48 protein-coding genes, 1 tRNA gene and 1 pseudogene (2 of these 50 cut by a window edge) are annotated in these 57671 nt (G+C 72.1%); 28 read left to right on the top strand and 22 right to left on the bottom strand.

The features are described 5' to 3' along the window. The 3 genes from ACFC51_RS11835 to ACFC51_RS11825 form a co-directional block, all read left to right on the top strand. A protein-coding gene (locus ACFC51_RS11835; RefSeq protein ID WP_376528305.1) for a LuxR C-terminal-related transcriptional regulator crosses the window boundary here: on the top strand, nucleotides 1-518 show its end. 2284 nt of this gene lie to the left of the window's left edge; 518 of the gene's 2802 nt are visible here — the last part of the coding sequence; its start codon lies beyond the left edge, outside the window; it ends in the stop codon at nucleotides 516-518. A gap of 127 nt (nucleotides 519-645) precedes the next feature. Next, complete coding sequence (locus ACFC51_RS11830; RefSeq protein WP_376377510.1) at nucleotides 646-1989, top strand: PucR family transcriptional regulator; 1344 nt, start codon at nucleotides 646-648, stop codon at nucleotides 1987-1989. Between the two features lie 376 nt (nucleotides 1990-2365). After that, nucleotides 2366-3967 carry a cation acetate symporter gene (locus ACFC51_RS11825; protein ID WP_376377508.1) on the top strand — a complete coding sequence of 534 codons (1602 nt, stop codon included), beginning with the start codon at nucleotides 2366-2368 and terminating at the stop codon, nucleotides 3965-3967. Between the two features lie 61 nt (nucleotides 3968-4028). Here ACFC51_RS11825 and ACFC51_RS11820 read toward each other — a convergent pair whose 3' ends face one another. Next, nucleotides 4029-4661, bottom strand: coding sequence for a TIGR03085 family metal-binding protein (locus ACFC51_RS11820; RefSeq protein ID WP_376377506.1), 633 nt, complete (start codon nucleotides 4659-4661; stop codon nucleotides 4029-4031). 85 nt (nucleotides 4662-4746) lie between these two features. Between ACFC51_RS11820 and hisI the strand changes: the two genes are divergently transcribed. The 11 genes from hisI to lgt all read left to right on the top strand — a co-directional run bounded on the left by hisI (nucleotide 4747) and on the right by lgt (nucleotide 13722). Then, nucleotides 4747-5127 carry a phosphoribosyl-AMP cyclohydrolase gene (hisI, locus tag ACFC51_RS11815; protein ID WP_376377504.1) on the top strand — a complete coding sequence of 127 codons (381 nt, stop codon included), beginning with the start codon at nucleotides 4747-4749 and terminating at the stop codon, nucleotides 5125-5127. An 11-nt stretch (nucleotides 5128-5138) separates the two neighbouring features. Next, nucleotides 5139-6632, top strand: coding sequence for an anthranilate synthase component I (locus ACFC51_RS11810; RefSeq protein WP_376377502.1), 1494 nt, complete (start codon nucleotides 5139-5141; stop codon nucleotides 6630-6632). 139 nt (nucleotides 6633-6771) lie between these two features. Then, nucleotides 6772-7431, top strand: coding sequence for a TIGR02234 family membrane protein (locus ACFC51_RS11805; protein ID WP_376377500.1), 660 nt, complete (start codon nucleotides 6772-6774; stop codon nucleotides 7429-7431). Between the two features lie 95 nt (nucleotides 7432-7526). Continuing rightward, nucleotides 7527-7778 (top strand): HGxxPAAW family protein, encoded by a 252-nt coding sequence (locus tag ACFC51_RS11800; RefSeq protein WP_376377498.1) that lies wholly within the window; start codon nucleotides 7527-7529, stop codon nucleotides 7776-7778. 114 nt (nucleotides 7779-7892) lie between these two features. Beyond that, nucleotides 7893-8363, top strand: coding sequence for a DUF2752 domain-containing protein (locus ACFC51_RS11795; protein ID WP_376377496.1), 471 nt, complete (start codon nucleotides 7893-7895; stop codon nucleotides 8361-8363). Nucleotides 8364-8475: 112 nt separating this feature from the next. After that, entirely contained in the window at nucleotides 8476-9285 is an 810-nt protein-coding gene (gene trpC / locus ACFC51_RS11790) for an indole-3-glycerol phosphate synthase TrpC (protein WP_277334476.1), read from the top strand. 47 nt (nucleotides 9286-9332) lie between these two features. After that, nucleotides 9333-9509 (top strand): tryptophan biosynthesis modulator TrpM, encoded by a 177-nt coding sequence (gene trpM / locus ACFC51_RS11785; RefSeq protein ID WP_104791917.1) that lies wholly within the window; start codon nucleotides 9333-9335, stop codon nucleotides 9507-9509. A gap of 133 nt (nucleotides 9510-9642) precedes the next feature. Then, nucleotides 9643-10923, top strand: a complete 1281-nt coding sequence (gene trpB / locus ACFC51_RS11780) for a tryptophan synthase subunit beta (RefSeq protein ID WP_376377493.1) — start codon at nucleotides 9643-9645, stop codon at nucleotides 10921-10923. Beyond that, entirely contained in the window at nucleotides 10920-11732 is an 813-nt protein-coding gene (trpA, locus tag ACFC51_RS11775; protein ID WP_376377492.1) for a tryptophan synthase subunit alpha, read from the top strand. Before trpB ends, trpA begins: the two co-directional genes overlap by 4 nt. 75 nt (nucleotides 11733-11807) lie before the next feature. Next, a complete protein-coding gene (locus ACFC51_RS11770) occupies nucleotides 11808-12632 on the top strand; it encodes a thioredoxin domain-containing protein (protein WP_376528302.1) in 825 nt (274 codons plus the stop codon). Nucleotides 12633-12738: 106 nt separating this feature from the next. Next, nucleotides 12739-13722 carry a prolipoprotein diacylglyceryl transferase gene (gene lgt / locus ACFC51_RS11765; RefSeq protein ID WP_376528299.1) on the top strand — a complete coding sequence of 328 codons (984 nt, stop codon included), beginning with the start codon at nucleotides 12739-12741 and terminating at the stop codon, nucleotides 13720-13722. Nucleotides 13723-13792: 70 nt separating this feature from the next. Here the strand turns inward: lgt and ACFC51_RS11760 are convergent, their stop codons facing one another. From ACFC51_RS11760 to ACFC51_RS11730, 7 genes are read right to left on the bottom strand one after another with little or no spacing between them, the layout of a single operon-like run. After that, nucleotides 13793-14611, bottom strand: coding sequence for an HpcH/HpaI aldolase/citrate lyase family protein (locus tag ACFC51_RS11760; RefSeq protein WP_376377486.1), 819 nt, complete (start codon nucleotides 14609-14611; stop codon nucleotides 13793-13795). Then, a complete protein-coding gene (locus ACFC51_RS11755) occupies nucleotides 14608-15825 on the bottom strand; it encodes a CaiB/BaiF CoA transferase family protein (protein WP_376377484.1) in 1218 nt (405 codons plus the stop codon). Before ACFC51_RS11755 ends, ACFC51_RS11760 begins: the two co-directional genes overlap by 4 nt. Next, a complete protein-coding gene (gene rbsK, locus ACFC51_RS11750; protein WP_376377482.1) occupies nucleotides 15822-16709 on the bottom strand; it encodes a ribokinase in 888 nt (295 codons plus the stop codon). Before rbsK ends, ACFC51_RS11755 begins: the two co-directional genes overlap by 4 nt. Next, the gene (locus tag ACFC51_RS11745; protein WP_376377480.1) at nucleotides 16706-18073 is read right to left on the bottom strand and encodes an ADP-ribosylglycohydrolase family protein; all 1368 of its coding nucleotides are present in this window, start codon (nucleotides 18071-18073) and stop codon (nucleotides 16706-16708) included. Before ACFC51_RS11745 ends, rbsK begins: the two co-directional genes overlap by 4 nt. Further along, the gene (locus tag ACFC51_RS11740; RefSeq protein WP_376528296.1) at nucleotides 18070-19266 is read right to left on the bottom strand and encodes an ADP-ribosylglycohydrolase family protein; all 1197 of its coding nucleotides are present in this window, start codon (nucleotides 19264-19266) and stop codon (nucleotides 18070-18072) included. The genes ACFC51_RS11745 and ACFC51_RS11740 overlap by 4 nt, the downstream gene beginning before the upstream one ends. Continuing rightward, a complete protein-coding gene (locus tag ACFC51_RS11735) occupies nucleotides 19202-20452 on the bottom strand; it encodes an ADP-ribosylglycohydrolase family protein (protein WP_376377517.1) in 1251 nt (416 codons plus the stop codon). Before ACFC51_RS11735 ends, ACFC51_RS11740 begins: the two co-directional genes overlap by 65 nt. Nucleotides 20453-20508: 56 nt before the next feature. Beyond that, complete coding sequence (locus tag ACFC51_RS11730; protein WP_376377476.1) at nucleotides 20509-21690, bottom strand: ADP-ribosylglycohydrolase family protein; 1182 nt, start codon at nucleotides 21688-21690, stop codon at nucleotides 20509-20511. A 223-nt stretch (nucleotides 21691-21913) separates the two neighbouring features. On the opposite strand from ACFC51_RS11730, the gene ACFC51_RS11725 reads away from it, so the two are divergent. The 3 genes from ACFC51_RS11725 (at nucleotide 21914) to ACFC51_RS11715 (ending at nucleotide 29094) form a co-directional block, all read left to right on the top strand. Beyond that, on the top strand, nucleotides 21914-22645 hold the full coding sequence (locus ACFC51_RS11725) for a VIT1/CCC1 transporter family protein (RefSeq protein ID WP_376528293.1): 732 nt from the start codon (nucleotides 21914-21916) through the stop codon (nucleotides 22643-22645). A 436-nt stretch (nucleotides 22646-23081) separates the two neighbouring features. Then, entirely contained in the window at nucleotides 23082-27641 is a 4560-nt protein-coding gene (gene gltB / locus ACFC51_RS11720) for a glutamate synthase large subunit (protein ID WP_376528290.1), read from the top strand. Continuing rightward, the gene (locus tag ACFC51_RS11715) at nucleotides 27634-29094 is read left to right on the top strand and encodes a glutamate synthase subunit beta (protein ID WP_376377470.1); all 1461 of its coding nucleotides are present in this window, start codon (nucleotides 27634-27636) and stop codon (nucleotides 29092-29094) included. Before gltB ends, ACFC51_RS11715 begins: the two co-directional genes overlap by 8 nt. 153 nt (nucleotides 29095-29247) lie before the next feature. On the opposite strand, the gene ACFC51_RS11710 is transcribed toward ACFC51_RS11715, so the two are convergent. The 3 genes from ACFC51_RS11710 to ACFC51_RS11700 all read right to left on the bottom strand — a co-directional run bounded on the left by ACFC51_RS11710 (nucleotide 29248) and on the right by ACFC51_RS11700 (nucleotide 32486). Further along, complete coding sequence (locus ACFC51_RS11710; RefSeq protein WP_376528288.1) at nucleotides 29248-30495, bottom strand: SLC13 family permease; 1248 nt, start codon at nucleotides 30493-30495, stop codon at nucleotides 29248-29250. A 90-nt stretch (nucleotides 30496-30585) separates the two neighbouring features. Then, the gene (locus ACFC51_RS11705; protein ID WP_376377466.1) at nucleotides 30586-31326 is read right to left on the bottom strand and encodes a dienelactone hydrolase family protein; all 741 of its coding nucleotides are present in this window, start codon (nucleotides 31324-31326) and stop codon (nucleotides 30586-30588) included. Nucleotides 31327-31571: 245 nt separating this feature from the next. After that, entirely contained in the window at nucleotides 31572-32486 is a 915-nt protein-coding gene (locus ACFC51_RS11700) for a rhomboid family intramembrane serine protease (RefSeq protein ID WP_376528285.1), read from the bottom strand. Between the two features lie 336 nt (nucleotides 32487-32822). Here ACFC51_RS11700 and ACFC51_RS11695 point away from each other — a divergent pair, with 336 nt between their 5' ends. The 4 genes and pseudogenes from ACFC51_RS11695 (at nucleotide 32823) to ACFC51_RS11680 (ending at nucleotide 36675) form a co-directional block, all read left to right on the top strand. Beyond that, nucleotides 32823-33335 (top strand): pyridoxamine 5'-phosphate oxidase family protein, encoded by a 513-nt coding sequence (locus tag ACFC51_RS11695; protein ID WP_376377462.1) that lies wholly within the window; start codon nucleotides 32823-32825, stop codon nucleotides 33333-33335. 59 nt (nucleotides 33336-33394) lie between these two features. Beyond that, nucleotides 33395-33992: pseudogene (locus ACFC51_RS11690) on the top strand (TetR/AcrR family transcriptional regulator); the annotation flags it as partial. Nucleotides 33993-34563: 571 nt separating this feature from the next. Continuing rightward, on the top strand, nucleotides 34564-34767 hold the full coding sequence (locus tag ACFC51_RS11685; RefSeq protein ID WP_015607926.1) for a cold-shock protein: 204 nt from the start codon (nucleotides 34564-34566) through the stop codon (nucleotides 34765-34767). A 198-nt stretch (nucleotides 34768-34965) separates the two neighbouring features. Then, nucleotides 34966-36675, top strand: a complete 1710-nt coding sequence (locus ACFC51_RS11680) for a DEAD/DEAH box helicase (RefSeq protein ID WP_376528283.1) — start codon at nucleotides 34966-34968, stop codon at nucleotides 36673-36675. A gap of 45 nt (nucleotides 36676-36720) precedes the next feature. On the opposite strand, the gene ACFC51_RS11675 is transcribed toward ACFC51_RS11680, so the two are convergent. After that, nucleotides 36721-37725 (bottom strand): ankyrin repeat domain-containing protein, encoded by a 1005-nt coding sequence (locus ACFC51_RS11675; RefSeq protein WP_376372610.1) that lies wholly within the window; start codon nucleotides 37723-37725, stop codon nucleotides 36721-36723. A 104-nt stretch (nucleotides 37726-37829) separates the two neighbouring features. Beyond that, nucleotides 37830-38735, bottom strand: a complete 906-nt coding sequence (locus ACFC51_RS11670) for a hypothetical protein (protein ID WP_376372747.1) — start codon at nucleotides 38733-38735, stop codon at nucleotides 37830-37832. Nucleotides 38736-39009: 274 nt separating this feature from the next. Here ACFC51_RS11670 and ACFC51_RS11665 point away from each other — a divergent pair, with 274 nt between their 5' ends. The 5 genes from ACFC51_RS11665 to ACFC51_RS11645 all read left to right on the top strand — a co-directional run bounded on the left by ACFC51_RS11665 (nucleotide 39010) and on the right by ACFC51_RS11645 (nucleotide 46200). Beyond that, nucleotides 39010-39786, top strand: coding sequence for a trypsin-like serine protease (locus tag ACFC51_RS11665; RefSeq protein ID WP_376372613.1), 777 nt, complete (start codon nucleotides 39010-39012; stop codon nucleotides 39784-39786). Between the two features lie 222 nt (nucleotides 39787-40008). Further along, complete coding sequence (locus tag ACFC51_RS11660) at nucleotides 40009-40332, top strand: chorismate mutase (protein ID WP_376372615.1); 324 nt, start codon at nucleotides 40009-40011, stop codon at nucleotides 40330-40332. 217 nt (nucleotides 40333-40549) lie between these two features. After that, nucleotides 40550-43141 (top strand): aminopeptidase N, encoded by a 2592-nt coding sequence (gene pepN / locus ACFC51_RS11655; protein ID WP_376528280.1) that lies wholly within the window; start codon nucleotides 40550-40552, stop codon nucleotides 43139-43141. Nucleotides 43142-43372: 231 nt separating this feature from the next. Continuing rightward, the gene (locus ACFC51_RS11650) at nucleotides 43373-44773 is read left to right on the top strand and encodes a pyridoxal phosphate-dependent decarboxylase family protein (protein ID WP_376528278.1); all 1401 of its coding nucleotides are present in this window, start codon (nucleotides 43373-43375) and stop codon (nucleotides 44771-44773) included. Continuing rightward, entirely contained in the window at nucleotides 44770-46200 is a 1431-nt protein-coding gene (locus ACFC51_RS11645; protein ID WP_376372623.1) for a lysine N(6)-hydroxylase/L-ornithine N(5)-oxygenase family protein, read from the top strand. The genes ACFC51_RS11650 and ACFC51_RS11645 overlap by 4 nt, the downstream gene beginning before the upstream one ends. A gap of 93 nt (nucleotides 46201-46293) precedes the next feature. Here ACFC51_RS11645 and ACFC51_RS11640 read toward each other — a convergent pair whose 3' ends face one another. The 3 genes from ACFC51_RS11640 to ACFC51_RS11630 form a co-directional block, all read right to left on the bottom strand. After that, entirely contained in the window at nucleotides 46294-46932 is a 639-nt protein-coding gene (locus tag ACFC51_RS11640) for a hypothetical protein (protein ID WP_376528275.1), read from the bottom strand. A gap of 103 nt (nucleotides 46933-47035) precedes the next feature. Further along, nucleotides 47036-47998, bottom strand: coding sequence for an SDR family NAD(P)-dependent oxidoreductase (locus ACFC51_RS11635; protein WP_376528273.1), 963 nt, complete (start codon nucleotides 47996-47998; stop codon nucleotides 47036-47038). Nucleotides 47999-48258: 260 nt separating this feature from the next. Then, nucleotides 48259-50070: a bifunctional metallophosphatase/5'-nucleotidase gene (locus ACFC51_RS11630; protein WP_376372631.1), complete on the bottom strand. Its 1812-nt coding sequence runs from the start codon at nucleotides 50068-50070 to the stop codon at nucleotides 48259-48261. Nucleotides 50071-50363: 293 nt separating this feature from the next. Between ACFC51_RS11630 and pyk the strand changes: the two genes are divergently transcribed. After that, nucleotides 50364-51797: a pyruvate kinase gene (gene pyk / locus ACFC51_RS11625; RefSeq protein ID WP_376372633.1), complete on the top strand. Its 1434-nt coding sequence runs from the start codon at nucleotides 50364-50366 to the stop codon at nucleotides 51795-51797. A 6-nt stretch (nucleotides 51798-51803) separates the two neighbouring features. Here the strand turns inward: pyk and ACFC51_RS11620 are convergent, their stop codons facing one another. Both ACFC51_RS11620 and ACFC51_RS11615 read right to left on the bottom strand, forming a co-directional pair. Further along, nucleotides 51804-52592 carry a helix-turn-helix domain-containing protein gene (locus ACFC51_RS11620; protein WP_376372636.1) on the bottom strand — a complete coding sequence of 263 codons (789 nt, stop codon included), beginning with the start codon at nucleotides 52590-52592 and terminating at the stop codon, nucleotides 51804-51806. 83 nt (nucleotides 52593-52675) lie between these two features. Next, nucleotides 52676-52759, bottom strand: a tRNA-Leu gene (locus tag ACFC51_RS11615). A gap of 94 nt (nucleotides 52760-52853) precedes the next feature. Here ACFC51_RS11615 and ACFC51_RS11610 point away from each other — a divergent pair. Next, nucleotides 52854-53510: an ANTAR domain-containing response regulator gene (locus ACFC51_RS11610; protein ID WP_103516878.1), complete on the top strand. Its 657-nt coding sequence runs from the start codon at nucleotides 52854-52856 to the stop codon at nucleotides 53508-53510. Between the two features lie 75 nt (nucleotides 53511-53585). Here the strand turns inward: ACFC51_RS11610 and ACFC51_RS11605 are convergent, their stop codons facing one another. The 4 genes in view from ACFC51_RS11605 to ACFC51_RS11590 are tightly spaced (at most 5 nt apart) and all read right to left on the bottom strand, a layout consistent with a single transcriptional unit that may run on beyond the window. Continuing rightward, nucleotides 53586-54302, bottom strand: coding sequence for an ABC transporter ATP-binding protein (locus ACFC51_RS11605; protein WP_376372639.1), 717 nt, complete (start codon nucleotides 54300-54302; stop codon nucleotides 53586-53588). After that, the gene (locus ACFC51_RS11600) at nucleotides 54299-55276 is read right to left on the bottom strand and encodes an ABC transporter ATP-binding protein (protein WP_376372641.1); all 978 of its coding nucleotides are present in this window, start codon (nucleotides 55274-55276) and stop codon (nucleotides 54299-54301) included. Before ACFC51_RS11600 ends, ACFC51_RS11605 begins: the two co-directional genes overlap by 4 nt. Beyond that, nucleotides 55273-57000 (bottom strand): branched-chain amino acid ABC transporter permease, encoded by a 1728-nt coding sequence (locus tag ACFC51_RS11595; RefSeq protein WP_376528647.1) that lies wholly within the window; start codon nucleotides 56998-57000, stop codon nucleotides 55273-55275. Before ACFC51_RS11595 ends, ACFC51_RS11600 begins: the two co-directional genes overlap by 4 nt. 5 nt (nucleotides 57001-57005) lie before the next feature. Next, nucleotides 57006-57671, bottom strand: the 3' portion of a protein-coding gene (locus tag ACFC51_RS11590; RefSeq protein WP_376372644.1) for a branched-chain amino acid ABC transporter permease. 267 nt of this gene lie beyond the right edge of the window; 666 of the gene's 933 nt are visible here — the last part of the coding sequence; the start codon falls outside the window, past its right edge — the gene reads right to left on this strand; its stop codon occupies nucleotides 57006-57008.

The raw sequence follows: 57671 nt of genomic DNA, 5'->3' as shown, positions 1-57671 counted from the left end.
GCCGCGCCCTGCTGGCACCGCCCGAGGAGGCGGCCGCACGGTACGAGGAGGCGCTGGCCCACCACGACCGCGCGGGCGGTGACTTCGAGCGCGCCCGCACCCAGCTGCTCCACGGCCAGCTGCTGCGCCGTCTGCGCCGCACCCGCGAGGCCCGGGGCCCGCTGCGCGACGCGCTGGTCGCCTTCGAACGCTGCTCGGCCCGCGTCTGGGCCGACCGGGCGGGAGGGGAGCTGCGGGCCGCCGGAGAGGCGGTGGACGCGCCCGAGCAGAGCGGCCCCGGCCCGCTGGCCGGACTGACCCCGCAGCAGCAGCGCATCGCCCGCTGCGTCGCCGAGGGGGGCACCAACCGCGAGGTCGCGGTGCGCCTCTCGGTGAGCCCGCGGACCGTCGACCACCATCTCCGCAACGTCTTCGCGGCGCTCGGCGTGCGGTCGCGGACCGAGCTCGCGCGGCTGCTGGACCGCGGGGGCGGGGCGAGGTTGCAGGACCGTGATGAGAAGAACCGCGCAGACCTCTAGGTACCGACCGGGCGGTATGCCATTCTGCGTCCGTCAGGATCAATCGGTGTGCGCCCGGCCCGTGCCGGGCCGGGCGCACACCGGGGCCGGCCGCACCGCAGCCGGCCGATTCCCGGTGGAGGCCGCCATGCCGCAGGTCGTACGTTCACGGATCAGGGCACTGCACGGACCGCCCCCCGTCGCACCCATGCCGCACCGCGCCCGCTCCCTGGCCGACCGGGAGGCCGTGGCGGTGCTCCACCGGGCGGCCCGCGTGCTGCTGGAGGCGCTGCCGGAGCTCACGGACCGGCTGGTCGAGGCGCTGCGGGAGCAGGAGCCCGCCTACCGCGCCGCGATCGAGAACGAGCCTGCGGAGATCTGGCAGGAGGTCCACCACTCGCTGCGGCACAACGTCGCCTCCCTCATCCAGCCCCGGGAGTTCAGGGAGGCCGCCCACCGCACCTCCCGGTGGATCGGCGAGAACCGGGCCGAACAGGGCGTCCCCCTCGACGCGGTCATGCACGCCTTCCGGATGGGCGGCGCGATGGTCTGGCAGGACCTGGTCGACGACACGGCCCGCCGCCACCCCGAGGACACCCGTCTGCTCGTCCATGTCGCCGCGGACGTCTGGAACTTCGTCGACGAGCACTGCGCGGTGGTGGCCGAGGCGTACCGGCAGGCGGAGCGGCGGCTCTCCTGGCGCCGGGAGAACCAGCAGCGCCTGATGACGGCGGCCCTGCTGGACGGCACCGCGCGGATCGCGGACCTGCCGGACGCCGCCGCGATGCTGGGGCTGCCGGTGCAGGGGCGGTACGCCGTCCTCGCGGTCGCCGGCGCCCGCCGCTCCCCGCACGCCACGGGGCGTCCGCCCCTCGAACTCGCCGGGGAGACTCCCGCGCTCTGGCACTCCGCGGGCGACGTGGAGCTGGCGATCCTTCCCCTGGGGGCGGCCCCGGCCGTGTCCGAGGAGGAGCCGCGGTGCGAGGAGGACGGGCCCGCGGTTCCCGACGGCCTCACCTCCGACGACGAACTCGGTGCGCTCGCCGAAGGGCTGACGGCGCCTTTGGGTACGCGGGTCGGCGTCAGTTCCGTCGTCGACGGGCTGGCGTCGGTCGGGGACGCCCGGCGGCTCGCCGAGACGGCGCTCAGGGCATGCCCGGCGTCCGGCGGCACCGTCCTGCTCGACGAGCACCTCCCCGCCGCGCTCGTCGTGTCCTCGCCCGCCCTCGGCACGGCGCTCGCCGGCCGGGTCCTCGGGCCGCTGGACCGGCTCGACCCGGCGGACCGGGACGTGCTCATCGAGACGCTGACGGCATGGCTCGACTCGGACGGCTCCGCCCAGCGGGCCGGAGCGAAGCTGTACTGCCACCGCAACACGGTGCTGAACAGGCTGCGCAGGTTCGAGCAGCTGACGGGGCGTTGCCTGACGCGGCCCTCCGACGCGGTCGAGGTGTCCCTGGCGCTCGCCGCGCGACGGCTGCTGACGGGCTGAACCCGTCCCCCCGTGCCCTGCCGGCCGGGTGCTTCCCGCCGGGCCGTGCCGGAGGCGGGAGAGCGCCCGGCCGTCCGCCGTCCCGGACCGGCGCGGACGGATGGCCCGTGCGACGCCCCCCGGCCACCTTCGCGGACCGGCGGTCCCTACGACGCTTCCCCCCCGCGAGGGAGCACGGGCCGCCGGGCGGAGACCCTCCCGCCGGACGGATTCCCCCGGCCGGAGGAGCTTGTGCGGACGCACAGTCCTGAGCCGGGAGAGCTGTACCCGCGCCGCGCCGCGCCCCGGTGCCCTGTGCCCCGCGCGCACCGGCTGGTGCCATGGCGCGCATGCCTTCAGCTGCCCCTTGCAGAGCCGTACCGGCGGAGCGAACCCGGTGAGCGGCGCGATCGACGCCCGGTCCCTGGCCGTGGTCATCTTCCTCGCCTTCGTCGCCGTGTCCCTGCTGCTGTGCGGACTCGCCGCGGCCGACCAGGACGACCCGGAGCACTTCTACGCCGGCGGATCCACGCTCGGCCCCGTCGGCGGAGGACTGGCCATCGCCGGGGACTACGTCTCCGCCGCGACGCTGCTCTCCACCACCGGCTCCGTCGCGCTCGCCGGGTTCGACGGCCTGCTCTTCGCCCTGGCCACGGTCGCCTCGCTCGCCCTGGTCATGCGCCTCTTCGCGGAACGCCTGCGCCGCAAGGGCGTGTTCACCCTGGGCGACTTCCTCGCCGACCGCCTGGGTGACGGGTCCGTACGCCGGGCGCTCGGCGTCGCCACTCTCGTCGTGCTGGCCCCGCTGCTGCTCGTGCAGCTCACCACCGCCGGCCGCGTCATGACCGCCATGTTCGGACTGCCCGACGGCGCGCTCACCGGCTGCACCGTCGCCAGCGGCGCGCTGATGGTCTGCTACTCGGCATTCGGAGGGATGCGCGGCACCGGCTACATCCAGATCCTCAAGGTGGCCGTCGTCCTCGGCGCCGTCACCCTGCTCGCGGGGCTCGTCCTCGCGCGCTTCGACTGGTCGCCGTTCGCCCTCTTCGACGCCGCGCAGGCGGGCAGCAAGGCGGGCGGCGACTACGCGCGCCCGGGGCTGCAGTTCGGCCACGGGCTCGCCGGGGGGCTCGACCTGATCGGCTTCCAGATCACCCTGGTGCTCGGCGCCGCGTGCATGCCCCACATCATGATGCGGCTCCACCCGATCCGCGACGCCTGGACCGCCCGCCGGGCCGGCGTCTGGGCCGTGGCCCCCGTCGCCCTGCTGTGCGCCGGCATCGCCGTCGTCGGGCTCGGTGCCTCGGCCCTGATCGGCCGGGACCTGCTGCACGCCGCTGACCCGGCCGGCGGCACCGCCCTCCTGATGGTGACCGGCGCCCTGGACCCCGGTGCGACCGGTCCTCGGGACAGCCCGCTCTTCGCCCTCGTGGCCTGCGCCGCGTTCGCGACCACCCTGGCCGCGGTCGCCGGGATCACCCTGGCCGCCGCGTCGTCCGTGGCCCGCGACTTCACCCTCACGTCGGGGGCCCAGGGCGAGGGCAAGGCCTCATCGAGGGAGATCCGGCGCGCCCGCTGGGCCGTCGCAGGGATCGGGGCGCTCGCCGTGCTCCTCTCGGCGTACACCCACGACCGCAACCCCCAGGTGCTGCTCTCCCTGTCGTTCGCGGCGGCGGCCTCGATCCTGCCGCCCGTCCTGCTGTACGCCCTCTTCCGGCCGGGCTTCGACGCCCGCGGGGTGCGGTGGACCGTCTACGGGACGCTGCCGCTGACCGGTGTCCTGATGGTCCTGTCACCGGCGTTCTCCGGCACGCCCGTCGCCCTCTTCCCGGAGTGGGACTTCGCCGTGTTCCCGCTCCAGACCCCGGGCATCGTCACGATCCCGGCGGGGTTCCTCCTCGGCGTGCTCGGTTCGCGACGGGGCCCAGGCGCCGCCCCCGACGAGCGGAACCGCCACAGGGCCCCCTGGACGCCCGTACGCGCCCGCGACGGCGCCTGAGCGGCCGCACAGCGGCGGGCCCCGGTTCCCCGGGGCCCGCCACGGACCGCGCCGGCCCGGGCTACAGCCCGAGCTCGGCCGTGTGCAGCCTGGCCAGCGCGTCCTTGTCGCCGTCCAGCTCCACCCGCGCCGCGTCCTGCCGCCCCGCCGCGAACAGCAGCAGCTCCCCCGGCTCCCCGGTGACCGTCACCACCGGGGTGCCCTTGTGGGCCACCGCCGTCTGGCCGTCGGGGCGGCGCAGCACCAGACCCACCGGCGAGCGGCGGCCCATCATCCGGGCGGTCTTCTCCGTGCGCGACCACAGCACGTCCGCGAACACCGGATCGAGGTCCCGCTGCGACCAGTCGGCCTGCGCCCGGCGCACGTCCTCCGCGTGGATGTAGAACTCGACGGTGTTCGCCGCCTCGTCCAGCTGCTTCAGCCCGAAGGGTGACATCCGGGGCGGCCCCGTACGGATGAGCTGGATCAGCTCCTCGTACGGCTTGGCGGCGAACTCGGCCTGGACCCGCTCCAGCCGGTTCTTCAGGGCGCCCAGCAGGAGCCCGCCCGCGGCGTCCGCACGGCGCTCACGCACCACGACATGGGCGGCCAGGTCCCGGGTCTTCCAGCCGTTGCACAGGGTCTGGGCCTCGGGGCCCGCCGCTTCCAACAGGTCGGCGAGCAGAAGACGTTCACGCTTCGCATGGGTCGACATGCCCGCCAGCGTACGGCCGCCGCCCCCGGTCCGCCCAGTGGACGGACGACCGGAAGGCCCCGCCCGGCGCGGCACAATGGGGCCCATGACCAGCACGCCCGGCTCCACGCCCGCCAGCAATCTCGACCCGGCCGTCGCCGCCCGCCTCAAGCGCGGCCCCGACGGCCTCGTCCCGGCCATCGCCCAGCAGTACGACACGGGCGAGGTGCTCATGCTCGGCTGGATGGACGACGAGGCGCTGCACCGCACCCTCACCACCGGCCGCTGCACCTACTGGTCCCGCAGCCGCCAGGAGTACTGGGTCAAGGGCGACACCTCCGGACACGTCCAGCAGGTCAAGTCCGTCGCCCTGGACTGCGACGCCGACACCGTCCTGGTGAAGGTCGACCAGACGGGTGCCGCCTGCCACACCGGCGACCGCACCTGCTTCGACAAGGACGTCCTCCCGCTCACCGCGCCCCGATAAGGTCAGCCGCCATGGATCTCGAGATCTTCCGCAAGCTCGCCGTCGACCGGCGTGTCATCCCCGTCAGCCGCCGGCTCCTCGCGGACGGCGACACCCCGGTCGGGCTCTACCGCAAGCTCGCGGCCGAGCGCACCGGCACGTTCCTCCTCGAGTCCGCGGAGAACGGCCGCACCTGGTCCCGCTACTCCTTCATCGGGGTACGCAGCGCCGCCACCCTGACCGCACGCGACGGACAGGCCCACTGGCTCGGCACCCCGCCCGTCGGCGTCCCCGCCGACGGGGACCCGCTGGAGGCGCTGCGGGCCACGGTCGAGACCCTGCACACCCCGCGCGACCTGGTCGCCGACGACGGCCTGCCCCCGTTCACCGGCGGCATGGTCGGCTACCTCGGCTACGACGTCGTGCGCCGGCTGGAGCGGATCGCCGAGCACGGCGGCGACGACCTGAAGCTCCCCGAGCTGACGATGCTGCTCACCTCGGACCTCGCCGTGCTCGACCACGGCAACGGCACCGTCCTGCTGATCGCCAACGCGATCAACCACAACGACCTGGACACCGGGGTCGACGAGGCGTACGCGGACGCGGTCGCCCGGCTCGACGCCATGGAGCGCGACCTGTCCCGGCCGGTGGAGAACACACCCGCCGTCCTGCCGCCCTCCGAGCTCCCGCCCTACACCGCCCTCTGGGGCGGCCAGGCCTTCATGGACGCCGTCGAGGACGTCAAGGAACGCATCAGGGCCGGTGAGGCCTTCCAGGTCGTCCCCTCCCAGCGTTTCGAGACGCCGTGCACGGCGAGCGCGCTGGACGTCTACCGGGTGCTGCGCGCCACCAACCCGTCGCCGTACATGTACCTCTTCCGCTTCGACGGCTTCGACGTCGTCGGCTCCAGCCCCGAGGCGCTCGTCAAGGTCGAGGACGGCCGGGCCATGGTCCACCCGATCGCCGGGACCCGGCACCGCGGTGCCACCCCGCAGGAGGACCAGGCGCTCGCCGACGAGCTCCTCGCCGACCCGAAGGAACGCGCCGAGCACCTGATGCTCGTCGACCTCGGCCGCAACGACCTGGGACGGGTCTGCGCGCCCGGCAGCGTCGAGGTCGTCGACTTCATGTCGGTCGAGCGCTACTCGCACGTGATGCACATCGTGTCCACCGTCACCGGACGCGTCGCCGAGGGCCGCAGCGCCTTCGACGTCCTCACCGCCTGCTTCCCCGCGGGCACCCTCTCCGGCGCGCCCAAGCCCCGCGCCCTGCAGATCATCGAGGAACTCGAACCCACCCGGCGCGGCCTGTACGGCGGGTGCGTCGGCTACCTCGACTTCGCGGGGGACTCCGACACCGCCATCGCCATCCGGACCGCCCTGCTCCGTGACGGCACCGCCTACGTCCAGGCGGGCGCCGGCATCGTCGCGGACTCCGACCCGGTCGCCGAGGACACCGAGTGCCGCAACAAGGCCGCCGCGGTCCTGCGCGCCGTGCACACGGCGAACCGCCTCGGGGCCCACTGAGAGGGGCCCGCCGGGACAGCGCCACCTGCACGGAGACCTGGACGGAGCCGCCCGGCGAGACAGTTCTCACGCCGCTCCCGGCGCCGTGAGGGCTTCCTGCCGCCCCCTGTCCCCGACGGGTCCGGCCGGGTAGGGGATAGTGGAAGGCGTGAGTGCCGTCCCCGTACCCCAGCCCCGTTCCCGAGCCGTCTCCGCGCCCGACAGCGCGGGGAACCGCCGAAGTCTGGCCGCCGGCCTGCTCCTCGGTGCGGCCGGTGCCACCGTCGTACTCCTCGCCTCCGGGCAGACCTGGGCCGAGGGCGAGGCGGCCGTCGGCGGCGGCGTCCTGCCGCTGAGCGCCGACGGCCAGGACGTCACCGGCCTCCCGGCGGCCCTGGCCGTCGTCGGCCTGGCCGCTCTGGTCGCCGTCTTCGCCGTCCGCGGCGGCGGACGGCTGCTCGTCGCCGGCCTGCTGGCCCTCAGCGGCCTCGGCGCCGGACTGAGCGCCTGGGCGGGCGCCTCCGACAGCGCGGCCCTGGACGAACAGGCCGCGCGGACCACCGGCGACACCGCGGCCACCGTCGACGCACTCAGCCACACCGCGTGGCCCTACGTCACCGCGGCCGGCGGCCTGCTGATCCTGCTCGCGGGGCTCCTCGCCCTGCGCTTCGGCAGCCGCTGGCCCGCCATGTCGGGGCGGTACGAACGCGACGGCACCCCCCGCCCCCGCAAGGCCCCCCGCACCGCCCCGGACCCCGAACGGCCCGAGGAACTCTGGAAGGCCCTGGACCGCGGCGAGGACCCGACGCGCGACGCGTGACCCCCGAGCCTCACGTCCACCGGCGCGTACGGGACAATGGCAGCGGGCTTTTCCCACAGCGACACCTTCAGCGCAACACCAACAAGGAGCAACTCATGGCGGGCAGCAGCCACGGACACACCCCGGCCGCCTGGACCGGTGTCATCATCTCCTTCATCGGCTTCTGCATCGCGGGCCTCTTCATGGTCGCGGCGAACCAGCTCGGCTTCTGGGCCGGGATCGTCGTCGTCCTCCTCGGGGGTGTCGTCGGTTTCGCCATGAAGCTGGCCGGTCTCGGCATGCCGAAGGAGTCCGACGAGATGGCGGCCGCCAGGGCCCGCGCCTCGCAGGCCCAGATCACGGCCTGAGGCCGGATCACGGCCTGGGACGGCGCACCGGCGGGTGCCGGTGCCCCAGGACACGACGCGAGGCGCAGCCCGGACCGGGCTGCGCCTCTCCGCATGAGCGGGGACAATCACCGCGTGGACGCCTCAGCCTCTCCCTCTCCCGCCGCCCCCGGCCCCGTGCCCGGGCCTCCGCCGGCCCCCGCACGGGCCTCCCTGATCCGCCGGCTCGCCGTCCCCGCCGGGGTCATGGCAGCCGTCGTCGGAGCCTTCGGCTACGTCGCCGCGGTCGACCCCAACGAAGCCGGTCACTACCCGGTCTGCCCCATGCTCCGGTTCACCGGGCTGCTCTGCCCCGGCTGCGGCGGTCTCCGCAGCGCGTACGCCTTCGCCCACGGAGATCTCGCCACCGCGCTCGGCGCCAACGCCCTGGCCGTCGCCGGCTACGCCGTCTTCGCCGTGGTCTGGCTGCTCTGGACGGTCCGCGCGGCCCGGGGAAGGCCGATGAGGATCGGCCTCGCGCCGGTCCACTGGTGGGGCGTCGGCGCGGTCCTGCTCGTGTTCTCCGTGGTCAGGAACCTGCCCTTCGGATCGGCGCTGGCGCCGTGAATGACCAGGGAGTGGGACGCGGGGCCGCCGGATGCGGGCCCAGGGCCCTCCTGCGGATACCATCGACATGGCTGATCCTGTTCCACCACCGCTTCGGAAGGGGGCCGCTCGCGTGAGTGTGCTCGACGAGATCATTGACGGCGTTCGCGCCGACCTCGCGGAGCGGCAGGCGCGTGTCAGCCTCGACGAGCTGAAGGAACGCGCCGCGCGCGCTCCCCAGGCCAAGGACGGAGTCGCCGCCCTGCGCGGCGAGGGTGTGACCGTCATCTGCGAGGTCAAGCGCTCCAGCCCCTCCAAGGGGGCCCTTGCCGCCATCGCCGACCCGGCCGCGCTCGCCGCGGACTACGAGGCCGGCGGGGCGTCCGTCATCTCGGTGCTCACCGAGGAGCGCCGTTTCGGCGGCTCGCTCGCCGACCTGGAGGCCGTACGCGCCAAGGTCGACATCCCGGTCCTGCGCAAGGACTTCATCGTCACCTCGTACCAGCTGTGGGAGGCACGGGCCTACGGCGCCGACCTCGCCCTGCTGATCGTCGCCGCCCTCGACCAGGAGGCCCTCGTCTCGCTGATCGAGCGGGCCGAGTCGATCGGCCTGACGCCGATCGTCGAGGCGCACGACGAGGAGGAGGCGGAGCGCGCCGTGGACGCCGGAGCGAAGATCATCGGTGTCAACGCGCGCAACCTGAAGGACCTCAAGGTCGACCGTTCCACCTTCGAACGCGTCGCCCCCGAGATCCCCGACCACATCGTCAAGGTCGCCGAGTCCGGCGTCCGGGGCCCGCACGACCTCATCGCCTACGCCAACGCCGGCGCGGACGCGGTGCTCGTCGGCGAGTCCCTGGTCACCGGCCGCGACCCCCGGGCCGCCGTGGCCGACCTGGTCGCCGCGGGCGCCCACCCGGCACTCCGGCACGGACGGGGCTGAACCGGCCCGTGTCCGCCGACCGTCCCGCCGCCCGCGTCCGGCCGGGCCTGCGCCCCGCCGCGGCGAGCGCCCGGGACCCGCACGCGCCGCTGGCACGCGGCTGCCGCCCCCGCGGCTGCCGCGCGCCCGCCCGGCGTGTGCACGGCCGGCGCGTGCGGTACGTGATCGGCGACGAGCCGGGACAGGTCAACGGCATGCGATGGCGCACGGGGTCCGCGCCGTAGCGAGCCCCGGCCGTCGCCCCCCGTACAGGGGGATCCGCACGACCCACCGCACCGACCGTCCACCGGTCGGCGCGGCGCTCCGCCCACGGCGCATACGGTGACACCACCCGTTGCGATTCGAGGAGCACATCGCATGTCGTCCGACTTCTTCATCCCGGACCCCGAGGGTCTGATCCCCAGCGCCGAGGGGTACTTCGGCGCCTACGGTGGCAAGTTCATCCCGGAGGCGCTCGTCGCCGCCGTGGACGAGGTGGCCGTCGAATACGACAAGGCCAAGGCGGACCCGGCCTTCGCCGTCGAGCTCAACCAGCTCATGGTCGACTACACCGGCCGCCCCAGCGCGCTCACCGAGGTCGCGCGCTTCGCCGAGCACGCGGGCGGCGCCCGCGTCTTCCTCAAGCGCGAGGACCTCAACCACACCGGCTCGCACAAGATCAACAACGTGCTGGGCCAGGCGCTCCTCACCAAGCGCATGGGCAAGACCCGCATCATCGCGGAGACCGGAGCGGGCCAGCACGGCGTCGCCACCGCGACCGCCTGCGCCCTGTTCGGGCTCGAGTGCACCATCTACATGGGTGAGATCGACACCGAGCGGCAGGCGCTGAACGTCGCGCGGATGCGGATGCTCGGCGCCGAGGTCGTCGCCGTGAAGTCCGGCTCCAGGACCCTCAAGGACGCCATCAACGAGGCGTTCCGCGACTGGGTCGCCAACGTGGACCGCACCCACTACCTGTTCGGCACCGTCGCCGGGCCGCATCCCTTCCCGGCGATGGTCCGTGACTTCCACCGGGTGATCGGCGTCGAGGCCCGCCGCCAGATCCTGGAGCGCACCGGCCGCCTGCCCGACGCCGCGGTCGCCTGCGTCGGCGGCGGATCCAACGCCATCGGCCTCTTCCACGCCTTCATCCCCGACGAGGGCGTCCGCCTGATCGGCTGCGAACCGGCCGGCCACGGGGTGGAGACCGGCGAGCACGCGGCGACCCTGACCGCGGGTGAGCCCGGCATCCTGCACGGCTCACGCAGCTACGTCCTCCAGGACGACGAGGGCCAGATCACCGAGCCCTACTCCATCTCCGCCGGGCTCGACTACCCGGGCATCGGACCCGAGCACGCCTACCTCAAGGACGTCGGCCGCGGCGAGTACCGCGCGGTCACCGACGACGCCGCCATGCAGGCGCTGCGCCTCCTCTCCCGCACCGAGGGGATCATCCCGGCCATCGAGAGCGCGCACGCGCTGGCCGGGGCCCTGGAGATCGGGCGGGAGCTCGGCGAGGACGGGCTGATCCTGATCAACCTGTCCGGCCGCGGCGACAAGGACATGGACACGGCGGCGCGCTACTTCGGGCTGTACGACGGCGCCGACGCCGTCGTCGAGGCCGATGTGGCCGACGGAGAGGAAGAGGTCACCAAGTGAGCGGCAACCGAGAGCTTCTCGCATCGACGCTGGCCCGGACGGCATCCGAGGACCGGGCGGCGCTCATCGCCTACCTGCCCGGAGGCTTCCCGACCGTCGACGGCGGCATCGAGGCCGTCAAGGCGGCCGTCGCCGGCGGCGCCGACGTCATCGAGGTGGGCCTCCCGCACAGCGACCCGGTGCTCGACGGGCCGGTCATCCAGACCGCCGACGACATCGCGCTGCGCGGCGGGGTCAGGATCGCCGACATCATGCGCACGGTCCGGGAGGCCCACGAGGCAACCGGCGCGCCGATCCTCGTCATGACGTACTGGAACCCGATCGACCGGTACGGCGTGGAGCGCTTCACCGCCGAGCTCGCCGACGCGGGCGGCGCCGGGTGCATCCTGCCCGACCTGCCGGTCCAGGAGTCGGGACTGTGGAGGGAGCACGCGGAGAAGCACTCCCTCGCCACCGTCTTCGTCGTCGCCCCGAGCAGCCAGGACGCACGGCTCGCCACGATCACCGCGGCGGGCTCCGGCTTCGTGTACGCCGCCTCCCTGATGGGCGTCACCGGCACCCGCGAGTCGGTCGGCGAGCAGGCCCAGGACCTGGTGCGGCGCACCAAGGCCACCACGGACCTGCCCGTCTGCGTGGGCATCGGCGTCTCCACCGCCGAGCACGCCCGGGAGGTCGCCGGCTTCGCCGACGGGGTGATCGTCGGCTCCGCCTTCGTCAAGCGGATGCTCGACGCGCCCGACGAGGCCGCCGGTCTCGCCGCCGTACGCGCCCTCGCGGCCGAACTGGCCGAAGGCGTTCGAAAGCGCTGACACCCGTCGTCATCCGTACGGGTGGACCTGGGACCGGGGAGGCGCTCACGCGCCTCCCCGGTTCGTTTGCGCGGTGTGAGCGAGAAGAACCGAGACCGAAGCAGAGCCGCGCGCGACCGGCTCGTCCAGCAGCGTGAGCAGGACCGGGCGCGCGAGCGCCGCCGCCGCACGCTGATCGTCGCGACCGCCGTGGTGGGGGTGCTGGCGCTCGCCGCGGTGATCGGAGTGATCGCCGCCAACGCCGGGAAGAACGACAAGGACAGCGAGGCCGGACCCGCCGTCACCCCGTCCGGGGCTATGGGGGAGGACGGCCTGGCCCTCCAGGTCGGGGCCGACGACGCACCGTCCACGCTCACGATCTGGGAGGACTTCCGCTGCCCGGTCTGCGCCCAGTTCGAGAACGCCTTCCGCGACACGTTCACGGAGCTGACGGACAGCGGGCAGCTCAAGGTGGAGTACCACCTGGCCACGATCATCGACGGCAACCTCGGCGGCAGCGGCTCCCTGCGCGCGGCCAACGCCGCGGCCTGCGCCCAGGACGTCGGCAAGTTCGCCCCGTACCACGACGTCCTCTACCGCAACCAGCCCGCCGAGACCGACGACGCCTTCGGCGACAACGGCAAGCTGATCGACCTCGCCGGCAAGGTGGACGGCCTGGACACCCCCGCCTTCCGCAGCTGCGTGGAGGACGGCACGCACGACAGCTGGGTGGAGAAGTCCAACAAGGCGTTCGGCGAGGGGGGTTTCCAGGGGACCCCCACGGCGCTGCTCAACGGCGAGTCGATCTTCCCGAAGAAGGGGAACGAGCAGATCTCCGAGGCCAACATCAAGAAGTGGGTGGCGGAGGCGAACAAGGGCAAGAAGCCGGGCACCGTCGGCGCCACACCGTCGGCCTCGTAGGACCGGCGGAGCACCCCGGCGGGTACTCCGCCGGGGGTCCCGTTACCCAGAAGTTGCCGGACGGCTTGCCGTACGTCCCGTCCGGCAGGGTAGCGTCGACCCCGTCATGAACCTTGCCTTCATTCCCAGCCCGTCGACCGGCGTGATCGAGCTCGGCCCGATCCCGCTCCGCGGCTACGCGTTCTGCATCATCATCGGTGTCTTCGTCGCCGTCTGGTTCGGCAACAAGCGCTGGATCGCCAGGGGCGGCAGAGCCGGCACCGTCGCCGACATCGCCGTGTGGGCCGTGCCCTTCGGCCTGGTCGGCGGCAGGCTCTACCACGTCATCACCGACTACCAGCTGTACTTCAGCGACGGTGAGGACTGGGTCGACGCCTTCAAGATCTGGGAGGGCGGCCTCGGTATCTGGGGCGCGATCGCCCTCGGCGCGGTCGGCGCCTGGATCGGCTGCCGACGGCGCGGGATCCCGCTCCCGGCCTGGGCGGACGCGCTGGCCCCCGGCATCGCCTTCGCCCAGGCGATCGGGCGCTGGGGCAACTGGTTCAACCAGGAGCTGTACGGCAAGCCGACGGACGTGCCCTGGGCACTGAAGATCAGCGAGGGCACGAACCGCGTCGCGGGCACCTACCACCCGACCTTCCTGTACGAGTCGCTGTGGTGCGTCGGTGTGGCGCTCCTGGTCATCTGGGCCGACCGCCGCTTCAAGCTCGGACACGGCCGCGCCTTCGCGCTGTACGTCGCCGCCTACTGCGCGGGCCGCGGCTGGATCGAGTACATGCGTGTCGACGAGGCGCACCACGTGCTGGGCCTCCGGCTCAACGTGTGGACCGCGATCGTGGTGTTCGTCCTCGCCGTGACGTACATCGTGGTCTCGGCGAAGGTCCGCCCCGGCCGCGAGGAGATCGTCGAGCCCGCCGCCCAGGAAACGGCCGGGGATGCCGGGAAGGACGGCTCCGCCGAGGGGACGGCCGGATCCTCGGACGAGGCCGCCGAGGACGTCACCCCGGAGGCGGAGGCCCCGGAGGCGGAGGCCCCGGAGGCGGAGGCCCCGGAATCCGACGGGTCGCCGCAGAAGGCCGACCGGAGCTGACACACCGCAGACCCTGGTAGGGGCCGCCGGACCTCCGAGGCCCGGCGGCCCCTTCGCATGTGCGCGGGCCTCAGCGGCGGCCGGCCAGCGAGAGCGTGCGCCGCGCGGTCGCCACCACCGCTGCGTCGACGAACCTCCCGTCCGGGAGGGCCTGCGCCCCCGCCTCGGTCCTGGACGCCTCCAGGACCTGTTCCGCCGCCTCCACCTCGCGCGCCGTGGGGCGGAAGGCGCGTTCGATGACCGGCAGCTGCCGGGGGTGGATCGCCGCCCGGCCGAGCAGGCCGAGATCCCGCCCGTGCGCACACGAGGACCGCAGCCCGGACAGGTCACGGACGTCGGGGTAGACCGACATCACGGGCGGGTCGAGTCCGGCCGCCCGCGCCGCGATCACCACACGGCTGCGCGGCCAGTCGAGGCCTGCGTCGTCCCGCACCCCCAGGTCCGCGCGGAGGTCCGCCTCGCCCAGCGCAACCCCCCGTACGGCGGGATGCGCCCCGGCGATCGAGTACGCGTGCTCGATCGCCAGCGCCGACTCCAGCAGCGGATACAGCGCCACCCCGGGCGCCAGCGCCGCGACGTGGTGCACCGACGCCGCATGCGTGATCTTGGGGAGCCGCATCCCGGACAGTCCCGGCAGCCCTGCCAGCGCCTTCACGTCGTCCTCGCCGTGGACCCGGACATGGACCGGCACCGCCCTCGGGTCCGCCGTCACCGGGTCCGAGAGGAGCTCGGCCGTCGCCGACCGGGCGTACTCCTTGCGGTCCGGGGCGACGGCGTCCTCCAGGTCGACGATCACGACGTGTGCGCCCGAGCCGAGCGCCTTGCGGACCACCTCGGGCCGGTCCCCGGGGACGTACAGCCAGGTCAGCGCCACTGCCGGGCCGGTCACAGCGCACCCTCGTCCCGCAGCGACGCGATCACCGGGGCGGAGAGGCCGAGCTCCGCCAGGATCTCCTCGGTGTCCGCTCCGTGGGGTCTCCCGGCCCAGCGGATCGCCCCCGGTGTCTCCGAGAGCCGGAAGAGCACGTTCTGCATGCGCAGGGGCCCCAGCTCGGGGTCGTCGACCTCGGTGATCGTGCCCAGCGCCCGGTACTGGGGATCCTCCATCACGTCCCGTACGTCATGGATCGGCGCGATCGCCGCCTCGGCCTTCTCGAACGCGTCAACCGCCTCCTCCCGGGTCCGCCGGGCGATCCAGTGGCCCACCGCCTCGTCCAGCTCGTCGGCGTGCTCGGCGCGGGTGCTCCCGGCGGAGAACCACGGCTCCTCGATCAGCTCGGGGCGGCCGACCAGCCGCATCACGCGCTCCGCGACCGACTGGGCGGAGGTCGAGACGGCGACCCAGTGGCCGTCCGCGGTCCGGTAGGTGTTGCGGGGCGCGTTGTTGCGGGAGCGGTTGCCGGTCCGCGGCTGGACGTACCCGAGCTGGTCGTACCAGAGCGGCTGCGGTCCCAGCACGGTCAGGATCGGCTCGATGATCGCCATGTCCACCACCTGCCCGCCCCCGGTCCGGTCGCGTCCGGCCAGCGCCGTCATCACCGCGTACGCCGTGGCGAGCGCCGCGATCGAGTCGGCGAGCCCGAACGGCGGCAGGGTCGGCGGCCCGTCCGGCTCGCCGGTGACGGCGGCGAAGCCGCTCATCGCCTCGGCCAGCGTGCCGAAGCCGGGCCGGTGCGCGTAGGGGCCCGACTGGCCGAAGCCCGTGACCCGGGCGAGGACCAGCCGCGGGTTCACGGCCCGCAGCTCCTCCCAGCCCAGTCCCCAGCGCTCCAGCGTGCCGGGCCGGAAGTTCTCCACGACCACATCGGTCTCCGCGGCCAGCCGCAGCAGCACGTCCCGGCCGCCCGGGGAGGAGAGGTCCAGGGTGAGCGTGCGCTTGTTGCGGCCGAGCAGCTTCCACCACAGCCCGATCCCGTCCTTCGACGGGCCGTGCCCGCGCGAGGGATCGGGCTTGCGCGGATGCTCGACCTTGATGACCTCCGCACCGAAGTCCCCCAGCATCGTGGCCGCGAGCGGCCCGGCGAAGAGGGTGGCGAGGTCCAGGACCCGCAGACCGGAGAGCGGGGCCGCCGACGGCGTGGGCGTCGTCGCGGGAGTGCTCATGCGGCATCGATCTCGCTGCGGTAGGGCATGGATGTCGACGCGCCGTGACGCTGTACGCAGAGGGCGGCCGCCGAGGACGCCCAGCCCAGCGCCTCGGGGACGGACCGGCCCTCGCCGAGCGCGACGGCGAGCGTGCCGACGAAGGTGTCACCGGCGCCGGTCGTGTCGACGGCGGTGACCTCGGGGGCCGGGAAGAGGACCGGTGGTTCGCCGCCCCGCGCCACGTACAGGCAGCCCTTCCCGCCGAGGGTGATCACGACCTCGGGGACCTGCTGGAGCAGGACCTGCGCGGCCGCGTGCGGTTCCGTCTGCCCGGTGAGCCGGGCGGCCTCGTGCTCGTTGGGGATCAGCAGGTCGACGGCGTCCAGGAGCCCCGGCGGCAGCGGCTGGACGGGGGAGGGGGTGAGGATCGTCCGCACCCCGTGGGCCTTCGCCGTGCGCGCCGCCTCGGTCACGGCCGACAGGGGGAGTTCCAGCTGGAGGAGGAGCAGGCCGGCCGCGGAGACGGCGGCCCTCTCGCCCGGTCCGAGCGCGGTCACCGTGCCGTTCGCGCCGGGAACCACCACGATCGCGTTGGACCCCTCGTCGTCGACGACGATGTGCGCGGTGCCGCTGGGGCCCGCGACGGTGTGCAGCAGGTCGGTGTCCACACCGGCGTGCTCCAGGTTCGACCGGAGGAGCGAGCCGTACTCGTCGGTGCCGACCGCGCCGATCATCACGACCTCGCCCCCCGCGCGGGCCGCGGCGACGGCCTGGTTGGCGCCCTTGCCGCCGGGGACGGTCCTGAACTCCCGTCCGGTGACGGTCTCCCCGCGCCCGGGTGCCCGGTCGACGTAGGCGACCAGGTCCATGTTGGTGCTGCCGAGCACCGCGATCGCTGTCATGGGCGGTGTACCTCCTGGTAGGTCAGTTCCGCGAGGGTGTCGAAGCCGATGGAGCCGAAGCCGGCGACGGAGGTGGCGAGACGGTTCTTGAGGGGAGCGGTCCAGCGGTCGGGGAGCGCGGCCGCCCGCCCGGCCAGCAGGCCCGCGAGCGAGCCGGCGGTCGCGCCGTTGGAGTCGGTGTCCCAGCCCCCGGACACCGCGCAGCCGATGGAGCGCGAGAAGTCGCCCTCCGCGTGGGTGAGGGCGGCGGCGAGGAGCGCCGCGTTGGGCAGGACGTGGACCCAGTGATGGGTGGCCCCGTAGGCGTCGTGGAGCCGGTCCACCACGGTGTCGAAGTCCGGTTCCGCGCGGGCCGTCCCGATGCCCAGCCGCACCGCCCGCGCGTACCGGGACCGGGGCGGCACCACACGGAGCCCGGCCGCCAGGCAGCCGTGCACGTCCGTCTCACCGCCCGCGGCCTCGGCGAGGGCGGCGGCGGTGAACATCGCCCCGTACACCCCGTTGGCCGTGTGGGTGAGGACCGCGTCCCGGTGGGCCTGCGCGGCGGCGGCCCCGGGATCGCCCGGGTGGGTCCAGCCGTGCACGTCGGCCCGGATCTGGGCGCCGATCCACTCCCGGAAGGGATTGCGGTGGCGGGCCGTGGCCGGGGGCTCGACGCCGTCGAGCAGGTTGCGGTACGCGATGCGTTCCGCGGTGAAGACACGGCCCGCCGGAAGCTCGTCCAGCCAGAGCCGGGCCAGGTCCGAGGTGGTGAAGCAAGGGCCGTACCGCTGGAGCAGCAGCAGGGCCAGGACGGGGTGGTCGAGGTCGTCGTCCTCCGGCATCCCGTCGATGTTCTCGGCGAGGGAGGTGGCCGCCGAGCGGCGGTTCCACGGGTGGGCGGCGGCCAGGTCGGCCGGTACTCCCCGGGCGGTGAACCAGGTGGTGAGCGGCCAGTTGCCGGTGGCGCGGGCCAGGGCCCGGATGCCCGTCAGCGGCAGCTTCTCGACCGGCTTGCCGAGCAGGCAGCCGGCGGCCCGGCCAAGCCAGGCCGCGTGCAGGCGGTCGCTGTCGAGGGAGACCGGTGCGCCGGGCGGTGCCGGCCAGCGCGGGCACGCGGCCCGGATCGCCGGCAGCTCCGTCGGCTCGTCCCCCTCCAGCGGGCTCTCCATGGCCTGGAGTTCGTCCAGGAGCTGCTCGGCCAGCGCGCGCAGCCCGGCCGGGGCGGCCGGCTCCGAGGCGCCCGCGCGCTCGGGGGCCGGGGCGCCACCCGCCGCGTACCACCGCTGTGCGACGTCGCCCGTGTCCCGGCCGTCCTGCGCGGCCTGACGCAGCTCGTGACCGACCAGGTCCTCGGGCTGGACCCAGGTCAGGCGGAGGGTCACCGGCCCTCGCCGGCCAGCTCGGCGAACGCCGCCTCGTGCGTGCGGCGCCGCGCGGTGTCCCGCGCGAACACCTCACGGGCGACCTCGGCCAGGACCCGCGCGGGGGCGTGCAGATCGAGACGGCTGGCCTCGGACACCGTCTTCACCCAGTCGACGGGGATGGACTGCTCGCCGTGGAGCGCGCCCGCGAGCGCGCCGCTCATCGTGGCGATCGAATCGCAGTCCCGGCCGTAGTTGACCGAGCCGAGCACCGTGCGCCGGTAGTCGCCGCCGCCGACGAGCAGCATGCCGAGCGCGACCGGAAGCTCCTCGACCGAGTGCAGCCGGGACGGCCGCCGGGCACCCAGCGAGGGGTCCCGGTAGTGGGGGCCCACCGTGTCGAACGGTGCGACGGCGGCGCGCAGCGGCACCAGCGCGGACTCGAAGTCGTCGTGCCGGCAGGCCACTTCGCAGACCGCCTCGATCGCCGACCGGGTGCCGTCCTTGGCCAGGGCCAGAGCCGCCTCGACGACGGAGGAGGGCGTGGCCCCCGGGACGCACGCGGCGGCGACGGCGCCGGCCAGCACCCCTGCCGCCTCCCTGCCGTACGACGACTGGTGCGCCCCCGCGACGTCCAGGGCCTCCGCGTACGCGGCCTGCGGGTGCGCGGCGTTCACCAGGCCGACCGGGGCCATGTACATCGCCGCGCCGCAGTTGACGATGTTGCCCGACCCCGCCTCCCGGGGGTCGGCGTGCCCGTAGTGCAGCCGCGTGACGATCCACTTCTCGGCGAGGAAGATCCGCTGCAGGGGGAGCGCCTCGGCCTCCAGCTCCGGGATCCAGCGGGGGCGGGACATCAGGTCCGGTACGAGGTGGTCGGCGACCGCGTACGCGTCGAGATGGCCGCGCACGGTCTCGTAGACGCGGATCAGCGCATGGGTCATCAGGGTGTCGTCGGTGACGTGCCCGTCGCCCTTGTGGTACGGGGCGATGGGGCGCGCCGTGCGCCAGTCGTCGCCGTACCAGGTGCCGACGATGCCGGTCACCCGGCCGCCGTGGCGCTCCGCGATCTGCTCGGGCGTCCAGCCCTCGACGGGGCCGCCGAGTGCGTCCCCGACGGCCGCGCCGACGAGCGCTCCGGTGACGCGTTCATCCAGGGTGAGTGCCGTGGTGGTCGTGCCGGCCGCGAGCGGTTCGGATGTTTTGTGTGCCATGCCGGAATTGTCCACCCGGGGTGGCCGGTTCCGTGGCTGCGAGCAGCCCGGCGAGTTCGATGAGATCGGTCCCCGCCAGCCGGGGCAGCGCGCACCCGGCCAGCGTGCGGCAGGCCTCCCGCCAGCCCGCCGGCACGGTGACCGAACCACCCAGCGCACCGGTCAGCGCCCCCGCCAGGGCGGGCGCGGAATCCGCGACCCGGGAGAGGCAGGCTGCGGCCGGCACGGCCTGCGCGATCTCGCCCCGGGCGGCCGTCGCCAGGGCCAGGGCCACCGGCACCGTCTCGGCCGCGGCGATCCCGTAGCTGTAGACGTGGTCGACGATCTGATGCTCCAGCACGGGGACGAGCGCGAAGGCACCCGCCGGCTCCCCGGCGAACTCACGGGCCAGCCGTACGGCGTGGGCGGCGTTGCGGGCGATCTCCGTGCCGTCGGGCAGCTGGGCGAGCGCGGCGTTCACCGCCGCGTCGACGTCCGCGCCCGCCAGCGCCTCGGAGACGGCGGCGGCCACGGCGCGCGCGCCGTGCACCCCGTCACCGTCCTGGGTGTACCGGGCGTCGAACTCGGCGAGCTCGGCCGCCGCCGCCGGATCGCCCGGGTGCACGACCGCCAGCACGGCGGCCCGCACACAGGCGGCGTCGTCGAAGTAGTGCGGATTGTCGTGCCCGGTGGCGGGCGGGCGCAGCCCGGCGGCGAGATTGCCGAGCCCGGCGCGCACGGAGATCCGGGCCCGGAGCGGGAGGACGGCCGACTCGACCTCGGGGGCGCTGGCGCTCGCGGCGGCCACCTTCGCGGCCAGTGCGTTCCACGCCCGGTCGACCGCGTCCCGCATCCGGTGGCCGGGGGAGAGGTCCGGGGCGTGGTCGGCGGCCGCGGACAGCACCGTGCGCGCGGCGAACGCCGCCCATTCGGCGTCGTCGGACGGGCCGAGCCGCAGGGGTTCCGGCGGCTGGTTGAGGGCGATCGGCACCGGAAGCGTCGTCGTCGCGTTCTGCTCCGCGAAGGTGTCCAGCTCCCGGGTGAGCCGCCTCGTCCACTCGGGCATCCGTGCGGCCCGGTGGCGCGCGGCCGGCCACCCGGCGGCGTCGCCGGCCGCCAGCCCGAGCAGCAGCCCCTCGATCCTGGCCTGTCTGCCCAGGGCTGCGCGGCTCCCGGGTGCGGGCTCGGCGGTGATCCGGATGGCCAGGTGCGGGGCGGAGTCCGCCGGTGCCGTGGGGGCGCCCCGGGAGGCGCGGTCGCCGGTCACCGGGCGTCCTGCCGTGCGCCGGTGTCCGCACCGGGTCCGGCATGGACGGGTGTGTGCCAGGCGGGTGACCGCACCCCGGACGGCTGCCCGCCGGACGGTGGACCGGTCATCTCGTGCCGCGGGGAGCAGGGTGCAGCGGTGTGCTCCCGGCCCGCCGCCGACGCCTCCGGCGGTTCCTCCCCGTCGTCCGGGGTGAGGAGCTCCGCGATGTCCAGGACGTGGTACCCCCGCATCGACGGCAGGCAGCTGCCCCGCACCGGGCCGATCGCCGACGCCCACTCCCGGGGGATCGCCGACGCCCCGTGCAGAGCACCGGCCAGCGCCCCCGCCACCGCCGCGGTCGTGTCGGCGTCCCGGCCCATGTTCACGGCGGTGAGCACCGCAGCCCGGAAGTCGCCCCGCGCCGCTGTCAGGGCCCCGAAGGCCAGGCCCACCGCCTCGGGGGCCAGGTCCGTCCAGGGGTAGCCGCCGATCACCACGGCGGAGCGCACCGCGCGCTCCGCCGTCAGCCGGTCGGGGTACGGGCGCTGCGCCGCGGAGACCGCGCGGCGCAGGGAGCGGGCCGTCCAGGAGTCCATCGGCACGACCGAGAGCGCCGCGGCGATCACGGAGGCGAGTCCCGCCCCCACCATCGCGGCGGCGACCCCCGCCGCGACGGCCTGGCCGCCGTAGATGCCCTCGCCGTCATGGCTGACCCGCCCGTCCACCGCCACGAGCCGGGCGGCCTCGGCGGGCCGGCCCGCGGCGAACACCCCGAACGGTGCCGCCCGCATGGCGAGACCGTCGCTCCAGGCGTGCCGGTGCTGGGCCGAGATCGGCGCGGCGAGACCGCGCCGCAGATTCTCCAGCGTGCCGCGCTCGCTGAAACCGGCACCCCGGAAAGGACCCTCGTCCAGATCGGCGATCCAGTGGTGCCAGGCCCGCTCGACATGCGAGACGGTCAGGGCCGAACCGTGCCTGGCCAGCAGCAGTCCCGAGAAGATCGCGTACTCGGTGTCGTCGGTCCCCGCCGGATCGTCGCTGACGAAGCCCTCGATCCGGCCCCAGCGGCTGCGGATCTCGGACGGGCGCAGGTTCTCGGCGGGGGCGCCGAGGGCGTCCCCCACCGCGAGTCCCAGCAAGGCCCCCCGCGCCCGGTCAGCCGTGTCCGCCACCGGGCTCTCCGCCGTGAGCTCCATCGTCTCGACCCTCCGCTCCCACCCGGAACAACCGGATGTGCGAGGTTTCCCCGATCGAGGCGAAGAGAGGCCCTTATTTCGTACAAATCGTCCGCCCGGGTGAGGCTCCCGTGCCAGGTAAGTTCGGCCTTCCTTGCTGGCGGGAGCCATTTTTCGTGCGTATTTTCGACGGTGCGGAGCGGGAGAGAGTCCACGGGGTCCGCTCCCGGAAATGGGGAGAGCTGTGTCCATCATCGAGACCGACGCCGTCCTGCACGAGGCCCACCGCGACAACCACACCCACCGTGACGTCAACGGCGGCTGGCTGCGGCCCGCGGTGTTCGGCGCCATGGACGGCCTCGTCTCCAACCTGGCCCTGATGACGGGTGTCGCCGGGGGCGCCGTCTCCCAGCAGACCATCGTCATCACGGGCCTGGCCGGCCTCGCCGCCGGAGCGTTCTCCATGGCCGCGGGGGAGTACACCTCGGTCGCCTCGCAGCGTGAGCTCGTCGAGGCCGAGCTCGACGTCGAGCGGCGTGAGCTGCGCAAACACCCCAAGGACGAGATGGAGGAGCTCGCCGCGCTCTACGAGTCCCGCGGCGTCGAGCCCGCCCTCGCCCGCGAGGTCGCCCGGCAGCTCTCCAGGGACCCGGAGCAGGCCCTGGAGATACACGCCCGCGAGGAACTGGGCATCGACCCGTCCGACCTGCCCTCACCGCTCGTCGCTGCCGTGTCCTCCTTCGGCGCCTTCGCCCTGGGTGCCCTGCTGCCCGTCCTGTCCTACCTGCTCGGCTCCGACGCGCTCTGGCCCGCCGTGCTGCTCGCCCTGGCCGGCCTGTTCGGCTGCGGCGCGGTGGTCGCCCGGGTGACGGCGCGCACCTGGTGGTTCAGCGGACTGCGGCAGCTCGTGCTCGGCGGGGCCGCGGCGGCGATCACGTACGCTCTGGGCACGCTCTTCGGCGTCGCCGCAGGCTGAGGCCCACGGGGGCGTCCACGGCGCCCCCGGTCCCGGCCGGCGGGACTTACCGGGCGCCCCTCGGTGTTGCACCGGTGTGACGTACGTCTTGACGCACGTCACTGGGCCTACGGCGTAGGCCCGCCGTAAAGTGAGACGCTATGCAGCGCTACACATAAGTAGCCGTTACTCGGCGGTTTCGATTGCGTGGCCGCCGGGCAAGAGCCTCAGACACTCGCGGGCAACGACGCCTGCACTCTGCGGTCTCCCCGGGCAGTGATCCACAAGGGTCCCTCCGATCGTGACCCACCCGCACCACGACTCCGTGGTGTCCGCATGTTGGAACGGACTATTCGCTTTTTGAGAAGCGTTCCATCATGTAACCTGCACGAAATTTCGCAGAGGGCCAGCGTCGTCCCTCGGCACAGCACATGCCACGACGACGACGGGAGAGCCGATGCGTTCCGACGCCTGGTCGCCCATGGACGGTCGCCCTGTCCAGCAGGGGATGTACGACCCCCGTAACGAGCACGACGCCTGTGGTGTCGGGTTCGTGGCCACTCTGACCGGTGTGGCCAGCCATGAGCTGGTCGAGCAGGCGCTGACCGTACTGCGCAACCTCGAACACCGCGGCGCCACAGGATCCGAGCCCGACTCGGGTGACGGCGCCGGCATTCTCCTGCAGGTCCCGGACGCCTTCCTCCGCGAAGAGGCCGCGTTCGAGCTCCCCGAGGCCGGCTCCTACGCCGTCGGCATCGCCTTCCTCCCCGCGGACGACTCCACCGGAGCCGTCCAGCGGATCGAGAAGATCGCCGCCGAGGAGGGCCTCGACGTCCTCGGCTGGCGCGAGGTCCCGGTCACGCCGGACATCCTCGGCAACGGCGCCCGCGCCGTCATGCCCGATTTCCGCCAGCTGGTCGTCGCCGACGGGACGAGCACCGGCATCGCGCTGGACCGCAAGGCCTTCGTCCTGCGCAAGCGCGCCGAGCGCGAGGCCGGGGTGTACTTCCCCTCGCTCTCCGCACGCACGATCGTCTACAAGGGCATGCTCACCACCGGGCAGCTGGAGCCGTTCTTCCCGGACCTCTCCGACAGCCGCTTCGCCACCGCGGTCGCTCTGGTCCACTCCCGCTTCTCCACCAACACCTTCCCGAGCTGGCCGCTCGCCCACCCGTACCGCTTCGTCGCGCACAACGGCGAGATCAACACGGTCAAGGGCAACCGCAACTGGATGAAGGCCCGCGAGTCCCAGCTCGCCTCCGGCCTCTTCGGTGCCGGGAGCCTCGACCGGATCTTCCCCGTCTGCACCCCCGACGCCTCCGACTCGGCGTCCTTCGACGAGGTCCTGGAACTGCTCCACCTCGGCGGCCGCTCCCTGCCCCACTCGGTGCTGATGATGGTCCCGGAGGCATGGGAGAACCACGCCTCCATGGACCCGGCCCGCCGCGCCTTCTACCAGTACCACTCCACGATGATGGAGCCCTGGGACGGCCCTGCGTGCGTCACCTTCACCGACGGCACCCAGGTCGGCGCGGTCCTCGACCGCAACGGTCTGCGCCCCGGCCGCTACTGGGTCACCGACGACGGCCTCGTCGTCCTGTCCTCCGAGGTCGGCGTCCTGGACATCGACCCGGCCAAGGTCGTCCGCAAGGGCCGCCTCCAGCCCGGCAGGATGTTCCTCGTCGACACCGCCGAGCACCGCATCATCGAGGACGACGAGATCAAGGCGTCCCTGGCCGCCGAGAACCCGTACGAGGAGTGGCTGGAAACCGGCGAGATCGAGCTCGAGGACCTCCCCGAGCGCGAGCACATCGTCCACACCCACGCCTCGGTCACCCGCCGCCAGCAGACCTTCGGCTACACCGAGGAAGAGCTCCGCGTCCTCCTCGCCCCGATGGCCCGCACCGCCGGCGAGCCCCTCGGCTCCATGGGCACCGACTCGCCGATCGCCGCGCTCTCCGAGCGCCCCCGACTGCTCTTCGACTACTTCACCCAGCTGTTCGCGCAGGTCACCAACCCGCCGCTGGACGCCATCCGCGAGGAGCTCGTCACCTCGCTGCGCTCCACCCTCGGCCCCCAGGGCAACATCCTGGAGCCGTCGCCCGCGGCGTGCCGCGCCGTCACGCTGCCCTTCCCGGTGATCGACAACGACGAGCTGGCCAAGCTCATACACATCAACGCCGACGGCGACATGCCGGGAATGAAGGCCGCCACCCTGGCCGGCCTCTACCGCGTCAGCGGCGGTGGCGAGGCCCTCGCGGCCCGCATCGAGCAGATCTGCGACGAGGTCGACGCCGCCATAGAGGACGGCGCCCGCCTCATCGTCCTGTCCGACCGGCACTCCGACGCCGAGCACGCGCCGATCCCGTCGCTGCTGCTCACCTCGGCCGTCCACCACCACCTCATCCGCACCAAGCAGCGCACCCAGGTGGGCCTGCTGGTCGAGGCCGGCGACGTCCGCGAGGTCCACCACGTCGCGCTCCTCATCGGTTACGGCGCCGCCGCCGTCAACCCGTACCTCGCCATGGAGTCCGTCGAGGACCTCGTCCGCGCCGGTACGTTCATCGAGGGCATCGACGCCGAGCTGGCCATCCGCAACCTGATCTACGCCCTCGGCAAGGGTGTCCTGAAGGTCATGTCCAAGATGGGCATCTCGACCGTCGCGTCCTACCGCGGCGCCCAGGTCTTCGAGGCCGTCGGCCTCGACGACGCCTTCGTCGCCCAGTACTTCAACGGCACCGCCACCAAGATCGGCGGCGCCGGACTCGACGTCGTCGCCAAGGAGGTCGCCGCCCGGCACGCCAAGGCGTACCCCGCCTCCGGCATCTCCGCGTCGCACCGCGCGCTGGAGATCGGCGGCGAGTACCAGTGGCGCCGCGAGGGCGAGCCGCACCTGTTCGACCCCGAGACGGTCTTCCGCCTCCAGCACGCCACCCGCAACCGCCGGTACGACATCTTCAAGAAGTACACCGGCCGGGTCAACGAGCAGTCCGAGCGCCTCATGACGCTCCGCGGCCTGTTCGGCTTCAAGAGCGGCCGCGAGCCGATCTCCATCGACGAGGTCGAGTCCGCAGCCGAGATCGTCAAGCGCTTCTCCACCGGCGCCATGTCGTACGGCTCCATCTCCCAGGAGGCGCACGAGACCCTCGCCATCGCCATGAACCAGCTGGGCGGCAAGTCCAACACCGGTGAGGGCGGCGAGGACGCCGAGCGTCTCTACGACCCGGCACGCCGCTCGTCCATCAAGCAGGTCGCCTCCGGCCGCTTCGGTGTGACCAGCGAGTACCTGGTCAACGCGGACGACATCCAGATCAAGATGGCGCAGGGTGCCAAGCCCGGCGAGGGCGGTCAGCTGCCCGGCCACAAGGTCTACCCGTGGGTCGCCAAGACCCGGCACTCCACCCCGGGTGTCGGCCTGATCTCGCCCCCGCCGCACCACGACATCTACTCCATCGAGGACCTGGCTCAGCTGATCCACGACCTCAAGAACGCCAACCCGGCGGCCCGCATCCACGTGAAGCTGGTCTCCGAGGTCGGCGTGGGCACGGTCGCCGCGGGTGTCTCCAAGGCCCACGCGGACGTCGTCCTCATCTCCGGCCACGACGGCGGAACGGGCGCCTCGCCGCTCACCTCGCTCAAGCACGCGGGCGGCCCCTGGGAGCTCGGCCTCGCCGAGACCCAGCAGACCCTGCTGCTCAACGGCCTGCGCGACCGCATCGTGGTCCAGACCGACGGCCAGCTCAAGACCGGCCGCGACGTCGTCATCGCCGCACTGCTGGGCGCCGAGGAGTTCGGTTTCGCGACCGCGCCGCTCGTCGTCTCCGGCTGCGTCATGATGCGTGTCTGCCACCTCGACACCTGCCCGGTCGGCATCGCCACCCAGAACCCCGTCCTGCGCGAGCGGTTCTCCGGCAAGGCCGAGTACATCGTCAACTTCTTCGAGTTCATCGCCGAAGAAGTCCGCGAGATCCTCGCCGAGCTCGGCTTCCGCACGATCGAGGAGGCCGTCGGCCACGCCGAACTCCTCGACACCGAGCGGGCCGTCACCCACTGGAAGGCACAGGGCCTCGACCTCGAGCCCCTCTTCTACGTGCCCGAGCTCGCCGACGACGCGGTGCGCCACCGCGTCAACGAGCAGGACCACGGACTGGCCAAGGCCCTCGACAACGAGCTGATCAAGCTCGCCGCCGACGCCCTGGAGGCCGACAGCGCCGAGGCGGCCCAGCCCGTCCGCGCGCAGATCGCGATCCGCAACATCAACCGGACGGTCGGCACCATGCTCGGCCACGAGGTGACCAAGAAGTTCGGTGGTGCGGGCCTGCCCGACGACACCATCGACATCACCTTCACCGGCTCCGCAGGCCAGTCCTTCGGCGCGTTCGTGCCGCGCGGTGTGACGCTGCGCCTGGAGGGCGACGCCAACGACTACGTCGGCAAGGGCCTTTCCGGCGGCCGCGTCATCGTCCGCCCGGACCGCGGCGCGGACCACCTCGCCGAGTACTCCACCATCGCCGGCAACACCATCGGCTACGGTGCGACCGGCGGCGAGCTGTTCCTCCGCGGCCGGACCGGCGAGCGCTTCTGCGTCCGCAACTCCGGTGCCACGGTCGTCTCGGAAGGCGTGGGCGACCACGGCTGCGAGTACATGACCGGCGGTCACGCCGTCGTCCTGGGCGAGACCGGGCGCAACTTCGCCGCGGGCATGTCCGGCGGCATCGCGTACGTCATCGACCTCGACCTCGACAACGTCAACACCGGCAACGTCGGCGCCGTCGAGACCCTCGACGACACCGACAAGCAGTGGCTGCACGACGTCGTGCGCCGCCACCAGGAGGAGACCGGATCCACGGTCGCCGAGAAGCTGCTGGCCGAATGGGACTCCGCGGTCGCCCGCTTCAGCAAGATCATCCCGTCCACCTACAAGGCAGTGCTCGCCGCCAAGGACGCCGCTGAGCTCGCCGGTCTCTCCGAGCAGGAGACCACCGAGAAGATGATGGAGGCGGCGACCAATGGCTGACCCCAAGGGCTTCCTGACCACCGGACGCGAGGTCGCCCAGACCCGCCCCGTCGGCGAGCGCGTCAAGGACTGGAACGAGGTCTACGTTCCGGGATCACTGCTCCCGATCATCAGCAAGCAGGCCGGCCGCTGCATGGACTGCGGCATCCCGTTCTGCCACAACGGCTGCCCGCTCGGAAACCTCATCCCCGAGTGGAACGACTACGCCTACCGCGAGGACTGGTCGGCGGCGTCCGAGCGTCTGCACGCCACGAACAACTTCCCGGAGTTCACGGGCCGCCTGTGCCCCGCTCCGTGCGAGTCGGCGTGCGTCCTCGGCATCAACCAGCCGGCCGTCACCATCAAGAACGTCGAAGTCAGCATCATTGACAAGGCGTGGGACAGCGGCGACGTCACCCCGCAGCCGCCCGAGCGGCTCTCCGGCAAGACCGTCGCCGTCATCGGCTCGGGCCCGGCGGGTCTCGCCGCCGCCCAGCAGCTGACCCGGGCCGGCCACACCGTCGCCGTCTTCGAGCGCGCGGACCGCATCGGAGGACTCCTCCGCTACGGCATCCCCGAGTTCAAGATGGAGAAGTCGCACATCAACCGCCGCATCGAGCAGATGCGCGCGGAAGGCACCAAGTTCCGCACGGAGGTGGAGATCGGCAAGGACATCGACGCCGCCAAGCTCCGCCGCCGCTACGACGCGGTCGTCATCGCGGCCGGCGCCACCGTCTCCCGCGACCTGCCCGCCCCGGGCCGTGAGCTGAACGGCATCCACTTCGCCATGGAGTACCTGCCGCTCGCCAACAAGGTGCAGGAGGGCGACCTGACGGTCTCCCCGATCACCGCCGAGGGCAAGCACGTCGTCGTCATCGGCGGCGGCGACACCGGCGCCGACTGCGTCGGCACCGCCCACCGGCAGGGTGCGGCCTCCGTCACCCAGCTGGAGATCATGCCGCAGCCGGGCGCGGAGCGTAACGCCAACCAGCCCTGGCCGACCTTCCCCATGCTCTACAAGGTCACCTCCGCGCACGAGGAGGGCGGCGAGCGGCTGTACTCCGTCTCCACCACCCACTTCGAGGGCGACGAAGACGGCAACGTCCAGTCGCTCCACCTCATCGAGGTGGAGTTCAAGGACGGCAAGCTGGAGCAGAAGCCCGGCACCGAGCGGGTCATCCCGGCCCAGCTCGTCACCCTGGCCATGGGCTTCACCGGCACGGACCAGGCCAACGGCCTCGTCCAGCAGTTCGGCCTCGACCTCGACGAGCGGGGCAACATCGCGCGCGACGAGAACTACGCGACCAACGTCGACGGCGTCTACGTCGCCGGTGACGCCGGCCGCGGCCAGTCCCTCATCGTGTGGGCCATCGCCGAGGGCCGCTCCGCGGCACGCGGCGTGGACCGCTTCCTGACCGGGGCGAGCGCACTGCCCGCCCCGATCCGCCCGACGGACCGTTCCCTGATGGTCTGACCACGGCACACAGACGTCCCGTACAACGGCGTACGGAACTGAACGCGGCGCTCGCCCCGTCCCCGACCGGACAAGGCGAGCGCCGCGGCGCGTCCGGGCCCGTGCGGGCTCAGCCGACCAGCGCCAGCGCGCCCATGGCGGCCCCGTGCGGGCTCAGCCGACCAGCGCCAGCGCGCCCACGGCGGCCAGCGTGCCCGTCACCGCGAGCACCAGACCGGTCCCCATGAACCGGCCCATGGCGATCCGCGTCCCCTGCCAGCGGCACCGCTCGAACCACAGCAGCGTCGCCAGCGACGCCCACGGGGTGACGAGCGGCCCCACATTGACGCCGATCAGCAGGGCCAGCAACTGCTGCTGGTTCCCCGCAGGCACGACCGCCTCGCCCGCCAGATACGCCGGCAGGTTGTTCAGGACGTTCGACAGCCCCGCCCCCACCGCCGCCGTCCGCAGCATCCCCACGAAGCCGTCGTCCGTGCCCAGCAGCGACTCCAGCAGCTCGTGCAGGCCCTGCGCGTCGACCGTCTGCACCACCAGGAACATCCCCGGGACCAGGACCAGCAGCCGCCACGGCACCAGCGACAGCCGCAGCTCCTGCCTGCGCCGCACGGCGAACGCCACCACGACCACCACCATCGCCGTGAGCGACGCCGACCAGAGCGGAACGTCCGCGACCAGGATCGCCAGAAGGAAACCCGCGCACGCCACCGCGCAGATCCGCAGCAGGACCGGATCCCCCGGCACCGGAGCGCCCGGCGGGGTGTACCGGTCGGAGCCGCGCCGGCCGCGCCGCCAGTAGAAGACCCACAGGCACACCGCCGTCACGGCGATCGCCGCGAGCTGGGGCAGCCACATCACCGCGGCGAGACCGGACGGCGAGAGCGCCACCCGGTCCGCGGCCAGGAGATTGGTCAGATTCGAGACGGGCAGCAGCAGGCTCGCGGTGTTGGCGAGCCAGACCGTCGTCATCGCCAGCGGCACCGCGGCGATCCCCACCCGGCCGGCCAGCGCCAGCATGACCGGGGTGAGCAGCACCGCCGTGGTGTCCAGGTTCAGCGTGATCGTGGTGAGCGAGGCGAACAGCACGCACAGGCCGAAGAGCAGTGGATACCGCCCCCGTCCCGCGCGCGCCACCCAGGCCGCCACCACGTCGAAGACCTGCGCACGGCCCGTCAGTTCGGCCATCACGATCACGGTCCCCAGGAACACCAGCAGCGGGCCGACGCGCCGCATCTCCGCAGCGGCGGGTTCCGGGGGCAGCAGCCCGGTCACCACCGCGAGCAGTCCCAGGACCAGCAGGACCCCCGCCGTCCAGTCGAGCGGGTGCAGTCGCCGGAGAAGGCCGCGCGGCCCCTCACCGGGCCCGCCGGCCCCGGGTTCCCCCGCCGAGAGATCTCTTGCCATGGGACGATGATCCCAGAAGGCGGACTCACGCCGTGGACCGGCGAGTTCGCCGTCCCCCTCCAGGGCGCGGAGGGGGACGGTCCCGGGGCCTCAGCCGGCGGACAGCGTGCGTCCCAGGAGGGGCAGCAGGCGGTCCCAGTGGCGCCGCAGGGCGGCAGGGTCGAAGGCGTCGGTGTCGGACATGGTGAAGCCGTGCACGGTGCCGGGATACACCTCGGAGGTGTGACCGGTACCCGCCTTCTCCAGGGCCCGGTCGATCTCGCCGAGGGATTCGGGCGTCATGTCGCCCTCGGCGTGGCCGAAGTGGACCTGGGCGGTCAGCCCGGCGAGGCCGCCGGGCCCGTCGGCGCCCACGGGGGCGTGGAACGCGGCGACGGCGGCCACCCGCCCGGGGTGGGCCGCGGCGGTGCGGACCGCGAGGAGCCCGCCGATGCAGTAGCCGGTCACCCCGACCGGTCCGGCACCGACCTCGGGCCGGCCGGCGAGGAACCGGAGGTAGGCGTCGGCGTCGCTCAGGGTGCGTTCCGCCGTGTGCGCCTCGATCAGGGGCATCACCCGGGCGAAGATCCCCGGCCTGGCCTCCTGCCCGATGTGGTCGGGCAGCTCGACCACCGGTGCCGGGCCCTCCCGGTAGAAGAGGTTGGGGACGAGCACGTGGTACCCGTGTCCCGCCAGCTCGCGGGCCATGTCCCGCAGCACGGGCCGGAGCCCGAAGCCGTCCGGATACATCAGTACCCCCGGGTGCCGCTCACCGTCGTCGGGGAAAGCGGCGAAGGCGTCTGCCCGGCCGTCCGCGGTGGGAATGAGCAGGGTCCGTGTCTCGGTGCGCATGAGTTCTCCTGTCGTGGTCGACGTGTCGAGCCGGGGTCGGCACGACAGGAGGCGGAGCCCGCGCCGCGGCGCGGGACTCTTCGTCATGGTGCGGGCCGGCGTCGGCCCGTACGGCGCTCAGGGGAGCGCCGGGTCACCGATCCGTGTGTGGCACGAGGCCGTCCCGGTAGTCATCGCGCCACAACGTAGTTCACCGGGCAGGACCCCTGCCACCCCCGAGTCCCCCCGCACGCCCGGGAAACCTGTCAGGCCGCACCCGTCAGGGAAGCCGTCCGTACGGCGACCACAGCGGCCAGCAGCAGCACCAGGAGCGCCCCGCCGGCCAGCTGGGCCGCGGACGTCCGGAGCCTCGCCGGGGCGTACGCGAGTCCGTACGTCACCAGGCCGCCGGTCACCAGACCGCCGAGGTGGCCCTCCCAGGAGGTGAACACGGCGGAGATCACCATCCAGAGCAGGAAGCCCGCCATGAAGCGGTTGACCGGCCCCATGTCCCGGCCCAGCCGGCGGTTGATGACGTAGAAGGACGCCGCCAGGCCGAAGATCGCCCCGGACGCGCCGACCGCCGGTGTCTCCGGCGACACCAGGTACACCAGGACCGAACCGCCCACCGCGGACAGCAGGTACAGAGCGAGGTAGCGCACCCGGCCGAGCTGGCCCTCCACGATCCGGCCCAGGTTCCACAGGGCGAGCATGTTGAAGACCAGGTGCATCACACCGAACGACGCGTCGGGCGGAAGATGCAGGAACGCCCCCGTCAGCAGCCGGTACCACTCCCCGTAGGCCACCCCCGCCGGCTCGTAACCGGGTCCGGTCCAGCCGTCGTACACGTACAGCTTGCCGTGGGGCCCGATCAGCGCCGTCCCGACCATCCCGAACCGGTCTACCGTCCCGGACCGTACGACCTGGACGACGTACGCCGCGATGTTCAGCGCCATCAGCACGTACGTCACCACCGGCGCCGAGGCACCCGGCACCTCGCCGCCGAACAGCGAGCGGGCCCGGCGGACCGAACGCTGCCCCTCCTTCACGCACTCCACGCAGTGGTGTCCGACCGACGCCTCACGCATGCAGTCGGGGCAGATGTACCGGTCGCAGCGCGTGCACCGCACATACGTCTCGTACGCGGGATGGCGGTAACACGTGGTGGCGGCGGCCTCCATGGCCGGCTCCTTCATTCGTGGACGGGGAGAAGGGCCGCCGGGGGCGGCGGCGCTCAAGATAGCGAACACGGCCGGGAGCGGCGCACCTGGGTGCCGGGGCGCCCTGCACGCGGAACTCCCGCGGCCACCTGGGCAGAAGCGCCCCGCCCGGATCGGAGGACCGCCACGGCGGCCGGCCCGCCGCGGCCGACGTGCCGGCCCCATGTCCCGGCCCGGACGGCGGCCTGGCACGCAGGTCTTCCGGCCCGGCCCGGTCACCACGAGGCGGAGCCCGATCCGATGACGCGCCACGCATCACGACACAGGATGTCGTGTATTCGGGGTTCGATGGGTCCCATGGCATCGAACGTGACACCGAGTACGTGGCAGGACTTCCGCGCGGCGGAGCCCGCTCTCGCCGACACCGTGCGGAAGCGGTTCCAGCAGTACAAGCACCACGTCCTCGCGACCCTGCGCGCGGACGGCTCCCCCCGGGTCACCGGCCTGGAGGTGGAGTTCCGGATGGACGCGATGTGGTTCGGCATGATGCCGAACTCCCGCAAGGCGCTCGACCTGCGGCGCGACCCCCGCTTCGCGATCCAGGCCAACCCGGGGCCGGACGCGGAGATGGCCGACGGGGACGTCCGTGTCTCCGGACGGGCCGTGGAGATCACCGACCCCGAGGTGCTGGCCCGCTTCGTCGAGGAGGTGACACCGCCGGAGCCCTTCCTCCTCTTCCGCGCCGACCCCGCCGAGGTGGTCCGGACCGGGCTCGACGGCGACGACCTCGTCGTACGGGTCTGGCGGCCCGGCCACCCGCTGCGCACCCTGCGCCGGGGGGCCGACGACACCCCCGTCCGCGAGTCCTGACGCCCTGACCTGGGGCCACGCGGTGCCGGGTGCCGCGTGGCCGGACGGACGAGGGGGGAGTGCCCACCAGGAATAAGTCCACGGCGGCCTCCCGTCCCGGGCGCCGCCCCGAGCTGCCGGCCGTCGCCGCGGAGGTCTTCGCCGCACAGGGGTACGACGCCACCACCGTCCGCGGGATCGCGGACGGGGCCGGGATGCTCGCCGGCAGCCTCTACCGCCACGTCGATTCGAAGGAATCGATGGTCGACGAGATCCTCTCCCACTTCCTCGCCGGGCTGCGCACCGCCCGCGACACCGTCCTGGGCGCCGGTCTCGGCCCCCGGGAGACCCTCGAAGCGCTGGTCACCGAGTCCCTCCGCCACATCGGGCGCCACCGCGCCGCCGCCGCGATCTACCGCACGGAGTGCGCCTCGCCGCCCGGCCCGGTTTCCAGCACCTCGCCGACGCCCGGCCGTCGATCGCGCAGGCCCTGACACGCACGCTGGAGCGCGGCGTCGACGAGAAGGGGGGTCCCGCGGACCTGGGCACCGGAGCCGCCGGGCGCCTCGTCCATGACGCGGTACGGGGCGCCGCCGCCCGGCCTGTGGAGGCGTGCCCGATCCGGGGGATCTCGCAGGCCCGTATCCCGCCCTCCTGCTGGACGGCCTCGCGCCCCGCGCCCGACCTCCGTACGGGTGGCCGGCACGCCACCCGCTGGAAGGTGCCGCGGCGGCGGATCCGGCTGGGCGGGGGCGCCCGGTGGCACCCGATCGGCCCAACCCGGCCGGGAAACCGTCCGTCCTCCCCGCCGGCGCCCCGCACGGGCGCCGCTATGGCATCCGGGTGAAACGGACTCCCGAACGACGGCTCCGGCGCAGGGATCCGGCGGGCTCGGCATCCCCATCGGAACGAGGGATTCCGGCAGCCTTCGAAGCGGGCGCAACCCTTGGGGGAACAGAGCGGGAAGCAGCCGGGAACGATTTCGGAACCCGCCCTGAACGACCTCCGCCGGCGTCCCGCCCGACAGGTTTTCCGGCGCGCCGACACGGTCCGATCTGCCGCCCGACGACAGAACGTGCTACGGTTGCCGAGTTGCAGTTTTGGTACCCATGAACTTTATGTGCGCCTGACGGGAACTTTCCTCAGGCGCTTTATTGTTTTCCGGCTTTCTCCGGATGGGGCTCAATGCGGCGACTTGGAATTCGTAAAGTGCGGATTTCCGGCACTGCACCTCTTTTAGGAGAATGACATGGCTACTGGAACCGTGAAGTGGTTCAACTCGGAAAAGGGCTTCGGCTTCATCGAGCAGGACGGCGGCGGCGCCGACGTCTTCGCCCACTACTCCAACATCGCCACCCAGGGCTTCCGTGAGCTCCAGGAGGGCCAGAAGGTCTCCTTCGACGTCACGCAGGGCCAGAAGGGCCCGCAGGCGGAGAACATCGTCCCGGCCTAATTGCCGGACGCGTACCTCGCAGCCGGGGCCCGCACCGTGAAGGTGCGGGCCCCGGTTTGTGCTGTTTCCGGCTCGTCCCGTCCTCGGTCAGGCTCCGCCACCGGGACATCTGCTCTGTGCTTGCATCCTGGGGCGCACATCCAGCAGACCTCAGCAGCCGGCAGTAACCCCAGGAATCCCCCAGGAGGGCAATTCCGTATGACCCGCTCCGAACGCCAGGACCGTCCGACCCGCAACCGCCCGATAAGGGGCCGCGGCACGGACCGGGCACAGGCGACCACCCGAGGATCCGGCAAGGCACCGGCCCGGCGCAGGCCCGCGCCCGCCCAGGGCGGCGAGTTCGCCCTGCCCGAGACCCTCACCCCCGCACTGCCCGCCGTCGACGCGTTCGCCGAGCTGGACATGCCCGCCGCGCTGCTGAAGACCCTCGCCGCACAGGGCGTGACCGACCCCTTCCCCATCCAGGGCGCCACCCTGCCGAACTCGCTGGCCGGCCGGGACATCCTCGGCCGCGGCCGCACCGGCTCCGGCAAGACCCTCGCCTTCGGCCTCGCGCTGCTCGCCCGCACCGCGGGACGCCGTTCCGAGCCGCACGCCCCGCTCGCGCTCGTCCTCGTGCCCACCCGCGAGCTCGCCCAGCAGGTCACCGACGCGCTGACCCCGTACGCCACCTCCGTGAACCTGCGGGTCGCCACCGTCGTCGGCGGCATGTCGATCAGCAGGCAGTCCGGCGCGCTGCGCCGAGGTGCCGAGGTGCTCGTCGCGACGCCCGGCCGCCTCAAGGACCTCATCGAGCGCGGTGACTGCCGGCTCGACGAGGTCGCGATCACCGTCCTCGACGAGGCCGACCAGATGGCCGACATGGGCTTCATGCCGCAGGTCGTCGGGCTGCTCAAGCAGGTCGAGCCCGACGGGCAGCGGATGCTGTTCTCCGCGACCCTCGACAAGAACATCGACCGCCTGGTCAAGATGTTCCTCACCGACCCGGTCGTGCACTCCGTCGACCCGTCCGCCGGTGCGGTCACCACGATGGAGCACCACGTCCTCCACGTCCTGGACGAGACGGACAAGAAGGCCGTCGCCACGAAGATCGCCGCCCGCGAGGGCCGGGTGATCATGTTCGTCGACACCAAGCGCGCCGCCGACCGCTTCGCCAAGCGGCTTCTGGCCAGCGGTGTACGGGCCGCGGCCCTGCACGGCGGGCGGTCCCAGCCGCAGCGCAACCGCACGCTCGACCAGTTCAAGAACGGCCAGGTCACCGCCCTCGTCGCGACGAACGTGGCGGCGCGCGGCATCCACATCGACGACCTGGACCTCGTCGTCAACGTGGACCCGCCGACCGACCACAAGGACTACCTCCACCGCGGCGGGCGCACGGCGCGCGCCGGGGAGTCGGGCAGCGTCGTCACGCTCGTGCTTCCCGAGGAGAAGCGCGACATGACCAGGCTGATGCAGGACGCCGGCATCGCGCCGCGCACCACCCGCATCAAGTCCGGCGACGAGGAGCTCAGCCGGATCACGGGCGCCCGTGAACCCTCCGGCGTCGCCGTCGTCATCGAGGTGCCTCAGCCGGTGCAGCCCAAGCCGCGTACGCGCGGCGGCGGCCAGGGCTCCGGCTCGGCGGCGGGCGGCTCCTTCCGCTCGGGCAGCCGGGGCCGCGGCCGCCGCGGCGGGACGGGCGCGGGCCCGGCCGCCGCACAGGGCGGCGCAGGTGGCGCCTCCCGCGGTGGCACCGGTGGCGGCGCGCGTGGCGGCGCCGGCGGTGGCGCTTCCCGCGGTGCTGCGGGCGGGGGCGCGGCCCGCGGTGGTGCGGGCGGCGCGGGCGGATCCGCCCGTGGGGCCGGGGCCGGCCGGGCCGCCGGCACGGGACGCGGCAGCGCCCCCGGCCGCGGACGCCGGGCGGCATGACCACCGGGCGCGGTGACCGGCTCCGGCCGGGCACCGCGCCCGTTCTCATTCCGCGGGCGCGTCCTCGTACCCGCCGAGCGCCCGCACCGCCGCTTCGGCCGGCACGGGAGCCCCGGTCCGGGCCAGCTCCCGCAGCAGCGGGACCGCCCGCGCGGCGAACGGCTTGCCGCCGGCACGGAATCCGAGCCGCGCCAGCACGTCCGCACCGAACGCCTGCCGCAGCGGCTCCCCGCTCGCCGTCCAGGCCGCCGCCGCCTGGAACGTCTCCTCGTCGCCGCGCAGCCTGAGCGCCTCCACCGCCACCAGCCAGTTGTCCAGGCCGGGGTCCCCTCCCCGCAGGGCCCGGACGGCCAGCTCCTCGAACGGGGCCCGCAGGCCCAGCTCGGTCTCCAGCAGCGTCGCGATCGCCCCGTGGCCCGTCTGCAGGTCCTGCGAAGCGAACGGCTCCCCGCCGCGCAGCAGTTCGACGGTGACGGTCACTCCGCCGTCCACGCGTGCCCGGCGCACCGCGCTCTCGGGGCCCGTGTCCCCGTACGCCTCCCGCAGCGCGGCGCGCAGCTCCTGCTCCACGTCCAGCGTCAGCATCCGCCGCGCCTCCTCCAGTGCGGGGGAGCGGCCCCGGGCGCCCCGGAGCAGCAGCGCCCGCACGGTGTGCACCGATCCCCGCCGTGCCGCCACCACCAGCGGGACCTCACCCTGCGGGCCGGGCAGATCCGGGTCGGCGCCGTGGGCCAGGAGGGCCTCCGCGACCCGTGCGTGACCGAGACCCGCCGCCCAGCGCAGCGCGGTGAAGCCGAACTCCTCGCTGAGATCCGGGTCGGCCCCCGCCGACAGGAGCGCCTCGGCGACCTCGGTGTGGCCGCCGCACGCCGCCCCGCAGAGCGGCAGGTCGCCCGCCTCCGGCCCGCTCGCCCTGTCCGGGTCCGCACCCGCCGCGAGGAGCAGCCGGACCGCACCGGGCAGGTCCTGCACCGACGCCAGATACAGCGCCGTCGTCCCCTCCTCGTCGGCCGACTCGGCGGAGGCGCCCGCACGCAGCGCTTGCACCACGGCGTTCTCATCCTCGTACAACGCCTCGAAAAGGGCCCTTGCACCCCCAACCTGACCGTTTGTCATACACCGACCCTACGGCCACCCCGGGGCGTGGCGGCTCCTCAGGTGTCGCAGTCCAGGACCGTGCGGCACAGACCGCACCGGGCCCGTGTCCGCCCCCGGACCGGGACGCGGACGCGCTGGTGGCAGGTGGGACAGGTGAACGAGACCCGGAGCCCGTCCGCGCCGCTCTCGAAGGCGTACGGGACGGACGGGTCGGCGACGGATCCCGGGTGGTCCCCGGCGTGGCGGCGGTCCCTGGCGTAACGGCGCCTGCCCGCCCGGCCCGCGGCCGTCAGCGGTGGCCGCCGCAGATCGCGCAGGGCCTCGGCGCGGCCCTCGGTGTAGGCCGTGTACGCCTGGGGGCTGGTGAACCACACGGAGGGGTCCTCGTCGAACACGAGCGCCCGCTTGGCCAGCACGTACCCGAACTCCTCGGGGGTGAGATAGCCGAGCTTCTGGCTGGAGACGGCGTCCTGGCGGAAGGCGTCCAGCAGCAGCCAGCCCGCGCCGAGATACGCGGTCACCGTGTCCGTGAGGATCTCGTTGTCGCGGGTGCCGGGGAGTTCGAGCCCCAGCCGGTGCAGCAGCACATGGGTGATCTCGTGCGCCAGCGCGGCGCCGATGTCCCTGCGGTGCGTGCGGAAGCGGTCGTTGAGCTCGATGAAGTACTCCGGGCCCGCAGTCAGTTCGACGCTCGCGGCGTGTTCCATCCGCCGGAATCCCACGACGACACGGGCCTGAGGCAGCCGCAGGTGCCGCACCAGGGCGCCCGCCACCCGCTGGGCGCCGAGGTGCAGGTCGTCCACGTCGGAGAAGGCGGCGTCCACCGGGGCGAGGCTCGTGGCGTACGCCCGTACGCCGTCGGGGGAGATACGCCGGTAGAGCGCGGTGATCGCGGACCGTACGGCGTCCAGGTGCGGGAACCCGTGGACCACCGGCCCCCCTCCGCCGCTCACGTCGCTCACGTCGCTCACGTCGCTCACGTCCGAACCCCCATCGACGGCGCCCAACGGACCTTCACTCTAAGCCGGTCCGGGGGAGAACGGCCGGGATGCGACGGGTGGCCCTGGCCGGAAACCCTGCCTTGTGACAGCGGTGATCGCTTCCCGATAATCGGAGCGTTCTTGTCGAGAGCATGCTGAGAATTGACAAGCTCGTGCTCCTGACCAGGACACGCACGCCCGCACGCCTGCACCTGCACCCCCCACCTCCACCCCCCACCGAAAGCAGGCACAGCCCGTGAAGCAGCTGCTGCGCACCCTCAAGAGATGCTCCGTCATCGCCGCGGTCGCCCTCGCGACCCTCAGCCTCCAGCCGTCCGGCGCCTCCGCCGCCCCTGCACCCGTCGTCGGCGGAACCCGCGCCGCCCAGGGCGAGTTCCCCTTCATGGTCCGGCTCTCCATGGGCTGCGGCGGCGCCCTCTACAGCCCGACCGTCGTCCTCACGGCCGCCCACTGCGTCAGCGGATCCGGCAACAACACCTCCATCACCGCCACCGCCGGAACCGTCGACCTCCAGTCGTCCTCCGCCGTCAAGGTCCGCTCCACCAAGGTCCTCCAGGCGCCCGGCTACAACGGCGTCGGCAAGGACTGGGCGCTGATCAAGCTCGCCCAGCCCATCAACCAGCCCACCCTGAAGATCGCCACCACCACCGCCTACGACTCCGGCACCTTCACCATCGCCGGCTGGGGCGCCGCCACCGAGGGCGGCGGCCAGCAGCGCTACCTCCTCAAGGCCACCGTCCCCTTCGTCTCCGACACCACCTGCCGCCAGGCCTACGGCAGCGACCTCGTGCCCAGCGAGGAGATCTGCGCCGGATACGTCAGCACCGGCGGCGTCGACACCTGCCAGGGCGACTCCGGCGGCCCCATGTTCCGCAAGGACAACGCCGGAGCGTGGATCCAGGTCGGCATCGTCAGCTGGGGCGAGGGCTGCGCACGGCCCGGCTACCCCGGCGTCTACACCCAGGTCTCGACCTTCGCCTCGGCGATCGCCTCGGCCGCCTCGACCCTCTGACCCGGCCCACACCCTGACCGCTCCCGGGGGCACCCGTCGCACCGACGGGTGCCCCCCCCGCCCCGCTCGGGGAGGGGCGGCGACGGACAGGCCCCGAGCAGGGCGGGGGAGGCCCCACCCGGCGCCCCGGGAGGGGTACCCGGGCAGGACTCCCAGGTGGGAGGTCCGCGGCCCACCCCTCCGTCGGGCGGCCCACGACCGGTGCGTCTAAGCTCGACGACCATGACCACGAGCGACACCGACGAGTACGTCACCGCCGAACTGAACCGGCTCCGCGAGAGCATCGACAACATCGATGCCGCAGTCGTCCACATGCTCGCCGAGCGTTTCAAGGCCACCCAGCAGGTGGGCCACCTCAAGGCCGAGCACCACCTGCCGCCCGCCGACCCGGCCCGCGAGGCACGCCAGATCGCCCGCCTCCGCCAGCTCGCCGAGAGCGCCAGACTGGACCCCGCCTTCGCCGAGAAGCTCCTGAACTTCATCGTGGCCGAGGTCATCCGCCACCACGAACGCATCGCGGAGGAATCCGCCACCCCCGACGCCTGACCCCGTCGCCCCGAGGCACCGGCCCGGGAGCCGCGCAGCCCCCTGCCGGCACCGGCCCCGGGGCCCCGCGGCAGCCGCCCCTCCCGACCCGCGCCCCGGCCGTCCCCCTCACGGGACCCACGGCCCGCCGGACACCGGGCCGGGCACACAACCGCCCGCGTCAGCCCTGCGAGAACCCCACTGCACAGCCCAGGAGCCGTACGGCAGCATGGGCGCCATGTCCGTACTGACGCGCAACGAAGCGCAGACCCGCGCCCAGCTCCTCGACGTGCACCGCTACACCGTCGACCTCGACCTCACCACCGGTGACGAGACCTTCGGCTCCCGCACCGCCATCCGGTTCACCGTGCACACGGCCGGGGACACCTTCGTCGAGATCAAGCCGGAAACCCTGCGCTCGCTCAGCCTCGACGGACACCCCCTCGACCCCGAACGCCTCGACGGCAACCGCTACCCCCTGGACCGCCTCACCGCCGGCCCCCACGAACTCACCGTCGACGCCACCATGCGCTACTCCCGCACGGGCGAGGGCATGCACCGCTTCACCGACCCCGCCGACGGCGAGACCTACGTCTACACCCAGCTCTTCATGGAGGACGTCCAACGCGTCTTCGCCGCCTTCGACCAGCCCGACCTCAAGTCCGTCTTCGACATCACCGTCACCGCGCCCACCGGCTGGACCGTCCTCGGCAACGGCACCGCCACCCAGGCCGGCGACGGCCGCTGGACCATCGCCCCCACCCCGCCCGTCTCCACCTACCTCGTCGCCGTCGCCGCGGGCCCCTGGCACTCGGTCACCACCACCCACGCCGGCCTCCCCTTCGGCATCCACTGCCGCCGCTCCCTCGCCCCCCACCTCGACGCCGACGCCGACGAGATCCTCGACATCACCCGCGCCTGCTACGACCGCTACCACGAGAAGTTCGACGAGCCCTACCCCTTCGACTCCTACGACCAGGCCTTCGTCCCCGAATTCAACGCCGGCGCCATGGAGAACCCCGGACTCGTCACCTTCCGCGACGAATTCGTCTACCGCTCCGCCGTCACCGACACCGAGCGCCAGACCCGCGCCATGGTCATCGCGCACGAGATGGCCCACATGTGGTTCGGCGACCTCGTGACCCTCACCTGGTGGGACGACATCTGGCTCAACGAGTCCTTCGCCGAGTACATGGGCTACCAGACCCTCACCGAAGCCACCCTTCCCCGAGCTCTCAACTCCGCTCGAGCAGGGGAGACCCCATACCCCGACACCTGGGTCGAATTCGGAGTCTCCCGCAAGGGCTGGGGCTACGACGCCGACCAGCGCCCCACCACCCACCCCGTCGCCCCCGACCCCGACGCCGTCCCCGACACCGCCTCCGCCCTCCTCAACTTCGACGGCATCTCCTACGCCAAGGGCGCCTCCGCACTCCGCCAACTCGTCGCCTGGCTCGGCGAGAAGGACTTCCTCGCCGGCATCAACACCCACTTCGCCCGCCACAAGTTCGGCAACGCCACCCTCGCCGACTTCATCGACAACCTCGCCACCGCCACCGACCGCGACGTCCACACCTGGGCCGCCGCCTGGCTCCGCACCACCGGCATCGACACCCTCACCGCCCACGTCGAGAACACCGGCCACAGCTGGAACCTCACCGTCGACCACGCAGGCACCCGCCCCCACCGCATCGCCGTCGGCACCTACGACCACAGCCTCGACACCCAGACCGGCACCGAACAACTCGTCCTGCGCAACCGCTTCGAACTCGACATCCCCCAGGACGGCACCCCCGCCACCCAGCCCGGAAGCCGCCCCGACCTCGTCGTCCTCAACGACAACGACCTCACCTACGCCAAGATCCGCCTCGACCCCGACTCCTGGAACACCGCCCTCACCCATCTCTCCGGCATCCCCGACGCCCTCACCCGCGCCCTCCTCTGGAACACCGCCCGCGACCTCGTCCGCGACGGCCTGCTCCACCCCACCGCCCACCTCACCGCGGCGCGCACCCACCTCCCCTACGAAACCGACCTCGCCCTCGTCCAAGGCGTCCTCGGCTTCGCCTCCACCCAGATCGCCGACCGCTACCTCCCGCCGCAGGACCGCCCCACCGCCCTCGCCACCCTCACCTCCCTCTGCCGCGACCTCCTGCGCCGCACCGAAGGACTCACCGCCAAGGACTGGGAACAGGGCCCCGCCACCACCGCACCCGGCAGCCCCGACCCCGGCCTCCGCCTCACCGCCGTACGCCACTTCATCGACGCCGCCACCCAGCCCGACACCATCCAGGACTGGCTCGGCGAAGGCACCGTCCCCGGCGGCCCCGAACTCGACCCCGAACTCCGCTGGCGCATCCTCACCCGCCTCGCCGTCCTCGGCGCCACCGACGAGGCCGCCATCGCCCGCGAACTCGACCACGACCCCAGCGCCACCGGACAGGAAGGCGCCGCCCGCTGCCGCGCCGCCCTCCCCACCACCGACGCCAAAGCAGCGGCCTGGCACGCCATGTTCACCGCCGACACCCTGTCCAACTACCTCTTCACCGCCACCGCCCAAGGCTTCTGGCAGCCCGAACAGGCCGAACTCCTGCGCCCCTACACCGCCCGCTACTACCCCGACGCCATCGCGCTCGCCGCCCGCCGCGGCCCCGCCATCGCCGAAGCCGCCGGACGGTACGCCTTCCCCGTCCACGCCGTCGACCAGGACAGCATCCGCCTCGGCGAACAGGCCCTCGACGACCCCGCGCTCACCCCCGCCCTGCGCCGCAAGCTCACCGACCAGATCGACGACCTCCGCCGCGCCCTCGCCGTACGCGACACGCTCTGACCCCGGGCGGCACCACCCGCCCCGCCCCCGTGCCCGGCCCCCTCACCGAAGGAGGCCGGGCACAGCCATGCGAACGGCGAACGCCTATACCAGCCTCACCGCCCCCCACGCCCCCGCACTGCACCGCAGTACCCCTTTCGGGTCCGAATCGTTGGGCTCTTCGGCTGCCCCCTCCGCAAACCGGACAAGCTGGCACGACCGCCCCCGCGCACCCGAAGGACCACACCACCCATGCCCACCCCGCCCCTCGCCGGAGGCACCGCAGGCCCCACCCACCTGCGCCCCCTCCTCGACACCGTCCTCGCCGCACTCCACGACGGAGCCACCCGCCGAGGCGGCCCCCTCCCCGCCGGCGGCCCCGACACCACCACCCTCGAGCTCCACGAGAGAACCGGCCCCCTCATCCCCGACCACGGCACCGGCGCACACCACGCCCTCCGCACGCTCGTCACCGCACTCGCCGAAGGAGCCGCCGACCCCGCCCACCCCCACTGCGCCGCCCACCTCCACACCCCACCCCTCGCCCTCGCCGCGGCAGCCGACCTCGCCGCGTCCGCCCTCAACCCCTCCATGGACTCCTGGGACCAGGCCCCCGCCGCCTCCGCCCTCGAAGCCGCCCTCACCACGGCACTCGCCGCCGAGATCTACCCCCAGACCCGGAACCCCGACGCCCTCGTCACCACCGGCGGCACCGAGGCCAACCAGCTCGCCCTCCTCCTCGCCCGCGAACGCCACGGCCCCGTCCAGACCATCTGCGCGGCCAACGCCCACCACAGCATCACCCGCGCCGCCTGGCTCCTCGGCCTCCCCCGACCCGTCGTCATCCCCGCCCCCACCGGCGTCATGGACACGGACGCCCTCCGCGAGGCCCTCACCCGCCACGACGGCCCCCTCCTCGTCACCGCCACCGCGGGCACCACCGACACCGGCCGGATCGACCCCCTCACCGACATCGCCGACCTCACCACCACCCACAACGCCGAACTCCACATCGACGCCGCCTACGGCGGCCCCCTCCTCTTCAGCCCCACCCACCGCCACGCCCTACGCAGCCTCCACCGCGCCCACAGCGTCACCCTCGACCTGCACAAACTCGGCTGGCAACCCGCGTCCGCCGGCATCCTCGCCGTCCCCGACCACCACGACCTCGACGTCCTCCACCACCACGCCCCCTACCTCAACGCCGACGACGACACCGACGCCGGCCTCCCCGACCTCCTCGGCCGCTCCCTGCGCACCACCCGCCGCCCCGACGCCCTCAAGATCGCCGTCACCCTCCAGGCACTCGGCCGCGACGGACTCGCCGACCTCATCGACCGCACCATCGCCGCCGCCCACCACCTCGCCGACCTCGTCGACGACAACCCCGGCCTCCAGCTCTACGAACGCCCCACCATCAGCACCGTCCTCTTCCGCCCCACCCACACCGACGACACCACCGTCGCCACCATCCGCCGCACCCTCCTCACCCGCGGACACGCCGTCCTCGGCCGCGCCCGCACCCACAACGGGCTCTGGCTCAAAGCCACCCTGCTCAACCCCCACACCACCCCCGACGACCTCCGCCGCCTCCTCACCCTCGTCACCCACGCCCACGCAGACGCCACCACGGAAGGCAGCACCCTCCGATGACCGACCGGACCACCCCCGAAGGCGACCGGACCCACGACCTCATCGGCATCGGCCTGGGCCCCTTCAACCTCTCCCTCGCCGCCCTCGCCCACGGCATCCCCACCCGCCACGGCCGCCCCCTCACCACCGCCTTCTACGAACAACGCCCCGCCTTCCACTGGCACCCCGGCCTCCTCATCGACGGCGCCACCCTCCAGGTCCCCTTCCTCGCCGACCTCACGACCCTCGCCGACCCCACCAGCCCCTGGACCTTCCTCAACTACCTCCGCACCCGCGACCGCCTCTACCCCTTCTACTTCGCCGAGCAGTTCCACATCCACCGCGCCGAATACGACGCCTACTGCCGCTGGGTCAGCGAACAACTCCCCACGATCCACTTCAACCACCAGGTCGACGCCATCCGCTGGAACACCGACCGCTCCCTCTTCGAGGTCGACCACACCCGGCTCGGCCCCGACGGCGAAGCCCAGGCACCCGGCCGCACCCACACCCGCCACATCGCCCTCGGCGTCGGCACCGCACCCTTCATCCCCGAACCCCTCCGCCCCCTCGCCGAGGCCCCCGGCGTCCCCGTCATCCACTCCGCCGACTACCTCCACCACCGCGAGGAGATCCTCCGGGCCGACCACATCACCGTCATCGGCTCGGGCCAGTCCGGTGCCGAGATCTTCCTCGACCTCCTCCGCGCCCGCCCCCGCGGCATCGAGAAGATCCACTGGCTCGCCCGCACCCAGGCCTTCGCCCCCATGGAGTACTCGAAGCTCGGCCTCGAACACTTCACCCCCGACTACACCCACTACTTCCACGCACTCCCCGAACACGTACGCGACGCCCTCGTCCCCCAGCAGTGGCAGCTCCACAAAGGCATCGACACCGACACCATCGCCGCCATCCACGACGAGCTCTACCGCCGCACCCTCCACGGCGGCTGGCCCGACGCCACCCTGACCCCCGGCGTCGGCGTCCGCACCGCAGGCCGCCTCTCCGGCAGCGGCAGCCGCATCGAACTCCACCTCGAACACACCCAGCAGGCCACCCGCAGCCGCCTCACCACCGACGCCGTCGTCCTCGCCACCGGCTACCGCGAACGCCCCCTGGACACCCTCCTCACCGGCATCGCCCCCCACATCCGCCGCGACACCCGGGGACGCCCCCGCATCCACACCGACTTCCGCCTCGACCTCGACCCCGCCCTCACCGGCAACATCTACGTACAGAACGCCGAACGCCACACCCACGGAGTCGGCGCCCCCGACCTCGGCCTCGCCGCCTGGCGCAGCGCCACCATCCTCAACGACCTCACCGGCACCACGCCCTACCCCCTCCCGCAACGCACCGCCTTCACCACCTTCGGCCTCACCCCCCACACCGCCCCCGCCGTCCCCGGACAGGGCCCCACACTGACCCCCCTCGCACACGGCCGCTGACACGACAGAGGCGGCCGCCCCCACCCGAAGGAAAGGAACGGCCGCCGAAGGCAACCCCACGCCGCACAGGGACCGGACACGCGCGGCAGGAGGTCAGCCCAGGACAGCGAGGTTGCCGTCGTCGACGACGTCCTCGTGCCAGCCGAACCTCTCACCCAGAGAGAGGTAACCCTCCCGCCGGGATGCGCCGACCGGGACGGCGTACACCTTCAGGACACGCAGAAAGAGCCGGAACCCGAGCTCCGGATCGACCTCGGTGACGAACCGCTCCAACGACCCCACCACGTCCGGCACGTCCCGGAACGGAGCCCGTGCGACGGCCTCCCGCACCGCAGGAGCCACCTCCGCCAGCCGGCCCAGCACCTCGCCCTCGAACACCCCGTACACGGAAGGCCCCGGCAGCGCCGGCACGAACGACGGATCGTCCCGGCGCAGACGCTCCACACAGACATCCGCGATCTCCCGCAGCAGTCCCGGACCGTCGACGTCAGGGCCGTACCCACGGCCCAACGCCGCACACAGCACCGTGTCCACCGTCCGGACAGGCAGCGGCGAACCCAGCACCCGAAGAACATCGTCGAGCAGGAGCGGCGCGAAACCGCCGTCGCCCCAGTCCGCGATGTCGACGAGCATCCCGCGCAGGGTCGTCCCCGGAAACCACGGACCACCCAACCACTTCGTCAGACCACTCAGCCCGAGATCCACCCAGATCTCATGACGCTGCAGACCCACCGCCGTCCCTCCTCCCGGGCACCCTTCCCGGCACCCCGCACCGCACGAACGGTCTGCCTACCGGGCACCCTTCCCGGCACCCCGCACCGCACGAACGGTCTGCCTACCGGGCCGCCGCGGCAAACGCGTCGACACCCGTCAGCCCGGCCGACAGCGCCCACAAGCGCTCCGCCTCCCCGAGATCCGTCGCATGCGCGTGCACCCCGCCCTCCACACCCCCGACCGCCGGTCCGGCCACCTCACAGTCCTCGCAGTACACCCCGCCCATCCCCTCCAACCGAGGGGAAACAGCCGCCCACACCTGCGTCGCCGCACCCTGTGCCGGCGACTTGAACGTCGGGTCGGCCCCGATGCCGTCCTCGTCGATCCACCCGGCACCGACCATCTCCGCCTTCGTGAGATGACGCTGCAACGGCGTGAGAATACTGCCCGGATGCACCGAGAACGCCCTCACCCCCACGTCACGGCCCAGCACATCGAGCCACACTGCGAACAGCACGTTCGCCGCCTTCGCCTGCCCGTACGCCAGCAACCTGTCGTAGCCGCGCTCGAACTGCACGTCGTCCCACCGCATCCCGGCACCGTGGGCACTCGAGGACACCGCGACCACACGGCCACCACCCCGGACGATCGCCGGCCAGAGCCGGTTGACCAAGGCGAAGTGACCGAGGTGATTCGTCGCGAACTGCGCCTCCCAGCCCGGACCCACCCTGGTCTCCGGGCACGCCATGATCCCCGCGCTGTTGATCACGATGTCGGCCGTGCGCCCCGAGGCCAGGAAGCGCTCGGCGAAGCCCCGCACGCTCTCCAGATCCGCCAGATCGAGGATCTCGGTCTCGACACCGTCGATGCCCCCGACCGCCTCCTCGGCGACCGACCGCCGCCGCGCCGGCACCACGACCCGCGCCCCCGCACTCGCCAGAGCACGCGTCGTCTCGAGACCGAGACCCGAGTAGCCACCCGTCACGATCGCCGTTCTCCCGGACAGGTCGATCCCGTCCAGGACGTCGTCCACCGTGCTCCGGGCACCGAAACCCGAACCGATCCCACGCTGATGTGTAGTCATGACCCAGACGCTAGGTGCTGGACAGCACTCCAGGACAAGCGCCGTTTCCGGCCAGGGCCACGACGGGGCCCGTCCACCCGCAGAAGGCCGACACACCGGGGCACCACCACGGACAGGCACCATGCCCCGGCCACCCGGAACCCCGCCGCAGACCCACCCCGGCCCCGTCACCCGCACCAGAGAGACGGAGGCGGCCGCCCTCCCGAAGGAGAGCGGCCGCCGCCCCGCACCCGCCGGCCCGCCGGCGGACCGCTGACCGGTCAGAACACCGGCACACCGTCCCGCGTCAGACGCCAGTCCACCGACGCGAACTCCGCCGGATCCACCGAACCCTTCGCCTGCACCCACCCGATGATCGTGTTCCGGATCTCATCCGAATTCGCCCACAACTGCTTCGCACCCGGCACATGCGGGAAATTGCCCCCACCGCTCGCCCGGTAGTTGTTCACCGCGAACACGAACTGCGCCGCCGGATCCACCGGCGCCCCCTCGAACGACAATCCCACGATCCGCGAACCGACCGGCTTCGCGATATCGACGTCGTACGTCACCCCCGACACCACGTCGTAGTTGTAATCCGGAATACTCTCCGCATTCGTCAACTTCGACGTGTCCACCGGCACCCCCGCAGCCGTCTGCACGTAGTACTTCGCCGAATACTCCAGATAATCCTTCAACTGCGCACCCGTCAGAAGCCGCGCCTCCAACGTGTTCTCGAACGGATACAGCCCCGCCGCATCCTTGATCGTCACCTCGCCCGCGGGAATCGCCGCCGTACGCGAGAAACACGCCGCCTGCGACAGCACCGGCAACGCCCCGTACTCCCCACCCTCAAGCGCCCCCTTGACCGTCTCCGCCTGCACCAGGTTGATCAGATCGATGACCGGCTCGTCCTTCCACGGCGCATCCGCCGTCGACATCGCCGCCACCGACGTACCGATCACCTGGTTCACATACGCCACCACCTTGGTGTGCTCGTCCCCGAGCAACGACGTGATCCGCGAGTCCTCCTCCACGGTGTTCGAATTCAGCACCGAAGCGCCGACCTTCTCGACCACCCAACGCCCCTTCTCCCACACCAGGTCGAAGTCGAACAGCGTCAGACGCTGCCCCCACTTCAACGGCTCCGAGAGAACGACCCGCTTCCCCGTCTCCTTGTTCGTCACGAAGTACTCAGGGATCTCCGAGTGCGCGTGACCCACCAGGATCGCGTCGATCCCCGGCACCTGCTCCGCCACCAGACCCGCCGCGTTCTCCACATACGGCAGCTGATCCCCGTACGACGACGTACCCGACGAACCCGAATGCGCCGACACGATCACCACATCCGCACCCATCGAACGAAGCTTCGGCACCCACTTCGCCGCCTGCTCCTCAAGCCCCGGGAACACCATCTTCCCGCCCACGTTCGCCTTGTCCCAGATCGCGATCCCCGGATTCGTCAACCCCAGCACCGCCACCCGCACATCACGGCCGTGCGGCGTCCGCATCCGCTTGATCACATACGGAGCGAACGCCGGCCGCAACGTCTTCGCGTCCAGCGCATTCGCACCCAGCAGCGGAAAATCACACTGCTCCTCGAACTTCCGCAGGACCGGAATCCCGTAGTTGAACTCGTGATTCCCCAACGCGGCAGCGTCGTAGCCGATCCTGTTCATCGCCTGCGCCATCGGATGCACCGGACCGCGCTTCGCCGTGATCGGGTCGATCTTCGCGTAGTAGTACGACAACTGCGTGCCCTGGATCGTGTCACCCGCGTCGATCAGCAGCGTGTTCCGCCGGCCCCGGTCCTCCCGGATCTCGTTCACCAGCGTCGAGATCTTCGCCAGACCGACATCGTTGTGCGCCTTGTCGTCGAACTCCTTGTCCGTGAAGTAGTCCCAGTTGAAGACGTTCCCGTGCAGATCCGTCGTCCCCATCACCGTGAACGAGTACCGCTTCGGCGGACGCCCATGACCGTGCCCCTCCGGCCCCGAGGCCACCGCCGGCACCGCCCCGACCCCTCCCGCCAGCGCCACACCCGCACCGGCGACAGCCGAACGGCCCAGAAACGTCCTACGGTTCAACGGCATCCTTGACTCCTCGTTCGAGCGAACAACGCGCGTAGATTCTGACCCGCACGACCTCACCCGCAACACCCCGCGCAGGTTTCGATCTGGTGACCGGCGACCCCCAGGCCCCCGCCGAGGCGACCCCCACGCCCCGCCGAGGCGACCCCCACGCCCCCACCGAGGCGACCCGGCGCACGCTCATCGGAGCGCGCCGCCGCACAATTCAACAGTTGTCAATAGCCCTTCACCCAAAGGCTGTTGGACAGTCATGCAGAGACAATTACCTACCCGCAGGTAAGGTCTAGGCTCGAACCATGCGCCGAGCGAAAATCGTTTGTACCCTGGGACCCGCAACCGACACATACGAGCAGATCAAGGCACTCGTCGAAGCGGGAATGGACATCGCCCGCCTCAACCTCAGCCACGGCACCTACGCCGAACACGAAGAGCGCTACCACCACGTACGCAAAGCATCCGAAGAAACCGGCCGCAGCGTAGGAATCCTCGCCGACCTTCAAGGCCCGAAGATCCGCCTCGGCCGCTTCGCAGAAGGCCCCGTACTCCTTGAACGCGGCGACGACTTCACCATCACCGTCGAACCCATGGAAGGCGACCGCACCACCTGCGGCACCACCTACGACGGACTCGCCGCCGACGTCACCGCCGGCGAACGCATCCTGATCGACGACGGCCGCGTCACCCTCGAAGTCACCGACGTCGACGGACCCCGCGTCCACACCACCGTCATCGAAGGCGGCATGGTCTCCGACCACAAAGGACTCAACCTCCCCGGCGTCGCCGTCTCCGTCCCCGCCCTCTCCGAGAAGGACATCGACGACCTCCGCTGGGCCCTCCGCACCGGCGCCGACGTCATCGCCCTCTCCTTCGTACGCACCGGACGCGACATCGACGACGTCCACCGCATCATGGACGAGGAGGGCCGCCGCCTCCCCGTCATCGCCAAGGTCGAGAAGCCCCAGGCCGTCGACAACATCGACGACATCGTCGCCGCCTTCGACGGCATCATGGTCGCCCGCGGCGACCTCGGCGTCGAAATGCCCCTGGAACAGGTCCCCATCGTCCAGAAGCGCGCCATCAAGCTCGCCAAACGCAACGCCAAGCCGGTCATCGTCGCCACCCAGATGCTCGACTCGATGATCGACAACTCCCGCCCCACCCGCGCCGAGGCCTCCGACGTCGCCAACGCCGTCATCGACGGCACCGACGCCGTGATGCTCTCCGGCGAGACCAGCGTCGGCAAGTACCCCGTCGAGACCGTCCGCACCATGGCCCGCATCGTCGAAGCCGCCGAGGAGGACATCCTCGCCAAGGGCCTCCCGCCCCTCACCGACCGCAACAAGCCCCGCACCCAGGGCGGCGCCGTCGCCCGCGCGGCAGCCGAGATGGGCGACTTCCTGGGCGCTAAGTTCCTGGTGGCCTTCACCCAGAGCGGCGACACGGTCAAGCGCCTCTCCCGCTACCGCTCCCCGATCCCGCTCCTCGCCTTCACCCCGGACCCGGCCACCCGCGCGCAGCTGAACCTCACGTGGGGCGTGGAGACGTTCCTGGGGCCGCACGTGGAGTCGACGGACGCGATGGTGGCGCAGGTCGACGAGGAACTGCTGCGGATCGGCCGCTGCCAGAAGGGCGACATCGTCGTCATCACGGCCGGTTCCCCGCCCGGGGTCGCGGGCTCGACGAACCTGGTACGGGTGCACCACATCGGCGAGGACGACAGCCCGAAGTAACGGTCGTCAGTACTTCGGCCCGACGTGAGCGTCCATGAGGGCGACGGACGCCCGTCGGGCTACGGAGATGTTGTACTCCTTGCCCGCGCGGGTGCAGTGCGTCCACTCGATACCGAGCTTGTCCAGGGTGTCGGTGTAGAGCCGGCGGATGTCGTCGGAGACGTTGGTGAACCAGTACCGGGGGTACTCGTAGCGCTTACGGATTCCGCCGACCATGCGGGTGGTCCAATTGGTGATACGGCAGCCGTCGGAGTGGATGAGTCCACGAACGAAGGCCCAGGGGTTCGCATCGACGAGCTCTTGTTGCCAGGCCTCCAACGTGATCTCACGCTCGTGCTTCCTGCCTGGACCGTGCTGCGGGAACAGGCACAGAAGGTGCTTGGAGTAGACCTTGATGTTGTGGCAGCCGGGCTTGCGGACCCGGCATGTGGCGTTGTCGGGGAATACCCCGCGCAGTGCCGCCTCTGCCTCGTCCTGGATGCCCGGCCAGCAGTCGTCAAGGGTGATCATCAGGTTCGGCGTCCGGTGCTGGGCGTGCTGGCTGATGTGGCCGTCTCCCAGGTACAGGCCCAAGAGGTAGACGTAGGCGGACTCAGCGAGCCCGACGCCGTCGCACCGGTGGCAAGAGGGTGTCCGGGCACCCGGGCAGGAGCCGAGCTTGGAGCGCTCCATGTGGAGCCAATACGAGACCGTGCCGCGCGGCACATTCAGTCGTCGAGCGACTTCAGCGCCTGACGTCCCGGTATTGAGAAGGTCGAGCGCCTTCTGGCGCACTTTCATTCCATGGAAGATCATGTCGCCACTCTGTGTGACATCGCGACGTAATGGGCAGCAGAATGCGGATGTTCACGAGAACGTGAGCATCCGCATTCATGATGTGCCGGGTATGGGATTCGAACCCACATGCCCTTTCGGGCAGAGGTGTTTGAGACCTCCGCGTCCGCCAATTGCGCCAACCCGGCTCGCTAGCCGGACAGAAGTGTACCTGGTGACCGTGGGGCACGGCAGGTAGGTAGGCTGCTCCGCAGCAGTACATGCCCCATACCAAGGAGCCCCGTGACCACGCCCGAGTCGCCCCAGCCCGTAGACGCCGTCGACGACGACAAGTCGCACGTCCCGCCGCTGACGACCCGCGTCGTCATCGCCGAGGACGAGGCGCTGATCCGCCTCGACCTCAAAGAGATGCTGGAGGAAGAGGGCTACTCGGTCGTCGGCGAGGCCGGGGACGGGCAGCAGGCCGTCGAGCTGGCCCGGGAGCACCGTCCCGACCTCGTGATCCTCGATGTGAAGATGCCGGTCCTCGACGGGATCTCCGCCGCTGAGAAGATCACCGAGGAGTCGATCGCCCCGGTTCTGATGCTGACGGCGTTCTCGCAGCGGGATCTGGTCGAGCGGGCGCGGGACGCCGGGGCGATGGCGTATCTGGTGAAGCCGTTCAGCAAGAGCGATGTGGTTCCGGCCATCGAGATGGCCGTGTCCCGGTTCGCGGAGCTGAAGGCGCTGGAGAGCGAGATCGCGGACCTGTCGCAGCGGCTGGAGACCCGGAAGCTGGTGGACCGGGCGAAGAGCATTCTGCAGACGGACTACGGGCTGTCGGAGCCGGCCGCGTTCCGCTGGATCCAGAAGACGTCGATGGACCGGCGGATGTCGATGCAGCAGCTGGCCGAGGCGCTGATCGAGGATGCCGACGAGAAGAAGAAGGCCGCCGAGTAGGCAGCCGTACAGGAGAAGGGCCCGCTCCCGGGGTGTTCCGGGAGCGGGCCCTTCTCGTGGGGCGTGGGGTGGTGCTCAGTCCTCGCCGAGGTAGGCCTTGCGGACCGACTCGTCGTGGAGCAGGTCGGCGCCGGTGCCGGAGAGGACGACCTTGCCGACCTCCATGACGTGGCCCTGGTCCGCGAGGGAGAGGGCCGCCTGGGCGTTCTGCTCGACGAGGAGGATCGTGGTGCCCGACGCCTTGAGCTCGACGATGGTCTCCATGATCTTCTGCATCATGATCGGGGAGAGGCCCATGGAGGGTTCGTCGAGCATGAGGAGCTTGGGTTGGGACATGAGGGCGCGTCCCATGGCGAGCATCTGCTGTTCGCCGCCCGAGAGGGTTCCGGCGGCCTGCTTGCGGCGTTCCCCGAGGATGGGGAAGAGGTCGTAGGCGCGCTGGATGTCCTTCTCGATGCCCGCCTTGTCGGTGCGGAGGAACGCGCCGAGCTGGAGGTTCTCCGTGATGGTGAGGCGGGGGAAGATGTGGCGGCCCTCGGGGGAGTGGGCCAGGCCCAGTGCCACGATCTTGTGGGCGGGGACCCCGCCGAGCGGCTTCCCGTCGAAGAGGATCCGGCCGCCGGAGGGCTTGAGGAGGCCGGAGAGGGTGCGCAGGGTGGTGGTCTTGCCGGCGCCGTTGGTGCCGATGAGGGTGACGACCTGGCCGGCCTCGACGCTGAAGGAGATTCCCTTGACGGCTTCGATCTTGCCGTAGGCGACCCTGAGGTCCTCGACCTCGAGCAGTGCGGTCACTGGCCTTCCCCTTCTGTGCTGGTGGTGCGGTCCGCCTTGTCCGTTCCGGGGGCTTCGGCTTCGGGTGCGGTGCCGGTCGCGGGGGCCGGCTGCGGCTCCGGTGCGCCGGCCGCCGCGGGTGCGTCGGCCTGCTTCGGGACGTCGGCCTTCGCGGGTGCGCCGGCCTGCTTGGGGGCGTCGCCCTCGAAGGGCGTGCCGAGGTAGGCGGCGACGACGCGTTCGTCGCTCTGCACGACGTCCGGTGTGCCTTCGACGAGCTTCTCGCCCTGGACGAGGCAGGCGACGCGGTCGCAGAGGTTGAAGATGAAGCGCATGTCGTGCTCGATGACGAGTACGGCGATGCCCATGTCGCGGATGGCGAAGATGAGTTCTTCGGTGACGCGGGTTTCCTGCGGGTTCATGCCGGCGGTGGGCTCGTCCAGCAGGAGGAGGCCCGGGTCGCTGGCCAGGGCGCGGGCGATCTCCAGCTTGCGCTGGTCCCCGTAGGGGAGGTTCCGCGCGAGGTGGTCGGCCTTGTCCTGCAGGCCGATGAACTCCAGCAGCTCCATGGCGCGTGCGTGGGAGGCGGCTTCGGCCTTCTTGAACCCGGGGCCGCGCAGGAGGGCGGACCAGAGGCCTTCCTTGGTCCTGGTGTGGCGTCCGACGAGGACGTTCTCCAGGACGGTCATGTTGGCGAAGAGCCGGATGTTCTGGAAGGTGCGGGCGATGCCCGCCTGGGTGACCAGGTGGGGCTTGGGGGGCAGGACCGTGCCCTTGTAGCGGACCGTTCCCTCGGTGGGGACGTAGAGGCCGGTGAGGCAGTTGAAGAAGGTGGTCTTGCCCGCGCCGTTGGGGCCGATGAGGCCGACGATCTCGCCGGCGTTGACGGTGAGGTCGACCTCGCGCACGGCGGTGAGGCCGCCGAAGCGCATGGTGACGCCGCTCGCGTCCAGGACGGGCGTGGTGGTCTCGGTGGTGGTCGTCATGGTGTTCACGCCCCCGCCTTCACGGTGCCGACGCCGGATCCGGGCAGGGTGCCCTCGGGTGTGTCGAGTTGGCCGGTCTCGTGGAACTCGAGCTGGGCCCGCCGGTTGGCGATGAGGCCTTCGGGGCGGAAGCGCATCAGCAGGATGAGTGCGAGGCCGAAGCCGAGGAGCTGGTAGTCCTGGAGGAACTGCAGCTTCGCGGGGATCATGTACAGGAGTGTGGCGCCGATCAGGGGTCCGCTGATCGTTCCCATGCCGCCGAGGATGACTGCGGCGAGGAGGAATGCGGAGTTGGGCGGCACGGGTCCGGCGAAGACGTACATCTCCGGGACGACCGTGCTCTGCACATGGGCCTGGACGGTGCCGGCCAGGCCGGCGAGGGTGGCGCCGAGCGCGAAGGCGATGAGCTTCACGCGGAAGCCGTTGATGCCCATGGCGGTGGCGGCGGTCTCGTCCTCGCGGATGGCGACCCAGGCGCGGCCGATGCGGGAGCTGCCGGCGCGGCTGAAGACGAGGACCACGAGGATCATCGCGAGCAGCATGAGCAGGTAGTAGTTGGCGTATCCGCCGAGTTCGACGCCGAGGACGGTGTGGGACTCGCCGAAGTCGTATCCGAAGAAGACGAGGTCGGGGATGTTGGGTACGCCGTTGGGGCCGTTGGTGACCTGGGGTCCGGAGACGCCGTCGAGGTTGCCGACGGTGATGCGGAAGATCTCGCCGAAGCCGAGGGTGACGATGGCGAGGTAGTCGCCGCGGAGGCGCAGGGTGGGTGCGCCGATGACGACGCCGAAGATGAGGGAGACGGCTGCGCCGGTGAGGACGGCTGCCCAGAAGGGGAAGTGGACGTCGAAGGCGGAGGCGGTGGTGCCGGAGACGAGTGCGGCGGTGTAGGCGCCGACGCCGAGGAAGGCGACGTATCCGAGGTCGAGGAGTCCGGCGAGGCCGACGACGATGTTCAGTCCGAGTGCGACGGTCGCGAAGATGAGGATGTTGACGGCGATGAGGGTGTACTGGTCGGTGCTCTGGGTGAAGGGGAATGCTGCGGCGGCGACGAAGGCGGCGGCGACGGCGATGGAGCGGTATTTGGTGGTGAGGCCTGAGAGCCGGGCCATGAGGCCGGACTTGAACAGGGCGCCGACGGCGAAGCCGGCGGTGATCATGTAGCCGGTGAAGAGTTCGGCGTATTCGGTGTCGATGCCGTAGGTGACGACGAAGAGGCCGGTGCCGAAGGCGGCGACGATGATGAGGATCTCGGCCCAGGAGGGGAGTTCCTTGGGGCGTGCGGCCTTGTGGGTGTCGTCGGGGAGGAGGAACGCCGTCAGCGGGATGGCGGAGGCGACTGCTGCGACGAAGCCGCCGGGCTCCAGGTTGACGACGCCGCCGAGTTCGACGGTGATGGCGATGATGGTGAACCAGGTGGTGCCGAAGGCGCCGAGTGCCAGGAACTGGAGGGCTTTGGTGGTGCCGGTGGGGGCGAGCCAGCGGAGGCCGCGGATGCCGAAGGCGGCGAGTGCGTGGAGGAGGACGAGGATCCCTGCGACGAGGGTGAGGACCTGGAGACCGCCGGGGTAGCCGTAGACGGTGAGGTCGCCGGGGAACTCGTCGGTGTAGGTCCAGGACAGCAGGGTGCTGGCGATGGTCGCGATGCCGCCGAGGGCGGTGAGGCCGCGGAGCGCCGTGGTCCGGGATTCGGTGGTGGCCGGGGTGGCGGCGGTGGTGGTGTCGGTTGTCATGGCTCTCACGCCCGATCCGCGACGCGCTCGCCGAGCAGGCCTTGTGGCCTGACGAGGAGGACGACGATGAGAAGTACGAATGCCCAGACGTTGGCCCAGGCGCCGCCGCCGAGCTGCTGCATGCCGGGGATTTCCTCGATGTAGGCGATGGAGAGGGCTTCGGCGAGGCCGAGGACGACTCCGCCGACCATGGCGCCGTAGATGTTGCCGATGCCGCCGAGGACTGCGGCGGTGAAGGCTTTGAGGCCGAGGATGAAGCCCATCTCGAAGTTGATCTGGCCCTTGTCGAGTCCGTAGGCGACGGAGGCGACGGCGGCGAACGCGGCTCCGATGGCGAAGGCCATGACGATGATGCGGTCGGTGTTGATGCCCATGAGCTTGGCGGTGTCGGGGTCCTGGGCGGTGGCCTGCATGGCGCGGCCGCTGCGGCTCTTGGCGACGAAGAGGCCGAGGGCGAGCATGCAGAGGGGTGCGAGGACGAGGATGAAGGCGTCGGCGCGCTGGAGGTAGAGGTTGTCGAAGATCTTGAACGACTCGCCCTTGAACTCGGGGAAGCTGCGCGGTTTCTTCGCCTCGGGGTAGAAGCCCCAGACAAGCTGCTGGAGGACGATCGAGAGGCCGATCGCGGTGATGAGCGGGGCCAGCCGGGGTGCGCCGCGCAGGGGGCGGTA

It is taken from the genome of Streptomyces sp. NPDC055962, assembly GCF_042270185.1.
Taxonomy (GTDB): Bacteria; Actinomycetota; Actinomycetes; order Streptomycetales; family Streptomycetaceae; genus Streptomyces.
Note: the sequence above shows the minus strand (reverse complement) of the source record. Positions and strands in the feature narration are given on the sequence as shown.

Excerpts from the sequence above, each read along its gene's own strand:
- lgt (WP_376528299.1), top strand. The coding sequence starts at position 12,739 with ATGAACCTTGCCTTCATTCCCAGCCCGTCGACCGGCGTGATCGAGCTC.
- ACFC51_RS11685 (WP_015607926.1), top strand. The coding sequence starts at position 34,564 with ATGGCTACTGGAACCGTGAAGTGGTTCAACTCGGAAAAGGGCTTCGGC.
- ACFC51_RS11830 (WP_376377510.1), top strand. The coding sequence starts at position 646 with ATGCCGCAGGTCGTACGTTCACGGATCAGGGCACTGCACGGACCGCCC.
- ACFC51_RS11740 (WP_376528296.1), bottom strand. The coding sequence starts at position 19,266 with ATGGCACACAAAACATCCGAACCGCTCGCGGCCGGCACGACCACCACG.
- ACFC51_RS11810 (WP_376377502.1), top strand. The coding sequence starts at position 5,139 with ATGGATCTCGAGATCTTCCGCAAGCTCGCCGTCGACCGGCGTGTCATC.
- hisI (WP_376377504.1), top strand. The coding sequence starts at position 4,747 with ATGACCAGCACGCCCGGCTCCACGCCCGCCAGCAATCTCGACCCGGCC.
- ACFC51_RS11700 (WP_376528285.1), bottom strand. The coding sequence starts at position 32,486 with ATGGAGGCCGCCGCCACCACGTGTTACCGCCATCCCGCGTACGAGACG.
- ACFC51_RS11730 (WP_376377476.1), bottom strand. The coding sequence starts at position 21,690 with ATGGAGCTCACGGCGGAGAGCCCGGTGGCGGACACGGCTGACCGGGCG.
- ACFC51_RS11800 (WP_376377498.1), top strand. The coding sequence starts at position 7,527 with ATGGCGGGCAGCAGCCACGGACACACCCCGGCCGCCTGGACCGGTGTC.
- ACFC51_RS11705 (WP_376377466.1), bottom strand. The coding sequence starts at position 31,326 with ATGCGCACCGAGACACGGACCCTGCTCATTCCCACCGCGGACGGCCGG.
- ACFC51_RS11755 (WP_376377484.1), bottom strand. The coding sequence starts at position 15,825 with ATGAGCACTCCCGCGACGACGCCCACGCCGTCGGCGGCCCCGCTCTCC.
- trpB (WP_376377493.1), top strand. The coding sequence starts at position 9,643 with ATGTCGTCCGACTTCTTCATCCCGGACCCCGAGGGTCTGATCCCCAGC.
- ACFC51_RS11680 (WP_376528283.1), top strand. The coding sequence starts at position 34,966 with ATGACCCGCTCCGAACGCCAGGACCGTCCGACCCGCAACCGCCCGATA.
- ACFC51_RS11620 (WP_376372636.1), bottom strand. The coding sequence starts at position 52,592 with ATGATCTTCCATGGAATGAAAGTGCGCCAGAAGGCGCTCGACCTTCTC.
- pepN (WP_376528280.1), top strand. The coding sequence starts at position 40,550 with ATGTCCGTACTGACGCGCAACGAAGCGCAGACCCGCGCCCAGCTCCTC.
- ACFC51_RS11635 (WP_376528273.1), bottom strand. The coding sequence starts at position 47,998 with ATGACTACACATCAGCGTGGGATCGGTTCGGGTTTCGGTGCCCGGAGC.
- ACFC51_RS11595 (WP_376528647.1), bottom strand. The coding sequence starts at position 57,000 with ATGACAACCGACACCACCACCGCCGCCACCCCGGCCACCACCGAATCC.
- rbsK (WP_376377482.1), bottom strand. The coding sequence starts at position 16,709 with ATGACAGCGATCGCGGTGCTCGGCAGCACCAACATGGACCTGGTCGCC.
- ACFC51_RS11695 (WP_376377462.1), top strand. The coding sequence starts at position 32,823 with ATGGCATCGAACGTGACACCGAGTACGTGGCAGGACTTCCGCGCGGCG.
- ACFC51_RS11645 (WP_376372623.1), top strand. The coding sequence starts at position 44,770 with ATGACCGACCGGACCACCCCCGAAGGCGACCGGACCCACGACCTCATC.
- pyk (WP_376372633.1), top strand. The coding sequence starts at position 50,364 with ATGCGCCGAGCGAAAATCGTTTGTACCCTGGGACCCGCAACCGACACA.
- ACFC51_RS11715 (WP_376377470.1), top strand. The coding sequence starts at position 27,634 with ATGGCTGACCCCAAGGGCTTCCTGACCACCGGACGCGAGGTCGCCCAG.
- ACFC51_RS11820 (WP_376377506.1), bottom strand. The coding sequence starts at position 4,661 with ATGTCGACCCATGCGAAGCGTGAACGTCTTCTGCTCGCCGACCTGTTG.
- ACFC51_RS11630 (WP_376372631.1), bottom strand. The coding sequence starts at position 50,070 with ATGCCGTTGAACCGTAGGACGTTTCTGGGCCGTTCGGCTGTCGCCGGT.
- ACFC51_RS11710 (WP_376528288.1), bottom strand. The coding sequence starts at position 30,495 with ATGGCAAGAGATCTCTCGGCGGGGGAACCCGGGGCCGGCGGGCCCGGT.
- ACFC51_RS11650 (WP_376528278.1), top strand. The coding sequence starts at position 43,373 with ATGCCCACCCCGCCCCTCGCCGGAGGCACCGCAGGCCCCACCCACCTG.
- gltB (WP_376528290.1), top strand. The coding sequence starts at position 23,082 with ATGCGTTCCGACGCCTGGTCGCCCATGGACGGTCGCCCTGTCCAGCAG.
- ACFC51_RS11660 (WP_376372615.1), top strand. The coding sequence starts at position 40,009 with ATGACCACGAGCGACACCGACGAGTACGTCACCGCCGAACTGAACCGG.